Here is a 56,070-nt window from a genome sequence, read left to right as displayed (position 1 = left end):
CTCACGCGAACCTCACCGCCGCCATGATCGACAGCCGTGACTTCCTTGCCGCCAAGGCCCGGTCCGAGAACGAGGCGCATTGCCCTTCGGGCACCAAAATCGCCTTCGCCGGCGGCGCCGATTACAATAACCACGATCTGATCTGGAAGACGCTCGACGCGGCACACAACAAGTACCCCGACATGGTGCTTCTCCACGGCGGCAGCCCGACAGGCGCCGAACTGATTGCCGCCAAATGGGCCGCCAACTGCAAAGTCCCGGCCGTCGCCTTCAAGCCCGACTGGAGCGTCGGCCGAGCCGCACCCTTCAAACGCAACGACAAGATGCTCGAGCAGATGCCCCAGGGTGTCATCGTCACCCCCGGCACTGGCATCACCGAGAACCTCGCCGACAAGGCAAAAAAACTCGGCATCAAGGTGATGCGAGTGGGGGGCTGACGCCCCCCGCAACCTCCTTCGCTAACTGCCGCCCTCGGGCGGCTTTCTCTTTTCGGGCCCTTAGGACCGCTCCATTTGAAAACATTGGATGTCACATCATGTCCGTCAGAACGCCGAGAGGTTCTGATCAGGGACCTCATAGGCGTAGAGCGTTCCGAGAGCATCCGCATGCTTTAGCTTCGTGACGTCGAGCCGATCGATGACTCACCTTGAACCACGCATGGACATTATAACCCCATGCTTGACCTGCCCGTCGCGACCGATATGGCTACCGCAAGGATCGAAGTGAAACGTTGGGGAACATCTCTTATGCAATTGGAGCGGGTCGCGCTTGAATTGGTCGCGACCTGTATCGTCAACCTATCGCGTCGAAGACCCGAAGGCTGGACGGAACGGGATCTTCTCACGGAAACGACGCTCTCGTATTATCGCTTTGATCAAGACCTTTTGCGTGATGGCGTTCTTATGGAAAGTTTCTTCGAGGCCCCCAAAACCGACATGATGAACGTCCTGGCCGCCGCCCAGTACACGATCATCTACCGAGACGAGATCGAACCTGATAACTTTGCGAACGAGGGCTGACATGCGCTTCACCGCAGATGACGCATTCGACGTTCGGGGCACCGATGACGCCATCATTCTCGGCCCGGTTGCAGCAACAGCCATTCTAGCCCAGCACGACGCCACACTCGTTGACTTCTACGAGTTCACGGGCGCGGACATCGACGCCATCGATGCCGGCGACCTCCTAGCTTTCCTTGGCTACTGAAGGCCCCGACTATATGGCAATCTACCACATTCGCTTAGGCCGGGTGATAGCGCGAGGCCAGAGGGCTGACGCACTCCTATCGCTTTCATACTCAGTCGAGGCATTCACCGTCGATGTCGCAGAGGTGCAATTGAACCCATTGCCGGACACCCATGGCAAAGACATGCTCGCGGCAATCGCGCAGGCCGAGCAAGCTGTCTCCCTTGGCATTCGAGACTTCAGCCGGGACCGCATGGTCTACGTGTCCGCCACCATCGGGGTCGCGGATCAGATCGCTCTTATCGACAATCTAATCCGGCTCCATGGAGATCCAGCCGACGTAGAAGGGCCCCTTCTGCAACTGAAGAACCGCCTCGAGGAGCTGGAGGACTTGATCTTCAACCCTCAGGATAAGCCCGAACTCCTGCAAGCCATCAGAGAGCGCCCTAACGTGCTCACCCAGGACATGATGGCGACCTATAGAGAGAGCGTAGCGGCACTCGCCGAGGCAAAGGCTCAGCTCAATAAGTTCGAGGCGTTTGCGCGGTCTACGCGATGGCGCGTGCGCATCCTGACCATCGTCCTCATCGCTGCGATGGCCGCCCTAGCCGCCATGGTCATTGGCCTTTGGATGATGCGGGCGTCCCTGCCTCTCGTGTGATCGGCGTATAGACGGCGATCTCCATTCAAGCCGAGGTCTAACGACCTTGGCGCTACCAGGGCGAAAACGTCAGCTCGCCAAAATGGCGGTGATCGAGACCGACCATGAAAACCATCTCGATCAACCCAAGGACTTCGCCCATCGCCACTTGCCTTTTAAAGGACCCGCCCTGCTCGAGTTGCGGGAAGTCCATCAGGACAATCCGAAGATGACGGGCATCCTCGATATCGTCCTGAATGTTTGCCTCGATATAGAATTGGATCGTTCTGTCCTCCTCGTCGATCAGGCCGAAGAAGTTGCCTTCCACAGCGCGGATCTTATCGGACCAGATCGAGCCAGCCTCTCGCAGATCAACCTCGCGAGCCTGTTCAGGGACAACGCCGACGCCGCAATCGTTCCAGAACGCTCTCATCCGCTGTCCGTCGATCAGAAGGTTCTTGGGAACACCCAGCGCATCGGAAATCCTCGCTAGCTCGTTAGCGCTAGTCCGTCAGCCAGCACAGATCGATTTGATCCAGGCCCCTGAAGTAGCCCGGATCAGATCCAGCCTCGGCAATCAACAGGGTCTTACCCTGAGAAGTCGAGCTTTAAGCACTCATACGTTCGAATTCGTCGTTCATATCGATATCAAAACCGCTATTGGCCTTCTTTTGGTTTTCGCGCGACATCGTTGCACCGTGCTGCGCACCGAATGCCTGCACTCTTTGTCTTAGCGCCTGAACGCTTTCCTGCCGAAGCGACGGAGCTAACCCAGCCCCTGCGTGTTGCTCATTGACCCGAAAGTACCCTGCCCGTTCGCTCAATCGCCCGGCTTCCGCCGAAAGTTGCGAAGCCGTCGCGGACATTTCATTGGCTGCGCCAGCGTTGGCCTGTGTCACTTGATCCAGTTGAAGGATCGCTTGATTGATTTGCTCAGTCCCGATCGATTGCTCCCGGCAAGCCGCCGAAATCTCGGATACCAACTCTGCCGTACGCTGAATATCGGGTACGAGCTGGTTCAGTAACGTACCCGCCTCCTCAGCTACGATCAGCGTATCGGTCGACAAGTTGTTGATCTCTGTAGCGGCGACTTGGCTGCGCTCGGCGAGTTTGCGGACCTCGCTTGCCACGACGGCAAATCCCTTGCCATGCTGACCTGCACGTGCGGCCTCGATGGCAGCGTTCAACGCCAACAAATCGGTCTGACGGGCAATCTCCTGTACAACGGCAATCTTGTCGGCAATGGTACGCATTGCGTCCACAGATTTTGCAACCGCTTTGCCAGATCGAGTGGCATTTTCCGCTGCTGAGGTCGCAATCTTCTCCGTCTGTGTCGCATTCTCCGAGTTTTGCCGAACGTTTGCGGTCATTTCTTCGATGGCTGCAGACGCTTGCTCACTCGCGGCAGCTTGCTCGGTCGAACCCGATGAAAGTTGCATCGCGGATGAGGCAGATTGAGTAGAGCCTGATGCGACTTGTTCCGCAGACGCCCGCACGTCCGTCACGATCCCACGTAATGTTGAAGACATCGCGGCCATGGCACGCTCCAACTCCGCGATCTCGTCGGACCCCTTGGCATTTACGTCTTGGGTCAAATCACCCTTCCCGATTGCTGAGGCAAGGTTCACCGACCGACGCAAGCGACGCGCCGTCGACACCGACAACCATGCTGCAATGCCGCCCCCAGCCAGCACCGCAGCAATCACGAGGCCGATCGCGAGGTTGCGGGTTTCGACGTAGCTCGCTTCCGATTCTGCTTTGAAGGCCTCGGCCCGTTCGTTTGCTCGGACCGTCAGCTGTCCGACAATCTTGGCAACCGCGTCGCTTGCTGGACGTTGCTTCTCAACGATAAATTGGCTGAGGGCGGCCGCGCGCTTAAGAAGCCCTTTGTCGCCGCTTGTCCGAAGATCGGCAAACAGGTTTCCCGCTTTGACGTTCAGTTGCTCGACGTCGGAACGCAAGTCTGTCGGAAGCACGCCACGAAGGGTTTCGAGATTTGCGCGAACAGAAACTGCAAGCTCGTTCAATTCCGTGCTGCTCGCTTGAACTCTCGCATGATCGGTATCGACGATGATGCTCAACGTAGCGATGAGCGATGTCAGGACGCTTGCCTCGGTTTCTGCCAGGAGACGCAGTGGCTCTGCGCCGAGGTTCGCTGCGATGACCTTCTCCGTCATTCCGTCGATCGCGGAGCGGACCGTGGCGAGAGCAGATGCCGAATGGGTCAGCAAATCTTGTGCTTCATTCGGATTCACCAGCATTGCATCCGCCATGATCTGATCGGCCACCGGGCGCAGGGCATCAATCGAGGGACGAAGTTCGGCCATGGCGAGCTTACCTTCCGATGTCTGGACACCGGTTTCATATCGGTCGAGGGACGCCATCAGCTTCGTCCAGGCGTCCTCATAGGACTTCATCTGAGCTGCCCGAACGTCCGGTGAGGCTTCCGCAGCGATGTTTCGAGCAAATCGGCGCGTCGCTTCAAGGCTTGCAGAGATTTGGCCTAGTCCCTGCACCTGTTGGAAAGGACGTTCTGTGAACCGCACCAGGGTTTGGTTGCTCTGACCTAACGCTTGAACACCGAAGTATCCTACAGCTGTCGTCATAAGGAGAACAGTGGCAAACCCCGCGCCAAGTTTCATGCCGATCGGAAATTTCATTAGACAACCTTATCGTAATAGTTATAATTTATGTAGCTTTCAATTGGTTTTGTAACTTTTTCGTTGACACGACATGGTTTCGTCGCAAAAATTTTATATCCAAAGAATCGCATTTGTTTCTAGTTGTTTTCAATATATATCACGTGCGGTGCTTTGGTATCCGCAGGATATAATCATTGCAGTGATAGGCTGCAAATATGGCTTAAGTGACGTGAATAAATTTTAACGGCCATGCCGGTGCAGTTTTCACTTCATTGCAGACTCAACGGCAGGAATCGATTGCTTATGCTGATTGCGGCCTCGACGGATTGCGCATCGAACGCTCGAGCGTTGTTGGCTTAGTTGGGTCATAAACGGGCTGGGAGCTTCCGTCATACGACCCTCGTCAGCTCCTCAAATGCATAATGTTCATCTTGAGCGCCGGCTAAGGTAGCCATCTTCGTCTTGTTTGAGATGCGCATGTCCAGACCCAAGAACCCTTTATCTCATTGTTTAATCCAAAAGTTTACATAAGTTGGAGATAATATACTATCGGCAGTTGTACTGCTTGTCGGCCGAGAAGTCTGCAGAATTGCCTAAATCATTGAGAATACTTGCGAACTTGTCAGGTGGAGCCGTTTCCCTTGCTTGAGCTCCGCAAGCCGCTCCTCGGTGATGCCAATTTCCACGGCCACGTCGTGTTGCGATCGTCCCGTCGACTGGCGGAACGCCCTCATCACTGGCGTCCCATCCCCGACCGAATCCACCGCGGTATCAGATTTTCGCATTCGGTCTCGCTCATCGCTGAAGACCTCGAGTGGCGTCGCATCTGTGCTCCTTGAAGAGCGGCGACATTGGCCTTGCGTTCCAACACCGTGTCTAGGAGTGTTTGCCAGGACCTTGCTGCCGTCAGCTGACGCTCCCTGACCTGCAGCAGGTTTATCGCCTCCGCCGCTGCGAGACACTCCACCAACTAGCCCGGTAATGCGACCATCCTCGCGAAGCGCTCCACGTCATCACCGCTGAACCCTTCCAGCGAGCGTCGCAGCGCCCCCACCCCCTTCATGCTGCCGGCATCTGACCCCGAGCCCGACGAAGTCAACATCCGGAACCGCTGCGCGCCGCGCTGAGGCAACCCCTCTCCCACCAATGCCGGCAGTCCAAGCCGTGATGCAGCCCGACCACGATGCGATCCGACATCATTCCGAAAGGAGGCCAACATGACACCGACCAAGGGCCTTCCCGATGCCCGTTTCCGAAAATGCCCGGTCTTGCCCGCTTGGGCCGCTATGCGGTCAACCAGAATGACGGTTTCCACCCCCGCGGGGCGGACCCTCCGCAATTCAGGATGACCGCGCGACCCTGCGCGTGCTGGCGAGGGCATCGAAACGCGCACCACAGGAGAACCCCATGCGCTCGGTCAACCGCCTCACCCTTCTCGGCAACGTCGGCTCCATCAAGGTCTTTAACGGCTGTATCAAGGTCTCCGTCGCAACCAACCGCTCTTGGACCGGAGAGGACGGCCAGCGCAAAGAGCGCACCGACTGGATTCCGGTCACGATCTTCGACCAAGCCCAGCGCGAGTGGATCCCGGAGAACGTCGAGAAAGGCGACTCGGTCTACATCGAGGCCCGCGTCGCTCAATCCTCCTACGGCGAGGGCGATGACCGCCAATTTGACGTGGATGTGATCGCTACGCTCTTCAACAAGCTCTGAGAACCAGAAATAGCGAGCCTTCGGGCTCGCTATCCGATTTCGGGATGGACGCCGCCTTTTGTAGCTGGCGCTGATCGCTGGCTCTTGCTTTGCGTAAGTTTCGTTCAACCCTTGTGATGAACATAGGCCCTTGAAATTTCAGCTGTTCAAGGCGTTCTGACAGATTTGTGCCGCTTTCTCGGACAAATGGCTTTCGACAGTTCGGACCAACTCGGCGTTTCCCATGTCGTCCGCCATGGCAGATGATCCTTTCTGGTTTTGCCGGTTCCTTTCACGATTGGATCGTGAAAGTGGGCTCGTACCTCTTTCCTCAAGATCGGATTACGTGTCTATAAGTGAAACCCACAGCAAAGAATCGGCTGTTTAGGATCTAAAGATGGAGTTTGGGCTTATGCCCCAGCGTAGGTCGAGCGCACAGGCTGTCTTCGAGCACCATGAACGCCGCCTCGCCGCAGGTGAGACGAGCCGCAGATTTTACGTGCGTGAGGAGCATCTTCAGATCCTCCGCCGCTTCATGATTGCGAACGGATTGCCCAACCAGCACAGCGCCATGCAGGCGCTGCTGGAGCAGTTCCGGCGCGAACACAACATCGGGGATACGGCCAGGCCGCGCCCCCGTAATGGCAACCTTAACACGAGAGAAAGCACATAAGGGAAAGCCCCACCGCGAGATCATCGCGATAGGGCTTGAGGAGGCGCATAGGACCTAGCGGCTTGCCGGCGGCTGGGACCAAAACGAGAGACAATTCCTAACTCTCTCATACCTCCTCTTGCCTGCCATCGTCAACTTAAATGCGATGAATTCGCCACGGGAAAGCTTTGCCTTCTGCGCAGAGAGAGGATCCTTGGCAGCGCAATTTCGCACGCCTGTAGGTGTGCGCTCGATGAGCTATGTCTGGTCATCCAGCACGGTATCAACGCCCGACCTGTTTGCGTCCGACGCTGAGCAGAACGACGAACCACATCCCAACTCTCTCATTCGTGCAGCGATCTGGTGGGACTGCTCGTCAAGCCTGATTATCCGACTTTTGTTAATCGACAGGATCAGGGGAGATGTCGTCAGAAACCTTTCATCAGGGTCTCTGTGCGTGGCCGAACGATTCAGACTCGTATTTGCAGTTGGGATGCTCCAGCGTTCTACTAGTTGGCTGGAGCGAGTCGGAATCATGGGACTAAAGAGTTCGGCCGCTTCGGTCGCTGCCAGTCGAGCACGTCGACGTGAAAGCGGTATGCGCGCGATGGAAGCAGTTCTTCATGAGAAAGAACTGGCTGCGCTCGACAGGCTAAAATGCCGGCTCAATCTCGCATCGAGGTCGGAAGCGCTGCGCCTTCTGATGGCGAAGACCGATCTCGACAATTTTACACCGGAGGACGCGGCTCGTCTGAGATCGGACGTCGCGTGATCCTCATCCCTGCAACTTTTGTGGAGACGCCATAGGCAAAGAAAAAGGCCCCGAAGCGGGAGCCGCCGGAGCCTCATTCTGAGATCGTGTGAGAACGCCAGAATAAGTCCCCTGACTCTCTTCGTCAAGTAAAATCGCGGCTTCCCGCCACGGCCTCGCTTTGCCCTATCGCAAGGAGAGACTATGTCGGCGGAACGAGAGTGCATGCCTTCCAGCATGCGATCGATGGCTCGTACCTGGGATGCAGGCACGAGTACAACGACTGACCTGTTTGCGTCGCTAGCGCAGCAGAACGACGTCCCACATCCCGACTTTCTCGCTCGTGCAGCGATCTGGCGGGACCACGCTGCGGGCTTGATCTCGCGTGCGGAAGCGACGCGCCGATCCGCTGCGATCGGCGCCCCACCGACATCGCCGCCACGGCTTGTCGGCGTGCAAACGCGCGACCGCGGCACTCCGCGAAAGCCGAAGGAATGTCGTCCCCGCTCGACGCGCCCGACGCCCAACGAGAGTCGCCAGTATACGCCCGCCATGGCGACCACCGCTGCACGCGATGATCGCTTGACGCCGAACGCCAAGGCGTTTCTGCAGGTGCTGCGCGCACGCTGCGGCAAAAGCCGCGAGACCATCATCACCAAAGGCACGGCCGCCAACATCATGGCGCGCTCCACGCGCACCATTCGCCGGTATCTCGATGACCTGATCAGGTACGGTTACATCCAGTCTGAAATCCGCACGAACCGAAACGGCATGCACATCGGTCTTGTGATCACCGTGACCGAGCTCGCCGCGCCTTTCTTCGAAAGCGCCAAGGGGCTCGCACGCTGGCTCGCGGAAACGCCTTCCGCAGTCTTTCGTCCCTTCGAAGGCGTGGTGGCTGGATTTCAGGGTAGGACACTAATGTCACCCAAAAACCAAACACCAATATCTTCTCTTAACGAGAGGAAGGACACGAGCCGCTTCGCGCCTCGTGAGAAGCTCAGGAATGAAGAAAGGGGCAAATTCCGTCCCTTCTCGACCTGAGCCCAGCCCTCCATCGACCCATAATCGGCCTTACATGTTCGCTGAATAGCGAACTGCGGCTTCCGCTCGAAATCACGCACGCACCAATCGCAGATGCGCTCCATAGGCGTGCTGGTGGCGAAAAAAAACGGCCGCCCAAGGCGACCGTTTTCGCTGTCCGATCAAATGGCGGATGCTACTCCGCCGCGATCGGCGGAGGTGTCTTCTTTTCAGCACCGTCGACCCAGGTCGACGCCTCGTAGGCTTTTCGGTGTGGATCGAGATCCACAAACGGTACCAGAACTCGATATAGGTCGCGGCCATATCCCGCGACGATGACCCAGGTTCCTTTGCCCTTCACAACGCCGAGTTCGGAGCTCATCTCAGCTTCGCGCAGTGCGCTGTCTTCGTACTCATGCCATTCGCGAACAGTTCCGCCGTTCGGTCCTGGCTTGGTTCGAAGCTCGCGAATGCGCGTTTTCCCAAGGATGCGCATCAGCCACGATGCAGTCTCGCCGGGCTCGGTTCGACAGATGATTTTCGTTTGGATCGACGACATCCACGTCTTGAACGCATGGTCCCCATACGTTGCCTCGATCGCATGGAAATCCTGCAATCCAAGAACCGCAGAGACTCCTCGCTCGCGACCTGCTGTTACCAGTTGGTCGATTCCGTCGATGCGCGCAAGGCGTGAAAACTCATCGAGAACGAACCACGTCCGACGACCTTTCACACGCCGGTATTTTTCGTGGAAGACGGACTTCGTCGCGATCGTCATGAAGAGAGCGATCCATAGTTTCGACAGTTCATCGAAACGTCCGCTATGCCCAAGGACAAGCGTCTGTGGCCCACGTTCCCCCTGCATGAATTCGCGGATCGAAATCGCCTTTCGACCACTGTAGTCGCCCCAAGCTCGCCCGAGCAGTTGCAGTTTGTTGAAGGCGATCTGGAGCGTGCTCCGCACGCTGTCCCATTGGCGCTCTTCTGCCGTAACGAGTTTCAACGCCGGTGGATGATACGTCATCGCGGCCTGCTCGAACTCTTCGTCCGACATAAGGACGCCATCGAAGAGCTCCTGCCAAGTCCACGCCCCCGGCTTCTCCGTATGCAGCTTGATGACGATTACCGCGGCAACGGTTTGAGCGGCTTCGCGAAAGAACTCGATGTCGTTCCCCTGCACCAGATAGCGGGCAAGTTCGATACACTCTTCGACGCTTGTGACTTCCTTCGCGATGTCCCAAACCCATGACCGGCGATCCGCAGGACTAATGAGCAGCGGGTAGCCCGTCTCGTTTTCATCGGTGATAGGGATCGGAGGCAGGAGCCCGTACACTTCCGGCTTGAAGGCATAGACGATCTGACGATCCCCGACATTTGTCGCGGACTGCATGAGATGGCGAATGAAGTTCGACTTGCCGCTACCAGGGGCGCCAAACACGACCATGCCGTTCAGGCTTCGAAGATCCGAGAGACCCCATTCTCCGTACAACGGAAGCGCCCCGACCTTCTGCTCCTTGCGCGCAACTGCCACCAGTTCGGGATAATCCGCGACGGTCCCGCCGGCGAGAATGATCCGTTCCTTTTGGCGCAGCCAACGCTGCCAAACGCCAAACCCAAAGATACCCGAACCAGCGAGCAATGGCGCGAACACCATGAACTGGAACGTCGTGATTTTCCTCATGTTCGCGTAGCCGCTCATGGTGAAAATCTGGCGGCAATCGAGAATGTCCCAAGGCAAAAGACAAAACCTGGCATTCGCCCATGTGAGGTAAACGATCCCCCCATTGGAGACCTGCCAGTACGTACTGCCGAAACGCCAGGCCCACATGCCGATCGTTCCGAGGACACCGATGCCAAGTGCGGCGAACGCCCACCAGACCGTTGGCGTTTTCTGTTTTCGTATCACTCCGCAAATCCTTTGCGTCCCAGATCGATCATTCTCGCCTTGAACTCACCATCGGATTGCCTTGACGCCGCTTCCATGAGGATGCCGAGTAGGAAGCTCTTGTCAGCGTCCCGCAGACCCGCTTTCACAATCAGACCGCCTAGTGCAATCTTCTGGTGAGTGTCCTGGCGTCTCGCCGATGCAGACGGTCGATCATCGACGCGGCGAAGCTCTTCTCTCAGCGCCATCAGCCGCTCCTTGAGCGATCGCCTATGGTGCTTCAGGCGTTTCCGCGGCTTTCGCTCCACCTGAGCGAAAGCGCTCGACGATTCCGTTGAGTGCCTCCCGCAAATCAGCCTCGGACATATCGAGATCGAAGATCCCGACTCTGCGGGCCAGCTTGCCAAAGGCCGTTTCCTCTTCGACTTCTGCCTGCTTCAGTTCGTTCTGAAGCAGCTCCATCTGTGCTCGAATTTGTGCCGCCTTCGAATTGGTCGAAGGTGCCTTTGCTCGCGGCTTTCTCATCGTGATTGTGTTCCTGTGACGTTGCATGGCGGACTTAACGGTCGCACTCAATACACAGCCCGAAGTGGCTCTCAAGCCATTGTCTAGACCTTGGTTGACGGCAATTGGCCGTCGGTTCGGTCTAAACACCCTCAGTCCTGTGTCCCGTCTGCTCCTTTGTTGGCCCCCGGAGCGAAGCGACCCGCTCGAGAAAGTGGGCGCTTTGCGCCCGCTCGAGCTTCAGGGTGAATTTTAGACTGCGCAATTAACTGTTGCGTTTGGCAACAGCGGATCATACGAACTCTGAAGGGTCTTGTTGCCGACTAGAAGGGTCAGGGGCGTTGGCGATCTTCCACTTTCGCCAAACAGTCGTCTCAGCGGGCAATGGTCGCTCAGCCGTTGCAGCAGCAGCCTATCGGCATGCCGCAGTCATGGAACGTGACGCCACCGGCAAGTTGATCGACTTTTCAGCTAAAGATGGCGGCGTTCATTCTGAGATCGCGATCCCCAACGATGCGCCCGAATGGGTTCGTCAGGATCTTGGATTCAGTCGCGAGGGTGTCGTTCGCCTTGATGGGGCGGCAGCTATTGAGGCGTCGCAAACCCTTTGGAACCGGGTCGAGGCTGGGGAAAAGCGGGTTGATGCCACCTATGCCATCGATCTCATTGTCGCTCTTCCCCGCGAACTGTCCGAGGCTGAGAACATCGAGCTGGTTCGCGCTTTCGTCGAAGAGAACTACACGGCGAAGGGCCGCATCGCCGATTGGGCCTACCATCGTCCGGAGGACAAGCAGCACAATCCTCACGTCCACATCATGACCACCCTGCGCCCTCTTACCGACACCGGTTTTGGGCCGAAGACGCTCCTATTGAAGGACGAACAGAACGAGCCGGTCCGATCAAAGCGCGGAGACCTCATCTACGATAAATGGGCCGGATCGAAGTCGGAGCTTCTAGAAAACCGCGAAGCATGGGCGAACCATGTGAATATGGCTCTTGCACGGGCCGGTCATGAGATCGCTGTCGATCATCGATCGTTCAAGGATCGGGGTATCACCGAGATCGAGCCGACGACGCATCGTGGTCTTGTCCATCATCTTGGCGGCGCGCGCGCACACGACGAGCATGTCCGCGCCGATTTGGAAGCTCGCTCGCGCAACTTCGCTGCTTTCGAGGCAAACCCGTCGCTCGTTCTCGAACACATCACACGCCAGCAATCGACCTTCGATCTGCGCGATGTCGCGCGTATGATCCACCGCTATGCCGGTGAGGGCGACGACTTCCAATCGCTCCTTCATCGTGTCGGAACACTCCCTGAACTCGTCACCATCCAAGCACAGATCCACGATCCTGAAAGTAATCGTATCGTTCAACGCGAACGCTTCACGACTGTTGGCATCTTGGAGCGTGAAGCCTCCATGCTGGATGCAGTGGAGCGGCGCGCAGCCGATCATTCTTTCGCCGTCGATGCGGCTCGCAAGGAAGAAGCCGTCGCTCGCGCTCAAGTGCTGCAAGGGTTTGACTACACTCCTGAACAACGCGCAGCCGTGGACCGCCTGACGCGTGACGATGGCGTTTCAGCCATGGTCGGCATCGCCGGAGCAGGTAAATCCACGGTCCTACGTGCCGTCAACGAGGTGTACCGGGCAGAGTCGGTCGGGGTGTATGGCGCAGCTTTGGCTGGCAAGGCGGCGGATAATCTCGAAGCGTCCTCCGGTATCGTCAGCCGGACCCTGGCTTCATGGGAATTCGCTTGGGACATAGGACGCGACCAGCTCCAAAAAGGTGACGTGTTCGTCATCGACGAAGCTGGCATGGTGGCCTCCGCGCAGATGGCGCGCGTCGTGGATCAACTCGACAGGTTCGGAGCCAAGGTCGTTCTCGTAGGCGACTCTCGCCAGCTTCAACCGATCGAAGCGGGTGCTGCCTTCCGCTCCATCGCGAACGAGGTCGGCTATGTCGAGTTGACCGAAGTGCGCCGCCAAGAGCGGTCGGACCACGCTCATGCAAGCGTCCTGTTTGGTGCCGGCCAAGCCCGCTCGGCTCTCGACATCTATGAGGGCAATGACACCTTCCGCGTCCACGACGCACGCGACGATGCGCTCCAAGCCGCCATCAAAGGATGGCACCATGACTGGCGTGCCAACGTAGACGTCTTGATGCTCGCGCATACCAATCGTGACGTCACCGACCTCAACGCTATGGCGCGTTCCGTCATACAAGCCGAGAGTGGTCTACAAGACGGCAGGCAGATCCTGACGTCGCGAGGGATGCGTGAGTTTGCGATTGGCGATCGCGTTCTCTTCTTCGACAACGACCGTGAGCTCGGCGTTCGAAATGGCACCGTCGGCTTTGTCGAACGCTTTGACAGCGGCACAATGTACATCGCTCTGCCGGAGCGTGCCGAGCCGATCGCGATCTCGCCCGGCGGGTACAATGAGATCGACCATGGCTACGCCACGACCATCCATAAATCCCAAGGTTCGACCGTGGATCGCGTCCACATCGTCGCCAGCGGAATGATGGATGCGCAGCTTACCTATGTTGCCCTGTCGCGTCATCGCGAGGAGGTGACGATGCACGTTCCGCTCGATGCGTTCACCCACTCCAATGCGGAGAAGCTGGCGACGAAAGAGTACGCAATGGACCGCCTCGCAACCGATAAGCTGAAGGATACCTCTCTCGATTTCCGCACAACACAGGACTACCGGGAAGCACGAGCGGCGATGCTGGCGGAGCTCGCTGTCGCAGCTCCTCTGACGCTCAATGAGCGCTTTGAGGTGTTTCTCCAAGCGCGTGGGCTCCCTCACCCTGGCGACGTCCTGCAAGGCATTCGAGACTACGCCAACGAGTTCCTTAACCGCGCACGGGATCCCTCCGCTAGTGAACGCATCTCGGTTGACAGCCGCATCAACACCGTCATCGCAGAACGTCATAAGCAGGTTCGCGGTCTCGAACCGGACGAGCAATTGCGTCAGCCGCTGGCACGTCTCGATCACGTCCAGCAGCATTCGGCTGCGATGAACCATGAGGGCTTGGCACGTCGCTCTGCCTTCCATACCGCCGAGAACGAAATGACGCATATGCGCACCGCCGAGGCGCTGCGCACCTACGCCGAGCGGGTCGCCGACGTTGTCAGCCCTACCGTCGTCGTCTCCATCGGACGAACGCTCCATGATGTCCATGATGAGCCGCGTTTAGTCCATCTTGCCGAACCCGTTCGCGATGCATTGCAAGCGAATTGGACGAGTGTTCACGCCGTCTCCCGCGCAGCATGGGAGCTAGGACTTCTGGAGACTGTGCGCGCCTTCGAAACAGGTTACAGCCAGGAACGCGACGAGCGCACCACGCTTGCCGACTACGAAAGTGCCGTCGCTTCCGCCATCGCTGTTCCTGAACTCGATAGGTCCTCTTCGCCGCTGGTCGTGGATCCCCCGATCCCCGGTAATCCCGTTCATGGGCGCGCATCCGATGCGTTGATCGTCGTTGAGCCCGAACCGGCAAAGCCCTTCCTTCATGCAGTCGAGCGTTGGTCACAAACTGTCGAAGACGCTGCCGCTCATGCCGTCCACTCGCATTTCGATTTTGCCTCGGTCATGCAGAATGTCGAGCGTTACGCAGCTATCGTTTGGCGAGATCCTCAAGCCGCACTGGCGAAGCTCAATGACGTTTTTGCCAGGCAGCCTTTGGACACGGCGGCCTTCGTTGCAGAGCTGCAGAAGTCTCCGCAAACCTATGGCGATCTGCAAGGGGCTCGTACCCTCATGCTGAAACCCGATGCCAATCGACAGGCAGCGCTCAGCCATGTCCGTGTGTTCGGCAACACATATGTCGAAGCTCATATCACCCGCGCTCGGATCGAGCCGGTGCTTCGACAGGAAGAGGCTCGTTGGCGCCAGGAAATGTCGACTTCGATGCCGGCACTCTCAAAGGAGGCGACCGCTGTCGTCAACGAATTGGTGCGCGCTAGCGAGATGAAGCGACCCGATCGGGAACCTGCCCAACAGATCGCCATGCGTGCGCTGTCTCAACACGATGCGTTGAACGAGGTTCGGACATGGCGGCAGAGCTTGAATGCGCGACTGAAGGTGCCAAACGCTGTCGAGCGGATCCCTGGCCTTTCAAAAGCTCAAAAAGTCGAGGTTCAGGCGACCATTGCACGCGTCGACACGGCGCTTCGAGAAGTGGAGATGACGCGGGCCATCGAGCATTCGCGTCAGCGCAGTCTGGAGCGCAGCATGAATCGCGAGCGCGATCGTGGAGGGTACGAGCGGTGAGCCCTTTTGTCCAAGATGGAGCGCGAGCGAGAGGCAGGAATGGGTTTCGAGCTCTCGTCGAACAAGAGAGAGGGTGAAGCTCGATAAGCGACTTCGGTCGGCACCCACCGATAGAATGCAATTTAAGGACCACCGCAATGAGTCTGAACGATAAGACAACTGAGGTTTCCGAGGCCGAGCGCGCCGAGCGAGCCAGGCGTCAGAAAGCGTCCGACCTGGCCCGTGCCGCCAATGTCCGTCAGGGCTACGTCCACGATCCCAAACAAGAAGAAGGTATGGCGCGGTGGGCCGCCGGTGAGATCACTATGGAGGAACTGCGTCAGGAGACGATCGCTCGCTACAAGCGGATCTAACATGGCCAGGTCCTACACCTATCCCAATCAGAGCGATGATCCCGACGCACTGAACGTCCTGCGCAATACGTTCGGCATCCGTTCAGCCTCGGCCCTGCATGAGGTCGAATACACGTTGACGCGGCAGCGTCAGGCGGAACTGTTCCTCGGCCTCGGTCCCTCCGGATCATTTGACGCCAACCACCTGAAGGCGATCCACCACCACATTTTTCAGGATGTCTACGAGTGGGCAGGCCATACCCGCAACGAACGACCGTTCGTCGATGGTGAGCGGGTCGAGCCGATCGGCGTCTTCGGAAAGGAAAGCAGCGCCTTCCTCCACGGTTCACGGATTGAGATGGGCCTATCGGCTGCGCTCGGTCCCTTAAGCGATCTGAGCGACCTTCGAGGTTCGACGGTCGAGACCTTCTCCGCGAGGGCGGGCGAGGTTTTGGGCGAACTCAACTACGTCCACCCTTTCCGGGAAGGAAACGGGCGGACCCAAGAAGCTTTTATCCACCAGCTCGGTGCTCATGTCGGCCACGAGGTCGACTTCACCGTTATCACCAGAGCGCGAATGATCGAGGCGTCGATCCAAGTCCATCACAATCCAAACTCATATGCCATGCGCCATCTTGTCGAAGATGCGGTCGATCCCGGTCGCCGCGAAACGCTTCGATCGATGTTGCAAAGCCTCCAGCGAGCGGGTGTAGACTCCCAAGAATACAGCATTCGGACCGCTCGCCTCGGCGAAGAGATCACAGGGCACCTTATGGGAGCGGAAAGCCGAATTCCGGCGCTAGTCACGGGCGTCGACATCGTAGCCGTTCGGCCCCAGGACCTTCCCACCGTTATCTCTGCCCAGGATCGCGTTGTCACGATATCAGTGAGGACACCGTTCGAGATCGAACCACCCAGCCGCATGACCGCATTGGACACGGGAATGCCGTTCATCCCGGCCGTGACCCAATGGACCTATAGCGTCGAGCATACCGTCGCTCGCACTGTTGAGGCGCATCCGACCGTTCGAGCCTTCCTGCAGGACGCTGAACTCCATGCCGGCCACGTCTGGAAGCACCCCGAAGCCGCGATTCAAAAGATTCGCGAGGAAATTGCTCGCGATCCTGACCGGACTTTCCCCATCATCCGTGCTGCCGGCACTGATCCTCAAGCCTATGGCGAACTCCTTGGTGGTCGCACCATGCTCCTCCAGCCAGACGCCGAACGGCAAACGGCTATCGAACAGGCTCCTCACTTCGGCAGCTCACTGATTCAGGTCTACGAGACGGGGAAGATCCTCGAGCCGACCCTTCGCCAAGCCGAAGTCGCATGGCGAAAGGAAATGGCGACCCCTTTGCCAGCCCTGTCGACCGAAGCCTCCAATGTCGTTCGGGAGCTTGTGCGCGCGCATGAGATGACTGGCAAGGATCGCGAGCCGGCTCACCAAACAGCTCTCCAGGCCGTTGGCCGCACGCAGGCATGGAGCGAAGTGCAGACTTGGCGTCAGTCCGTCGAAAAACGTCTGGCAGTGCCCGATGCGATCGAGCGCATCCCCGGTCTTTCGGAGGACCGGCGTCACGACATCAAGACCACAGTCTCTGTCGTGGACAGCGCCGTCCGTGAAGGCGCAAGGGCTGTGTCTCGTGAAAGCAGTAGGGAACGGAGCCAGGACATCAGCCAGAACCGAAGCCGGGATACAGGCTACGGCTACTAAGTGGTTATCGAGCCACTATCGTTACGGTCGTGGCGACAATGGATAGTGCCGTCCGCGAGGCCTCGTTGACCTCTCATCGTTCAGCCGTTCGCAAGGCGACCACCTAAACCAGCACATCCAAATCGATCGATATCGGCCCCAGCGTGTAGCCGGACCGAGAAACCCGACCCGCCGGTCCGAAAGCTGGTAGGATCGTTAAACGAGTTCATGGCCTGGCCTTCTCTGATCTTTTGCAAAGCAGGCCTTCAGGTGCGCAGCACTCCTAAAGTCCTATTTTACGAGCTTTTTTCGTGTGCCCTGAGAGCAACAGCCACAGGCGATGTTCCAAAGCTAATTGAGGTTCAAACTCGGTATAGTAGTAAGAATCAACGTGGTTAATTCAGGGGGAGCCCGATCGTGCGGGAGATCGCCATCATCGTTGCCCTCTTTCTCCCGTTCGCGGGATGTGCCAAGGCCCCCCCACCCGATCTAACGGGCATTTCGGGCTATATCGCCCACCAGACTGCCTTCACCGAGGACCAGAAGGCGTATGCCGCCCGCCGCGGCGCCCTCGCCGGCTACAACGCCGAAGCCGTCCAACTCGTCCCGAACTACCCCAGCGACGAACTCTTTCGCCTCGTCGATAGCCGCTGGAACGGGACCGTCGAGGACCTCACCCAACGCATCGCCAAGCTGACCGGCTATCGCGTTGCAGCCTCCGGCGAGAAGCCGGGCGCTCCGATCGCCGTCGCGGTCAATCAGGCGGACCTCACCGCCATCGGCTTGCTGCGCGAGGGCTTTGCCCAGGCGCGCACCCGCGCCACGCTGACGATCGACCAGAACACCCGGGTTATGACCATCCGTTACAAACGGCCCGAGGCGAGCCCTGTCCCGCATCAGGATGACACGACTCTATGAGATCGCCCATCCTCCACGCGGTCCTCGCCGCCTCCACTATGCTCGCCGGCTGCCAGACCACCAAGGTCGGCGGAAGCCAGAAGACGTCGGCCGACGACATCGAGATCCATGTGCCGGCGCACACCGGCGCCCCGCCGATCGTCGGCAACAACGATCTCCTGGCCAAGGGGCCTGCCCCTCTCGACTTCGCCTCCTTCTCCAAGCGCGCCCGCTCCGGCAAATACGCCACGACCGAGGTCGAGAAGATCCGCCACGAGGTTCTGCGCGACGCCGCGACCGCCTACGCTTCGCAGGCGGGCTACTATCGCCGCGCCTACGACATCATGCGCCAGCTCGAGGTGGAGAGCGGCCGCCTCTCGGAAGCCTTCAACTTTAACCACGTGGTTTACGTCACGCCGAAAGAGGCCGGATTTGTCGTCCCCCCGATCGTGACGCGCGGCACGGCCGCGCTGCAGATCAACGACACCGGCACCAAGAGCGTCGCGGCCGACGAGTATTACCGGATCGAGCAGCCCGGGCGCCTGGTCGGCGTCGTGCCCACCTGGCGCGACTATCTCGTCCTGGCGCTGGAGCAGCCCAATGAGCCCGACATCGAGTTCCTGCCCCAGGACAACGACGAGCGCAAAATCTTCGACGCGTATCTCGCGGAAGGGTGGAAGGTCGGCGAGGGCATGGCCGACGACGCCTTAAAGGCCGCCATGAACGACCTGCGCCGCGACTATCTCGGCATGGTTGAGTACCGCCGCCTGGTCGACGCCGGGCTTATCAAGGAGCTGGCCGTGCGCTGGGACGAGCGCCGCGCCTCCACGGCGCCGAACGAGCTGTTCATCGGCGAGCGCACGGTTCGCATCGTGGACGCCGCGACCTTCGTGCGCGATCCCAAGCAGTGGAAGCCCGTCACGCGGAAGTTCGACGGGAAATGATCGACACGCGGCTATTCGATACCTCCCCGTTCGATCCAGGCGCCACCTATGTTCCGGTCCTCAAGCTGGAGCCAGGACGCTACGACGCCGGCGGTGAAGCCGTGTTCGACACCTTCGCGGTTGGCGCCGTCATGCGCGGCGCGTCCGACATCACCCTGCAGAGCGATGCCATACCCCGCATCCAGATCAATGGCGGCTGGTACTGCGGAACGAAGAAGCACGTTTCGTCGGCCGAGATCGTGGCCATCCTCTCGCGGCTCTGGAAAGGAACGGACGCGGCTTCCATCCTGCGACAGGGCCGAGCGCTGGATTTCCGCTTCGAGGTCCGTGTGGACCGCCGCACGCGGCAGGGATACCGGGTCAACGCCACGCCCATCATGCGTGACGGCACGAACGCGATCGAGATCACGCTTCGCGGCCTTCCCAACAAGACCCCGACGCTCGACACCGTTCGCCTCGAGCCGGAGCTTCGCGATCACCTCGACCATCGATCGGGCATCGTCGTCATCGCCGGCGCCACCGGCCAGGGCAAGTCCACGACCATGGCCGCGATCACCCGGATGCACCTGGAGAACAAGCGCGGGATCAAGATCGCCGACTTCCAGGCCCCGATCGAGTTCACCTATGCCGATCTCCTCGATGAGAACGACGAGATGGCCTCAATGATCGGTCAGAGCGAGATCGGCGAGGGCCGCAACCTGCCGACCTTTGCCGATGGCATCCGCTCGGCCATGCGCCGCGCGCCGCAGATCATCAACGTCGGCGAGGCCCGCGACCGCGAAACCATGGCGGCCGCGATCGAGGCGTGCCTGACCGGCCACCTCGTCAACACCACGACCCATGCCGGCAGCGTGGCCGAAGCGCTTCGACGCATGGCCTCCGTGTTCCCGCCCGAGGAGCGGGAGGGCCGCGCCTTCGACCTCATCACATCGCTCCAGCTCGTCGTCGTGCAGCACCTTGTGCGCACAGGCAATAACAAGGACCGCGTGGCCGTGCGCGAATACCTTCGCTTCGATGACGACGTGCGCGACCGCTTCACCTCGTCTCCGGTCACGGCCTGGACCGGGATCGTCTCGGACCTGATGGAGCGAACGCCCGATGGCGTCCTCGCCAAACCGCTTTGGCGATCGGCGCAGGATCTCGTCAGAGAGGGACGGATTACCGATCGCGAAGCTCGCCGCTTCGCGCCGCGCAACCGGCGTGAGACCGCGCTTGAGGGGGTAACGAAGGCATGAGGAAGAGCCGGGAGAGCGCGTCCGATCTGCTCGGGAAGGCAAGGATGCTCGGCAGCGCGGAGCTGGCGGACGTCTGCCTCGGCATGGTCATCCGCCGTCGGCGCTTGGCAGCGGGTATCAGCATGGAAGCCCTCGGCGAAACGATGGGCGTCTCCTATCAGCAGGTGCAGAAATACGAGACCGGGACGAACCGGGTCGCATTCTCGCGGCTTCTGCCGCTCGCGGCCGCGCTGAACTGCTCGGCCTCCGAGCTCGTTACGGACGTCGAAAACGAGCTGCACGTCTACGACCAGCGCAAGAATGGCCTCTCCGATCCTTCCAGGGAGGCAGGCCGATGAACTCGTCGCGCGTCCGTCGTCACAACGCTTGAGAGGACCGAACATGCACCGTCTCCGTCGCCTGACCCTTTGCGGCTTCTCCCTCCTTGCAATGGTCGCTACGGCCTCGGCAGATCCGATCGTGCCGGTCAACGACGATCCGCCCATGGCGGGCTTCCCTGAGGGGGCTGTGTTGGACGTCCTTGGTATCAAGCTCGGCATGACGCCGGACGAGGTGCGTACAGCCTACGGTAAACCAATGGAGGAGCGAAAGCGGCGTATTCGCGAGGTGAACCCTGATACCGGCGCCAGCTTCGACGTCGAGTACCTTTACATGCTTCATACACCGCGCGGGAATGAGCGAGCCGTCGAAGAAGAGTACGTACCGAACCGGGTCGAGGTGACGTTTGGTTCCCCCTTTGTCGGTAATCGTGTCGTGCGGATAAGGAACAGGTATCAACCGCCATACGATACCCCAATGTCTACTAAAGCGTTCACGCAGTCGGTAGCGAAGAAGTATGGCCCGTCCTCGGCTGTCGTTTACGGGACTGACGAACTCATATGGGTTTATGGCCCAAATGGTCAGGTTAAGATCGATCGCGTTCCGGAAGATTATCACCTCGACACCAACCTAGCAGGGTATAAGATCCCTGGGTCATCGACCTACGTTGATGGTCCAATGCCAATGTGTTGGCAATCGTCAGACTTCGGCACATTTGGGAAGCGTGCTATACCTTACAAGTTCGTTTCTAACCGTTATATCCCCCAAGACGGCTGTATAGGCGGTCTTTTGTTAAATCAGCCTGAAAGCGACCGATACTATGGGGAAGATATCGTTGCATTCGATCAGCGCCGCATTGATCTCGACACCAGAGCCTTGGATGATGCTATCAAGAATGCACTTTTAAGACCTCCATCAAACCTCATCGAGCCCAAGCTTTGAATTGGTGCTGATTGACAGACGCAATCTCTAGTGCGATTGATGACTTATTATTGACGGTTCTGGTTTTCGTCACATCCCCCAAATGGAGGGTCAAACATGGCGTATGATCTGATCCGTTGGGCTCTCCCCCATAAAGGAAGGCCCAAACATCTCCCTTCATTGGAATACTATCTTCGCTGGTTGGTCTTCCTCCCTCTTTGGTTGATCACATTCGCCCCAATGGCGATCGCGATCTTGTGTGTCGCTTTCATCGGGCCTTTGGGCTTTGCCGCATTCATCGGATTGACTGGCATGGGAACAAGCGCATTCATCGGTTTTACCAATGATGACAAAGCTGCATTGATTCTTATCGGCGTTGTACTGGCGACCTCCTTCGCACTCAATCGCATTATTCAAATTCGATTTCTAACACGACGCTAACTGTATAAATACCTAGAAGAAAGGGGGCTTTCAGTCCCCTTTCTTTTTACTTATTTTCATCCTTATTCTCATCGTTCTCTTCCGGCGGCTTCAATAATTCGCGCCGACGTTCAATGCGTCCCTGAGCTTGTCCGCCTAGCGACTTCAGGGTCCCCCCAGCAGCACCGGCGCCTGCCCCTGCACCGATACGCGCCCGGGCCGCACTGTTGTCGTCAAGATCCACCGCGACGTTATCGAACCATCGCAGGACGCGTCCCGGCAGCTCCGCACCAAGGCTGAAAGATCGCTCGATGATGATGATGTAGAGAAACACCATCATAACCAGCGCCGCGAGAATTCCGAACACCGACATGATCCTGAAACTGCTATCGGCTGAGAGCGTCGCGGCCGCAGTCATGGCGTAATAGAAGCCACCGTTGATGAGCGTTCCAAGAACGTGGAAGATTGCCATCCCGGCGAGAAAGCCAAACAGCATCAAGACTGGGGTGAGGAACAACGCCAGCAACATGACGTAGCCGCGCCTTCCGTTTGGCCCTGCCAGACCACCTTGGCGATCCATTGAGAGATGCGCGATAGCCCACAGTGGGCCCGCAAAGATTGCTTCCACGACGAGAAGCAGAAATGCGCCGATTGAGATGACCCATATTAGCGTTGGCATCAGAGGCAGGACGAACGATATGAACATGCCGATGAAGGCAGTCCCGCTAAGGACCCAACCCAACGTCGTTCCAACGAACACGGCCGCGTTGCCGACGAACGGCCCCATAGCCAGTGCCGCAAGCGCGATAATCGTGACGCCCGCTGCGACCGATAGAGCTTGGCCTACGGTCATCAAAGCGATGAGTGGATCCTGATTATAACCTCTTGCCGGGTCGAGATACTTGAATGCGTCCATCATCCCCCCCGGCGACGGAATCCAAGCAGCAAGCTCACCAGCCGTATCAGCAAACTCCTGGCGCTCGTTCGTGAAGGCGCGGATGTTAGAGCGCGAAACGGATTCGTTCCACCAGTTGACCGAGACGTTGTATGTGTTCAGCACCTCGCCAAGGAACTGTTTGGCATCTCCATCCTGATCTCCAAAAGGCCACCATGAAGCCATTTGCGAGCGAACCGCTGTGAAGGTGTCGCCATTCGGATTGCTCGTTGCGCCGATCGCGTCTCCAGGTGAAGCGATCGGCATCATCTGCTGGACGGCCGAGGCGTCCGCTGAGAAGCGAGACACGATCTGGTAGTAGAAGCCAGCTTGGGTCCAACCGCCGGCCTTCATATTGGCAGCTAGCCTGGTATCCGAGACTTGTGTCCCCGTTTGTACCAACTCTTTGTCGGCAGCAGCCCTCGCCTGTTCATCCAAGGTTTGAACGAGCTTGTCCGTTTCGGCTTTATGCTTGGCTCGCCAAGCCAGTAGATCCGGTCCAAGTGCTCGAGGCGCTGGCAGCGGGTTTCTCTCTGAGGCAGCTTGCGCAACAAGCGCTGCAGTTTCTCGGAAACCTTTCACCGTATCCTCAACGGCCTTTTTCATCCCCGAATGCCACGACTCGTAGGTCACCCCCGAAGCCGTTGCGACACGCTTAAAGCCCGCAGGTTCTTCCGGAAGTGAAATCTTTCCGCAGGCGCCGATCCGGTCGGGAATGGAGTAGTGATAGGTGTCGGGCGTCGTTCCGGACCATTGCGGCTTCATTTCCGCGAGGTCGCCACCTTTGGCGACCTCGATGTTGTAGGCCGCCATGCAGAGTTCCATGCGCCATGCGGCTTGCAGAAACTGCACATCCAGGGATGCGTAATCTGGGGCAGCAACGGGCAGCTTGTCCTGAACGATGGCGTCGACCGTCTGGTCCCAAAAGAACGATCCCGTCGCCGTTCCAGCGTTCACGACATAGGCGATGGCGTGCTGCGCAGCGTTGTAGCCGGTCGGAAGAGTGATAAGACTGGCAGCTGCGACGATCATGCGGATCGGAGACCACAGCGAGGAATGCCGCTGGCCGAGCACCGAACCATCATGAGCGGTTTCGGTAATCCCGACGATGATGTTGTAGACCAGGAGGAGGAGACCGATCGCGAAGAAAATGACGTTGAAGTTCGCGATCAGCCGGGAGACGAGCGTTTCGGTTTGGGCTCCTGTCCCCCCGACCACGGGAAACAGCGACCCGAACACCATGTTGAGGTATTCATTGGTTTGGGGATCGCCCTCTCCCTTGAAGATGTCGACGAGGCTGATCTCTGCACCGGACTGCGCTGCCGCAGCGCTGACCGACACAAGAAACAAGCCAAGAGCTATCGAAAGCCGCTTCATGGATGGTCCTTCTCCATGATCTGCATATTCCGAGGGAGACGGTGGTTCAGATATTCGACGGGCGCCCCAAAGCGACCCTGTTGGATCTGCCAGGCACGAAAGTCTGCGACGGCCGCTTTCACTGCCATGAACAGCGCTCCGGTTATAAGCCCGAGGGCAAAGGGGATTGTTAGAACGCCGTAGAGCGCGCTCAATGGCACGCCGGAGAGCAATCCGACGCAAACGACAAGGAAGACCCCGCGATCGCGCTCCCAGGCGTAGAGAGCCGCCAAAATCTGATCCGAACTCAGATAGTCCGAATAATCGCGGTAACGCTCGATTCCGCCATCGGCATCACGACCAAAGAAGCCTTGCCGATCGAAACGCTTTGGACGGAGCGAAGCGACCCCAACTGCCGCCCCCTCGAACCCCTCTCGCGCTACCTGCGAGGCCATGTCCACACCAGGCGCCCTGAAGAGACGCCATCGAGGCATTCGACGAGGCTGGGTCATGCTACTGTGCCGCCGCCGTCTGAAAGCGGGTCGTGATGGCGGTGCCGGTCGTGTCGCGGTTGTCGAGCTCGGTGGCGAGCTGTGTCGCGCTGACGGCCGCCTCGCGTTTCATGAGCTGGAACATCATCCAGTTCACATGAAGGTTGAGGGCATTGGTAAGGGCGATCTCGCGGTTCACCGCTTCCGGCGCCATCTTCGCCAGTTCCTGATGCCAGTCTGGGTTCGAGAACCGCGATTGGACGAAGATATCGATGACCTGCTGCGTCGACACCTTATCGCCGATCGTGTTCGAATAGGACGCCGGGGCCGCCTTCTTGGCCCAATCAACGAGACCACTGCCGCCCGTTGGAGCGGCGAGATCGCCAAGGTAGGCAAAGATCGAATGAGCGGCCGAACGCCGGGCTTCATCGATCTGACGCGCGGCGAGCTGCGCCTTGCCTTGTGGCGTCTTTTTCTCGCCGTCGGTCAACGGCCGTGCCGGAGTCGGATCAACGATGTTGTTCACGAGACGAGCCGCCGCTTTCGCAACCTCCCCTTCGCTCGTGTCGAGCGTTTGAGGCTCGAGCATGAGCCGCAGATCCGTCGTGGGATCGAGATAACCGCCGAGCCCTTTTAGCTCTTCTCGATCGTTGACGATGCCTTGAGCGATCGCAAGACCGCCTCTGTTGACCTCATCACCTTCCTTCTCGTTGCCCCGCCCTCGATTGCGGGCGGCGTTGACGAGATCGTTTCCGCCAACGCCTTGAGAGGACGTTCCACCGCCGAACTGGAGGACCCCCGACAGGTCCCGACAGGCCGACGGAGCCGGATCGTATCGACCGCCTTCGGCTTTGGCGCGCGCAAGGTCGCGCTGGCGCATCGTCTCGATCTGTTGCGCGGCGTCTTCGACGCGCTGCTGTGATCGAGCCGTGCGCGTCTCATAACCGGAGAGCTGTGCCGTGCTTTGTCCTAGCGCTGTGATGATCGCGGCCGTCGAGGTCTGGATTTGGGCAGTGACGTTGGCGTTCATGTTGTTCACCGCGCCGACCACGCAGCCGTCACAAACCGCGTAGGCCGACTGGACTGAAGCGAACAAACCCGACGACGATGCGGCCAAAGCCGCAAGAATGACGAGACGCTTCATTGCCCATTTCCTCCGTAGATCCGCTCATAGTTCTCCCGAAGGGTGGTCCCCGCGCCGAGATCCTCTCGTTCGTAGAAGCTCGGGCTTCCGCCCTGTGACCCGAAGCCGATCGTCGGTGTCGTGAACTGGATCTGCGTGGACGAGCCGTTGAAACCCGGGATGCCCAGCTTGTCGAAACTCGGGATCTGCAACGCAGCCGTCAGCGGCTCCGTGACCTTCGCCCACTGCTCCTGCGCCATCGAGCAAATCTGGCTCTCGGCGTTGGAGATCGCGTTCTTCAAGAGGCCCTGAAGGTTCGGAAGCGAGATCATGGTGTCGAGGTTGATCGAGAAGAGGTCGTCGAGGCAGCCAAGACCCGAGATGCCTGCGGGCATCTTGAGCACGGCTTCAGCACGCTTCACCTCGGAGTCGATGGCCCCGCGGATCGCTTCCGTCAGCTTGGAGGCGACGCCGCTGTCGCAGCCGCCCTGCCCGCTTTGGAAGAGCTGAGAAACGAAGTCGGCCGAATGCGCCGGCGCCATGGGCATGGCGACGATCGCGGCAACGGTCAGTGTCCGAAGGAGCATCATGCGCCGCCTCCCAGCGATTTGCGGTCGCCCTGAAAAGGCAAGGTTTCTTGGATCACGACCTGGCGCTTGGACCCGAAGCCCGGAAACCCTTCCGTCTCGTCGTACATGCCGTCTTGCGCGTAGTTCGTCGTTCTGCCGGAATCCCCTTCTCCCCCGGCCCAATCGACTTCCTCACCCCCTACCCAGGTTTCGCCTGCATGATTGCCCATGCGGTTCAGCAGGTACTGATTGAGTTTGGCCGCGCTGCCGCCGTTGGCAGCAACGACTCCTGGCGGAAGGCCGGCAGCGGTGAAGCCGGATGCGGCCCACCTGTTCAAACCGCCAGATCCCAGAAAGTGGGCAGTCGAGAGAAGCCCGTCCGTCGTGACCGGTCGCCCGACAACGGTAGAACCGATCGCGTTGCGCGTCGTGGCGCTGAAGCTGTTCAGGTTCCGGTTGGTGAAGCGAACGAAGCCTGCATCCTGTAGGCGGTGGCCCGCCTCGCTGTAGCGAAGGTCATTAAGGCTGTTTACGCCAGCAGCGCGAGCTTCATCCGTGAAGGTGTAGCTGGACCACTCCCGCACCTTTCCGCCCGTGTACTTCATGTAGCCCAAGCCGGCGAACGTGCTGGGAAGGAACTGATAGCGCCCCATCGCTCGCGTCGTGCCGGAGGTGTTAAAAATGGCGTAGTTGCCGCCCGACTCCGCGCCGGTGATGTGGTTGGTAAGGATTTCGTTACCGGCCAAGCCGGCGACGGTCGTGGCGAGTAGCGTGGCGACGATCAGCGCCGTGTGAAGGATCCTCATCACGGCAGCTCCGGTAGCTTTGTCGACGGCGGCTCTTTCGCGATCACGCGCTTCGATCCTGCCGGGATGACGTCCTGCGCCAGGATGTGCTCGACCACCTCGCCGGTGGACGGGCTCACCACAGAGACGTCCTGAGCCGTCTGAATTTCGATGAGCCGGTAGCCGTTCTGGTCGGTGCGACCGTCTGCGACGCCGGCATCAGGTCCGATCGACCAAAGTTGCCGCAGCACCGTGCCGTTATCGACCACGAGGATCGGGCAGACATCGTTGCCGCAGATGTAGAGATCGTTGATGTAAACGAACTTCTCGTCGCCGTTCATCAGGTTCACATCGAGCGCTGTAATGTCCGGGGCGTCGATGTTGTGCAGGTCGTCGGGATAGGTTTCCTTGATCCAGTCGGTTGCCAATCGCATTTCGGCCTCGTTGGCGGGGCGCCGATCCGGACGGTTCACACCATAAATGTTGGGCTCGTATTTGGCGCCGCCCCAGGTCCATTCGCGGTTGTCGGAGAAGATCGACTTCAGGCCGGTGATCTCGTGAACCTGGCCGAGTTCGATCGTCTTACCGGCTCCGCGCCATACCTCGGCCCATTCGCCGTTCGTGTGGTAGAGGACCGCAACGTGGCAGTCGTCCTTGCACGAGACGCCCTGCCCGATCTTCACGGCGATCTGGTCGATCGCGTTCGGGGCCGGATCGCGCAACCAGATGCGCTGCGCCGAGACGTAACCGAACTCCGGCTGGTACATCTTGCGCGCAATGTTGCTGGCCTCCTGGTTCTCCTTGTCGAACGTCACCTTCTCCAAAGGCACGCCCGCCTGCGCCCAAGCCGCCGACGACAACGCCAGCGACGCCACGATCGCCCCAGCGATCTCCCAAACCTTCATCGCGACACCTCACGCACCAAATCATCTGCAAGCTGCTGGACGACGTTCTGGCGCGCGCGATCGTCGATCGCGGTGCCCTTGTCTTCCAAATCGGATAGGCGACGCTCCAGCGTCCCGCGCGCGGACCCGCTCGGGAACCGCTTGGCGAGGATCGCGCGCGCCGGCTTTGAGCCGAGGCGCTCGTAGAGCATCCGGCGGAGCGCCGCGTCCTCGGCCGTGGTGGACAGCGCCCAAAGCTCGTTCGGCCCGGGCTGGTTCACCAGCTCCTGAACGTAGGTGCCGCTGCGCAGCTTCATCATCGCCAGAACCGGGGCGCCGTCGCCCTTGGGTCCGGTCAGGCAGCGCATGACCTCCTTGATCGAGGGGCCGAGATTGTAGTCGCGGCAGATCCGGTCGCGGCTCTTCTCGGTCGGGACGTTGCAGAACCAGAAGGTCGAGGCCAGTTCCTGAATGGCCTGGTCGAAGTCCTCGAGGAGCTGCGAGGCGAGGATGATCTGGACGCCGGCTTTGCGGCCGACGCGCACGTCCTGAACGAGCTGGTCGCGAATGCCGAGCCCGCCGGTCAGGTGGTACTCGTCCATGCTGAAGAGCTTGGCCATCTGGCGATTGTTGTCGACCCGGCGCAGATGCAGCGCGCGGGCGCCTTCGGCGAACGAGCCCACCAGCTTCTTGCCGCGGATCTCGTCGGCATCGAGCCAGAAGTCGGCGGTCGTGGCCTGGCGCGCGACCATGTACATGATGGCGGACTGGCGCTTGGCCTGCGGACCCGAAGTCGTCACGACGTCGGCCAGATCCAGCGAGATGATGCGTGCGTTCGACAGATCGAAGCGCGTCGGCTGTGCCAGGATCGGGTAATCGCGAGCGGCCGACGTCACCATACGCTGGAAGGTGCGCATCACTGTCTCGCCGGTCGGGGTCCGCATGTCGCGGAACTGCTCGGTGACGGTCTCCTCGTTGGCCATGAGAACGAGATCGGAAAGCGTCGGCACCGCAAGGCGCTGCGCCAGCGCGGCCTCGTGCAGCTTTCCCTTCTCGGCCAGGAAGTCGCAGACTTCCCACCATGTCGTCTGCTTGTCGTCCTCGAAGCCGAGCGCCTTCAGCGTGGCGTCGACCTCGTGGCTCTCCGTCCAGCCGAACTTCTTGGCGCCCTCGTCGCAGAAGTGGAGATAGGCCGCGTCGATCGTAGCGGCCGCGACCTGCGCAATGCCATCATAGGCCTTCTCCTCGCCGTCGGGCGTGCAGATCAGGGTGATGAGGTTGACGAGGAAGGCCCGCTCGTGGGCGAGCGGGAAGCGCAGGCAGAGCTGCGTGTCGAACGGGTTCATCGCGTTCGACCCGTCCATCTTCAGGCGATGGTACACCGCCTCGTGGCGCCGCTCCACCGGCAGGGCATCGCGGATCATCAGGATCAGGCCCGAGCTCGACGGGCCGATGTCGATGATCGAGATGCGTGGGAGAAGGCCGTTGTTCTCTTCGGTTCGCCCGGACTGGCGGCTCAGCGCCACGGCGAGATTGATCGTGTTCAGGAGAACCGACTTGCCCGATCCCGGGGTGCCGACGATGACGTCGACCCAGGAGAGCTGTTGCGCCGAGCCCGGCTGGTAGGGCCAGAGCTTGCCGTCCTTGGTTCGCAGCAGCACCGCTCCGCGCGACCAGGGGCTCGCGGGCCGCGCGATCGGCGCCATGGCGAGCGCTTCGGCGAACGAGGCCGAGGCTGCCGGCGCGGTGGATGCGGCCGAGATGCCCACGGCCGAGGACATGACGCATTCCATAGGGTCGCCGGTCAGCGCGTCGGTCTGGCAGTTGCCCCAGCGCTCCACCGTGCGCCGGAGCTGCGCCACATGGCGGCGAAGCTTCACCTCGTCGCTCTTGTCGCACCAGACCGCGAAGGAAACGCGCCAGCGCACCACCGTATCGCCGGCACCATCGACCTTGCGCAGCCGCTCGAAGGCGTTCTTGATCCGCATGTTCGAGATCGGCGCGGTCCAGGCGAAGAGCCCGACATACTGCTGCTTGAACACCTGGCCCTGGAAGCCGCCGGAATCGACCATGATCGAGCAGCGCCACGACATGCGCTCCTCGCCTTCCAGCACGGAGCGAATGAGCTGGTTGAACTCGACCACGACCTCAGGGCCAACCACGATGTCGAAGCCTGAGAACACGTAGTCACCAAGGCGCACCGTGGATTGGTCGAGCACCTCGCCATGCTCGGTCATCACCTGCCGGGCGATGATCGGCCAGACGATGTTGGAGATGTCGCCTTTGGTCAGCTCGCGCTCGTCGGAGGGAAGGCGCGCCCGAACATAGTCACCGGGCAGCGTTCCCTTCCACGTCTTGCCGTTCGGCAGGAAGGCGGGGTTCTGGACCCCGCGCATGACCGACAGGGCCTCGTGCGTCGTCATCGGCGCCAGCACGATGCCCTGGGTCGAGAACTCCCGCACCAGTGCGTCGCTGACGCTCATGTGGCGGGTCAGAAGGCTGCCGAGTGCGAGGCTCGGGAACTGCCCTTCGCGCATCGAGGGCGAGCCCTGGAGGCGTTTGGAGACGGCAGCGCCGGCCTCCTTGCCTTCGGTTCGCGTCATCAGGGAAGGACGCGACCAGAGGGTGAGATAGCAGCGCTCGCCGGAGAGCCGCAGCGGAAGCAGCGCCAGGCGCTCCTCCAGAATGTCCTCGAGATCGAGGCCGGTATCCTGCGCGTTCCGCCGGGTCTGGCGGATCGCCCGGGCGATCTCTTCACGCCCGAGATCGGGCGATTGGGCGAAGAAGAACTCGATCGAATGACCGGGCCGCGCGAGATAGGCACTCAGCGCGACCCGGAGCCGTTCGACGGATTCCGTAATCTCCAGCGGCCCAGGCAAAGACCTGAACCCGTCGAGCTCGAAGAGGCTCGCAAGGCTTCCATCGTCGGAAACGAAGGTCGTATCGTTCTCGGTCGACACCAGGCGGCAATAGCCGTCCAGCGACTTGCGGAAGACCGAACGGCTCAGGAAGCCTGCGAACCCATTGAGCAGCGACACGAAGACTACTCGACTGCGCGGAGCTGACCGGCGATGGACGAGCGCGTGCCGCCGTCACCGAAGAACGTGTCGACCGACAGGCCCATGAAGACCGGCAGGGCGAGAAGGGCCGCGGCCGCCGCGCCCCATTTGAACGCCGCCACCGGCGAGGCGTTGGGATCGTGGTTGTTGCGGCTGTTCTTCCACAGGACGGTGATGCAGACGATCGCGCTGACGACGCCGCAGATGAAGGCGACGGCCAGGAGGAAGTCGCCCATCGGACCGAGGAAGCCCGTGCGAACGGTCTCCATGGTCTGGCCGAAACCGGCGGTCTGAGCGTTGGCGGCGCCAACCGAGCCAGCGAACGCCGTCATGGCGACGCTGGAGGCGAGAACGTGAAGCTTCTTCATGAGACCCTTACCCTACGACCAGGCTTTCGATCATTCCGACGAACACCACGATGTTGATGGCGAGCGTGCCGCCGATGACATGCGTGATGCCCTTACCAACGAGACCGGAGCCTGGGTGAACCGGTGCTGCGTTAAGAAGAAAAAGGCCTCGGATCAGTCCGATGAGGCCGATGATTTGAACGATGCGCAGAAGCGCGATGACGATGGTCCGAGCGTTCTGGTCGGTTATCGTCTTCATGGCTTCGGGCGCGTAGGCGAAGATCTCCGTCGGCTGCGCGGCCGTGGAGGTCATGAACAGTGTCTCCAGCGAAGCGCTCACCACCGACGGAAGCGCCAGCAGGAAGGCGCCGATCACGAGATGCGCGATCACGGCGTTCTTGGAGTGAGCGCCGGAGGTGTAGCGGCTTGGCGTGTCGCCGTGCTGCGCGGCGACGAGGATGCCGCGGATGAGGAAGACCGTGCCGGCAATGAAACAGAACGCCACCGCCAACGCCTGGAAAGGTGGGACGAGATCGCTGACTCGCTGAATGAAAGCGGCGAACCCCTGCATTAGTTGGTGTTGCCTTCGTCAGGCTCGGCGGGAGCCGGCTTGGCCTTGTGCTTCTCTGCCGTCGCAACGTGGGCCGGGGCCGAAACCGCAACCGGCGTGACGATCGTGTGCCGTGCCTTGCTCAGAACGGGAGTTTCAGCGGTCTCAAGCGGACTGTCCGGCTCACCAGCCCCCATGTCGAAGGTTGGGTTGCTTTCCGGCACTGTTCCCGTCATCGCGTCAACTACGTCACGACGAGTGGCCTCGCTTTGGGCGTGCAGGGCACGGATATGTGTGACCAACTTGGCAATCACGCCATCTTGATCCAAAAGCTGCGTCAATTCGGCACTGAGGCGCTTGTTGTCAGCCTCCAAGGCGTTAACGCGCATGGTTAAACCTGCCACGATTTCGCCGAATTTGGCATCGGATGACGATCCCACGTCCGAGGCCGCTGCACGAAGTTCGTCAGCATGCTTCTCAGAAATTTTGACAGTTTCGCTCGTATGATGGCTGTTCGTCTGGAACGTCAGATACGAAACCCCAACCAGCAAGCAAGCGCCAGCGCTTATTAAAATAAAATGATTCCGTTTAAGCTTTCGATTTGCCTTGATAGGTGTCGCATCCCAGCGTGATACGCTTATTTTATCCACCAAGGTCCCCGATTGCATTGCGTCAATCTTGTGTTAGATATGCTGCTGCTCTGTTATGCACGTGCCCTGCCAGGCCCCGTATAGGTTGTTAACATACTCCCTCGTGCATTGGGGCATTATCGCAATGGTAAGGTTACTCCTGACGCTCGCTTGTAGCGTCGCCGCTACACCCTTCGCGATGGCGCAAGACAGCCAGGGGTTGGCATTGGCGGTTCCGAACAATTTGAAGCGTTTTCAGAATGTTCGTCCGGCTATGCCGTTAGGCTCGATGCAATCGTGGGTCGTTTCAGACGGTCGCCAAGAACGGGTTGCTGTGACCACGCCAGACGGGTTCACGATCGTTGGGGATCTGATCGGCCCTGGCGGACAAGACATTTCGAGCGCGCTTCTTGCAATTTCCGGACTATCGACGCCAATCCCACCGACGGCTCCGCCGTTGGCCAGCAATCTGTCGCCTTCCTCAATCCCGCAGCCGTCCGATTTCGTGCCGCCGCCGGCCACCGTCCCATCTGCGTCAGCCCTTTTGCAGGCCTCGCCTGCTGCATCCCCGACCGTCTCGCCAGCCTCGGCTACCGTCGGCGCGACACCACCGCCGTTGACAATGGCCAAGGCGCAGACTGCGAGCGCGATGTTCCAGCAGGCCACGGACTTCAGCGTCTGGTTCAGCGCTGGCACCCCGAAGCCCGGCGCCCCCGCGATCTATTTCATCGCCGATCCGACCTGCCCCTATTGTGCCAAGGCCGTCGACATCCTGGCGCAGAAGGTCAAAGCTGGCGACATCGACCTGCGCGTGATCCTCGCCCCGATCCGCAGCCAGCAAGCGGTCTATGAGGCGGCTTCCGTCCTTCAAAGCCAGAACCCCGGCGCTGACTTCCTTAGCCACGAGCTTTCCAAAACCACATCGAACCCCAGCACCCTGAAGGTGTTGGCGCCGGCTGAGATCAATCCCGATATCGTTCGCGGCTTGCAGCGCAACGTCGAATGGATCCGGGCCAACGGCGTCCAGGGCGTGCCCTTCTGGATCTACACCACCGCCGAGGGCGGCAAGGTCGAGTTCGGTGAGGTCAAGGACGACATGCTGACCAGCGCCCTTCCCGCGCGCGGGTCCGGTCAGGTCGCACAAGGGTCACAGCCATGAGTTCCACCGGCTTCGGCAACGCCGAGAGCGTCCTGATGCGGGCCAGCACTTATAAGGCGGCCTACAAGATCATGGCGATCTACGCGGCCGTCGCGACCGCGGTCGCGTGCGTCGGTGTCGGCTCGGCCGTCTACCTCGCGCTGACCCGGCCCGAGCCGCGCTACTTCGCGACCACGACCAACGGCCAGATCCAGCCGCTGACGCCGCTGGATCGCCCGCATATGTCGTCCGCCGACGTTCTGAACTTCGCAGCCCGCGCCGTGACGAACTCGCTGACCTATTCGTTCGACAACTACCGCGCTCAGTTTCAGGAGGCGCAGCAGTATTTCAGCCAGCCCGTCGGCTGGAACTCATTCGTCGAGGCCGTCCAGAAGTCCAAGGCGCTCGACCTCGTTCGCAACGGTCGTTTCAACTCCAGCGCCATCGTACAGACGCCCGTCATCGTCAGGCAGGGTCCGAATGCCAGCGGTTCGTATGAGTGGATCGTCCAGATGCCGATCCGCATCACGTACCAATCCGCCTCCGAAGTCACGGGCCAGTCCAACATGGTCACGGTTCGGCTGACCCGCCTCCCAACCTACGAGACGCCCTATGGCATCGCCATTTCGCAGTTCAATGCAGCAGCAGGCGGGTAAAATGGCACGATCCGTCTCCGCCGCTGCGATCGTCGTCCTTCTTTCCGGCTTTGTTGCGATGGCGCAGCAGGGATCGCCGGTCATGATGGAGCCGGTCGTATCCACATCGCCTTCTGACGGCGCGACACCAGAAACCGCCGAGAATGCCGCCGTGGAGCAGACTGCGCCCAGCGGCTCTCCATCTGCCTCGCAGCGCGGCCAGGTTCCCGCGCCTCAATCACGTCGCCTCCTGAACAGCCTCAACGACCTCGATCGGCCCTTGTCGCCTGAGGAGATCACGGCTTACGGGCAGTCGCTTCGCGAGCAGTTCCCGCTCAACCCCGACATGATCCGCGACTATCGCCGCCGGCTCAACGAGAGCCAGCTCGCCGCCGCTCTTCCCCCTTCCGGTATCCGCCCGCAGGCCATCACGCAGTCGCTCCGTGTCTCGCTCGACACCCGTGGACCGACACCGCAGCTCGACACTTCTCCCGGCACGGTCTCCATCATCTCGTTCTTCGACCAGACCGGCGCCCCATGGCCGATCGCCAGTTTCGTGGTCGGGCGCGAGGACGCGTTTCAGGTCTATGCAATGCAGGAAGGCTCCAACCAGCTCGCCGTTTCGCCCCTGGTCGCCCATGGCTATTCCAACCTCGCCGTCTCGCTCGTCAAAGAGGACCAGCCTCTCGTGATCGACCTCGAGACCAACGAGGCTCGTTCGCACTATCGCCTGGATCTCTCCGTCAACGGCCGCGGCCCGAACGCCATCATCCCGGCCGTCCAGACCCGCGAGCCCAAGCAGACCGCCTCCGATGAACTCATGATGGCGTTCGTCCAGGGCTCCGACATTCCCAAGACCGCCCGCAAGCTCTCCACCGACGACAGCGACGTCGCGGCCTGGCACTTCAACGGCAACCTCTACATCCGCACCAACCAGACCCTCATGGCTCCGTCCTGGTCCGCGACCCTCGCAGGGCCGGGCGGCATCAAAGCCTATCGTCTGCGTCCCGCCCCGGTCGCGTTGATCTCGCGCAACGGCCAAGTCACCAAGGTCAGGATCACCCAATGAGCGACGAGAACGCCCCGATCGACGGACACGATGCCGGCGAGGACGTCAAGGTGGTGAACCCCGATCCCGATACGAGCCTGACCAGCTCCAGCACGATCAACCGCGCCAAGCCGCGCCGCAGCAAGGCGCCGGTGATCCTCGGCGTCGGCATGGCCGCCCTCCTCGCGGGCGCCGTCTACACGGTCTTCGCCCGTGGCAGCGATGGATCGGCTTCGCGAATGGTCAATGTTCTTAGGAACATCGACACGACGCCCGCAGGCCAGCAGCTTGCTGCTTCCGAAAACTACCGCCAGTCGCTCGCCAATTCGAACCAGCAGGGCTCGCAGCAGGCAGCCATGACGCCGGGACAAAGCTTCCTCGCGACGCCTGACGAGCCGACCCGGCCCGTCGAACCGCCCAAGGAGCCGATCCCGGTCGTAGAGCCGAAGCTGCCTCCCGCTAACCAGCGTCTTGTCGAGGTGAAGGAGAAGATCGTCTACCGTGATCGCCTCATCTCCAATGTCGCCAACCAAATGCCGCCTCAGCCCGAGACCGATTGGGCCAGCATCGACGCCATGGCCAAGCGCATGGCCTCACAGAGCAACGGCTTGTCCGGGTCCTGGCAGGTAGGCAAATCCAAGAACACGATCGTCATCGAGCAGGAACTCTATGTCGATCCCAAGGGACGCCCGACAGGCGTTCAGGTCCGCGCGCCGGGATCGCCTCAGACCGTTCTCGATAGCAGCGGGGATCCTCGCCGCGAGACGCGCTCGCAGCGAGAACGTCAGGCCACACGCAATCCGAATGCCTCTCCTGTCGAGGCCATCCCGCAGGACACCAGCTACCAGGCCGATCTCGACACGTCTCTTCCCTACCTTTCGGTGGCTCCGACCGAGAGCGAGCCGCGCCTTCAGGTCGATAGCGGACGGCATTACGGTACAGGCGCGCCCGTGTTCACCGGCGACTATTATGCAGCCGCCGGCTCCATCGCCTACGCCGTGATCGTCAACGGCTCCGACACCGACACACCAGGGCCGGTCGTCGCTAAGGTCATGCGCGGTCCCCTCAAGGGCGCGCGTCTCCTTGGCTCGTTCAAGGAGAACCGCGAGACCACGGCCATGGTCGTCCAGTTCGATCGGGTCGTCCTTCAGGACGGTACGAACCTCGATGCCAAAGCCTATGCGATCGACGCCGCCAAAGGCACGCTCGCGGTGAAGTCCGAATACGATGCCCGCCTTCTCCAGCGATACGCTCCAAAGCTCGCTGGCGCCTTTCTCAGCGGGATCGGCCGAGCCCTCTCGCAAACCGAGCAGACGATCGTGCCCCTTGGTCTCACAGGGGCCGGGATCGCCCGGCCTAAGGCGAATATCGAGGAAGGCCTCTACGCCGGCGCTGGCGAAGTCGGCGATCAGCTCGCCAACGAGATCGAGGACATGGGACCGCGCGGCTCTATCGTGCGCCTCAACGCCGGCAAGCTGATCGGCGTCCTCTTCACCGAAAACGTCCAGCGGTTCTGACCATGGAAGGCAACGACGGCCTGTTCGGCAAGCCGATCGAGTGGCGCTACACGATGAAGAACCCACGCCTCGCGATCTTCGACGCGAGGCTCATCTTCTTCGTGGCGCTCTTGTTCCTGCATCTCCGGGTCTGGACCGCGCTGCTCCTCGTGATCGGCATCCTCCTGTTTTGGGGGATGGAGCGCTACGGCTACCGCTTCTCGTCTTCGATCCGTGGCGTCCGGGCGCGTTTGGCCGGACCCGTCCGTCCCGCGCGCCCCATGTCACGCTACCGTCACGCTGTCGACTTCGGCTTTGAGGGACATCCGACGCTTGGGGCTCGTGGCATTCGGCAGATGCCGGTGCCGGCGCCGGAAAAGGCTGGGAGGGGCGCGTCGGCTCCCCTCCCCTCTCCTTCACCGGCCGAGTAGCGACGAGCGGATCCGCTCCTCGCGGTCGAACGCTATCTGCGCCTCGTCGTGCATTCGCTCCACGTCGGCGACCATAGCCACAGCTTCCCGGCCGAGCGCCGGGCAGCTTTCCATGACGCCGATCGCCTCCAGCTCCCGTTCCATGGTCCGTCGGAAGTCGGCCGCGATAGCTTCGTGCCGGGCCTCGTGGGCCTTCACATATCGCTCGAACCGTCGCCAGGCTCCGACCGTGGCTTCATCGGCTCCGCGAGAGGAAACCCATTCGGGCAGCGTTATCGCCGCTTCCAGGCGCACCCGAACATCACTCAGGACACAACCGTTTTCGGACTCGAGGTAGTCGAGCTGCGGCACGAATTTGAACGTCGCGGACGCCGCCCCATGCGCTCCGTTTCCCAGCGCGCCTGAGGCCTGGGTGATCGCGTCACGCAACTCCTGGCGGGTCTGGCCATGTATCGGATAGGTCTCGACCCGACCGTCGACAAAATCTTCGGCCAAGGCTACAGTCCCTGAATGCAGTAAACCAAGGACTGCTGGCAAGAATGGTTGAAGTCGCATGTTCAACCCTTGGGTTTGTAGATCCCGAGGTCCTGCATCATCTTCGTTATTGCCTGCGGATACGAGAGATTGTTCTCTTGGCAGTACGTCACGAAGGCGTTTGAAACCGAAAGCTTAACTCGCATGTTGAGGCTTACGCTCGCTTCGGTATCCCTTTCGCGCCGAAATACACGCTCTTCTGGCTCGCGCGACTTGAATCCCAGCCGTTCCGCTGCCGCGTCATTCCGTGAACCACCGTCCTCGATAGGCCTAGCTGGGGGAACCCTTGCGACTAGATCCTTTAGCCCGGTCATGCTGCCACCTGCACTTCCTCGGTTAGAACCGTCACCACTTCCTTAGTGAATAGCTCAGCGTTCTCTATCGCTTTCGGGACGCCGGCGACATTGGCGTTGCCCATTTCACTCAGAGCCTTCTTGAGGGTGAACATGGCCTTGTAAGCCATCCGTTCGCAAAGCTTGACGTTCAAGCAAGGCACATTTGCGTCGCGCAGGTCTTGCGCGATCTCGCGTTCGATTCGCGACTCAATCAACGCTGCCGTGCGAGTGAAAACCGCTCGATAAGGAATGGTCCGGCCTGTCTCGTCTTCCTCTTCCCTTACAAGCTGAATGGCTCGCGCTGCCTGATTGGCATCAACCGTACTCGGTTGGATCGGGATCAGAACGAGGTGCGCTCGCTGGAATGCCCGAGACGTCATCCGGCTTGCCGTGCCTTCGAGATCAATAATAAGAAACTGGGTGGTGTCCCGCACCTCCTGAATTTTTTTATGTAAGGTGCTTTCAGTTACATCCCCGTAGACCACCACAGGATTCCTTGATTCTCCCGTCCTCCACTCCGCAATCGGATGGTTTGGATCGCAGTCGAGGATCACCACAGCAGCGCCAGCTTCTGCGAGCGTTGTCGCCAGAAGAAGGGCCGTGGTCGACTTGCCGGCTCCGCCCTTTGGATTTGCTACTGCGATCACCTGCACTTTTGCCCCCTTCTGTCCAATGCTTTGCCGCTATTTCGCTCGGCGAACTCTGAATACGCCCTGATGCGTCGGCTGCCTCGTTAAAGCCATTAGATGCCTTCTGATACATCATATGGCAATCAAAAGCTGTAGGATGCCTTAAAACGCGGGCACTTTCACGCGAGAGCTCGCGATTGCGTTTGCGTGATATGCATTGCCTTTGCAAGCACGCATTTGCAAGGCACGGCATCATGTTACGTGTTAATGCGTTTGAGTGAATGCAAAGGCTGGCAAGTGCGTTTAGTTGATATTAGTTGCCTTTGCAAGCACGCAATAGCCAGCATTGGCGTTATGTTGCGTTTGAATGCGTTCAGGTGAACGTGCGTCAAATCGCATGCGTTTAGGAACGTTTGGTAGAACGGGAATGCAATCTGAGGCGTCGGCGAGCGTTTTTTAAGCCTCTATCAGGGGTCCTGACTGTTACGAAAATCTGCCAGCGAGCGCCAAAACCGACCTTATCCTGTGTCCCGAAACAGCTACGGTCTGGCCGGGTCGGTGCAACCGCAATACATTTGCTGTGCGAAAGGACGTCGCTCGCAGTGGTGGTTCTCTTTCACGGACGAATGGATGGATGCCTTGCGTTGTCATTGGTAAGGCAGGGGAGGGGGGATATGCGATATCGCGATCGCGCAAGGATGATAGGGTTTGCGCTATTGGCGGTCGCTTGCCTTGCCGGCTGTAACGCCGAGGATAAGAACAGCGCGACGCTAGGGATTGCGGCGCAAGGCTCGTCGGCCGACCAGACGGAGATCGCCAAGTCGAACGCCTATATCACGGCTGCCAATGAGAGTTCCGGCACGTTTGCAAAGGCCTTTCAGACCTACCAAGACACTGTCGCCCCCAAGCTCGCCGGTGATCGTCCATTGGAGGATTACGCCGTGGTTCCGGTCCAGGACGTCACCAAGATCCGTGCCCGGCTGGAGAGCGCGGGCGCACTGGCCGGCTCGATCCCGGAGCTCGACCCGGCGGCTCGCGACTATGCTAGTGCCATCGCTACCTTCGAGCCGATCAACAACGAGCTGGCCAACTACGCCCAATCCAAGGGCTTCCTAACGGACAAGGGCGCGAAGGCGCGAGCGGAGGATGCGGCCTTTGTTGCATCGCTCCGCAAGGTTGTTGACGCGGAGACGGTCTTCTTCGACAGGATCGAAGCGCGGGACGCGCGTCTGACGCAGGAAGCCTACGACCGGGCGCCAAAGGGCAGCGTGGAACGCTACCGTGCTGGTATCGTTCTGCGCGGCAAGGCGGCGATGAAGGAGGTTCTGACCGTCTTCACCGAACCGGACGACGTCGCCACGCGGCAGGCGTTTGCCAAGAACCTCGACGAGATGGCGGAAATGGTCGAGAACTGGGACCGTGCCGTCCGGACCAAGAAGCCGGAAGGGTGCCCGGCCCTTCAGAGCAGCGCCAACTTGGTGATCGCAAACGGGCGCAAGGCGGTCCAGAGCGCCGAGGAAGGCCGGTTTGACCGGGATGCCGGCACGCCGTCCTTCGTACTGCAGCAGGAGTTCAACGGTCTTCAGCAGAACTTCTCGATGATGATCTTCGAGCTCAATCAGCCCTTCTCCTGCTAAGGGAGGGGTCGGCGACAATGGTCCTGAGGGGCCAGGCGGAGGATCGCGGCCATCAAGGAATTGGGGACGCCATGACCTTTCGTCTTTCTCTCCTCGGCTTCGGCGCGCTGCTCCTCGCGTCCGTCCCGTCGAGTGCCTCGCCGATGCTGTCGGGAAGCTACGGCCCGCTGGCGCTGATCGTAGGCGAAGACGGAGCGGTGAACGGCGTCTTCGCCGAGCGTCGAGTCGGCAACGGCACGCCGGAAGCGCCGCAGTTCGGCTGCTTGTTCCTGCTAGAAGGCCGCCTCGAGGGTGGAGAGGCCGATGTTGTCACATGGTTTCCCGGTGAGGCCGAGCGAATACGCGGCGAGCTTCGACTTGGCGCAGAGCCAAACCTCCAACTCGAGAAGAACCATGGGGGCTGCCTGATGGCGAGCGGCGACATGAGGGACGCACCGTACGACCTTCTCCTAGACGAGCGGCGGGACGACTGGATCGGAGCGGGACTCGTCACTGCCGGGCGGGCAATCCTCCACCCTTCCCCTCCGGCTGCGCCGGGACGCAGGCGCCCCTATCTCGTCCGGTTCGACCCCGTCGCGGTGCTGGCTCGGCGTCCCGGCTGGATCCATGTCGAGTATCTCGAAGCCGCCGATGGGCGGGTGACCGGATGGCTTCGGGAGGCCGATGTCACATTGAGTGCATCGTCGGGTCCGTAATGCGTCGCGCCAAGTGGTTCCGCCGGCTGGGTTTGACCGTGGCCGTCGGCGTACCCCTCGCCGTGGTTCTGGCGCCACAGGGAAGACTGGCCTGCAGTGAGCCCTATCTCACGGAAGCGCAGCCCGGCGGTGCATGGAGCGTGACGATCTGCGGCCGTCCGCGCCTCTTCGCCATGCCGGGCGGAGGATCGGACGGGCCCGGATGGATCGTCCTGCGTGACGATCATGGCGCCATTCGCGGTGTGTCCTCCCTGGTCATGCTGCAACTTTATGGGACAATTGGCGGGGCGACCGGATGGACAACGCACAGGGTCTCGCGCTCCATGGTGTTCGACCTGCCGCTCAACCCGGCGCGTGGGGACGTCGACCGGTGGTGGGACGAGCGCATCTGGCGGCTTCGGGCACTGACGGGCCTGACGCCAACCGACGAGGACTTGCAATGAAGCTTGCCTTCCCACTTCCGTCGATCACGACGCTTCTGGCTTTCGCGCTTCTGACGTCGGCAAGCGCGCAAGGCTTGGAGCCCGTCGAGGTCGGGGGCGAGGCGGAACTCGACGCCTGTGCAAGCCTCGGGCAGATCGTTCGGCTCGATCCGAAGGGCGACAACTTTCTTTCCGTTCGCAATGGGCCGGGTTCGCAGCGCCTTGAACTCGATCGCCTCGGTGCCGGCGCACTCGTCACGATCTGCGACGAACGCGGTCCGTGGCTCGGGATCGTCTACCCTGCACCCGGAACGCAGACCGATTGCGGCCTGTCCTCGCCGAGGCAGACGCGTTCGCCCTACGACGGTCCCTGCCGCTCGGGTTGGGTGCATGGCCGCTTCGTCGACGTCGTCGCGGGATGAGACGGTCGGGCGCACCTGTACGGATCGCTCGGACGATCCTCGTCCTTTTCCTTCTGTTCGTTGTCGTTTGCCTGAACGCCGTGACCCTGATCGGCGCCTATGGTTCGGGGGCGCCCTATTACGGCCGCACGACCAACATGGACAAGTGGACCGATCCCCTACCGTGGCTGCTGCCGCTTGATCTCGTCATGATCGCCGCGGTGCTCGCCTTGATCTATCGGAACCGTCGAAGGCACGGCTGACGAATCGAGCAGAAGGCATCTCCTCTCCGCGTCGGCTTCCGACGTTCCTGCATGCGAACCCGAAACCGACGATGATGCGCAGGCTGCTCCACTCGATCCTGATCGGCTCCACCGTCGTGGGGATCCCGTTGACCATCGCCACGGTCGTGCTGGCCGGCTTTCTCGCGGTCGATACCGTGAACGGCCACGGCAACCCCTGGACGCCGCTGATGGTCGCATCAGGACCGATCCTCGTCATCGTCCCGATCGTCGCCTGCATTTCGCTGGTGATCGGCCTTCCGTTTCACTTCGTCATCCGGCGAACACGCTATGCAGGCGACCTGTCCTACAGTCTCGCAGGCGGCATCGTTGGGCTTGCGGTTTGTGTGCTGCCATTCCTGCTCGACGGCAATTACGAGGGGGTGTGGATGGCTCCGCTCGGTCTCGTCGGCGGAGTGGCGACCGGACATTCATGGTGGCGGTCCGGGGCGTCGTGAAGCCGCCGAGGTTCGTCGCGACGACTTGGGACCGTAGCCGGGGGTGCTGCGAAGACGCGTTTCGGGCTACGGTCGACACCCAGGATTCCGCTACAGGTCCGCCCCATGCGCTTTTCTCTCCGCCTCGCCGCTCTCACCATCAGCCTCTTCCTGCTGGGACCGGCATCAGCTGCCGAGGATCGTCTTGGGGTGCCGTGCGCGATCGAGTTCGCTGACACGTCCTACATTCTTGCATCAGCCGACGAGCCGCAGCCGGGCTACGTGAAGCAGGAGTACCTGCCGAAGGGCGTGACGTTCGATCGTTACGAAACGATGATGCTCGTCGAGTTCATGGAAGGCGAATTGAAGCCAGCAGACGTCGTTCGCGCCCAAACTCAGATGCTCGACGAACGTCGCGCAATGGATCCCTTCGTGAACTATGAGATCCTGCTGACGAACGAGGGAGACGGGATCATCCTCGACTTCCTCATGTCGGGAGAGACGGAGGAAGGAACGCGGATCGCGGAGTGGAATGCCTACCGCTACGTCTCTGGCAAGAACCCGCAGGGAAAACTCGGCGGATGGCTCATCGGCGTTAGCCGCAGGGCCTATGGTGACGAGATCGCACCGTTCCTCGAGCGCCTTCGCACTGAACGCGGTGCCAACGTCGCGACGCTCGGCGCGATAAGCGTGCCGCCGATGTCGGCAGACTGACGCCGAACCATGCCCTGCCGATCCTTACAGTCGGGACGCCCATGGAGTGAGAAGCCGACCATGTGCCTCGACCTCGATCGAGAACGTGAGCTTCAGTCAGATCGTGGGAATGATTTTTCATAGGGCAGGGTGCTGCCGCGCTCGCGGTGGACCGAGATCGCCTTTTCGGCATGATGCGCCGCTCCGGCCTGGCCGCCTCGCGCATCACCGCTTAAAGCTCCAACGGACCAACATGACGACCGGTAACAACGCTTTATCCACCGGCCGCGGCTTTCAGTCTGGCGGCCCGCCTGGTTGGACGCTCGCCGACTTTCTCAGCACCTATCGGTACTGGGCGCTTTTCCTGTCATCCATGCTCGTGGCGCTTGGCGGGCAGGGGGGCGGCACCGTTCTCCCATTGATGTTGATGGACGCTGCGAGCACCTATCAGACCATCGGCATGTTTCACCTTGGTATCAGCATGGGCTGGATCGTCGGTGCCTTTCTCGCCTTCGTGGTAGCCCCTCGGAATGGCCGGGCCGCTTTGATCTGGCCGTGTCTCGCCTGCGCCGTGATCACGACTGCTTTCCTGTTCCTGCCGGGGTTCTGGTCGTTTCCAGCCTTCCTGATCGTGTTCGGGCTCGCCTGCGGCGCCGCCCAGGGCGTCTTTTCCCTCGCACTAGCAGTCTTCCTGACGGGAGGGCGCCCCGGCCGCACCGATTTCGCCGGCGCACTCCTCCTTCTCTCGCCCACGGTTCTGATAGCGATGTTGGCGCCGATGGGGGCGTCCATGCTCTACGAGCAGGTCGGCGGATGGGGCGTGGTGAGCGGAATGGTCGCCTGTCTGCTTCTGGCGATCGCCGTGCTCGTGCCGGCGCGCGGCTTGGGCTTCAAGGATGCTCCGTCTCCCCGCCATCGACCGAGTCGGCCGCGCCGGCGCTCGCCCTTGGCGGTCGCAGCGGTCCTGCTCGCGCCGTTTGCTGCCTCGGCTGCGGCTGGCCTCGTCATGCTTCCGGCGACCTTGGCGGGCTCGGGAGCGGACGAGATCCCATCTCTGAAGGTCGCGCTGGCGTTCACGATCGGTTGCATCACGCTCGGCGCTCTCGTCTACCTCGCGGTCTGGCTCTACCGCATTCACGGCGAACTGGCGGGCGCGGCTCCCTCGCAGCGCCTGCTCACGCCGTTCGCCGCCGTTCCCGTCGCCCTTCTCGTGCCGTTCGGCATGCCGGTGCTCTTGATAACGCTCGCCGATCTTCTCAACGACCGCGCCCGGGGGAGCGGGAAAGGCCAGGCGATCTCGATCGCCTGGCTCGTCGGCTGGACCGTTTTCTTGCCGCCGGTCGCCATCTCGATGGTTCAGAGCGCGGCGAACAGGAGCTACGATGCGCCCGGGGAGCCAACCTGATCGGACTGTCTCGCCGATGGCGAAACATTCAAAGCTTGCGCTACATCCGCGAACCGGCCGCCTCCATGTTGCGCTGGTCAAACGTCGGACGGCGCGACCGCGACGAAGGCAACCGTTCCATGGCTGGGGCCCCAAGCGACGACAGCTGGCTTCATCGAGGCCAGCAATCGGACCGGGCTGCGATCCTCGCCGCGCTGGCGATGCTTCTCGGCACGATCAGTCTCGCCTTCACGCTGGCGGACGCGTGGCCACGCGAAGCCAACCGCACCGCTCTTGCCCTTTGGTTCCTGGTCCTGCCGGTGGCTCTATGGATCGGCGGCTGGATGGGCTTCATCGCGCGTGATGCGCGGTTTCGCGCCGTGTTCCTGTTTCTCGCCTGCGCGGCCGCCGGGGCCGGTCTCTTCCTGAGGCCGACCGCGCTGTTCCTTCCGTCGCTCGGTGAGTTCGGGGCGACCGTTCTCGTCGCGGCAGTCAGTCTTGTTCTCCGCCGGAAAGGTCTCGGCGAAGGGGAGGAGCTGGGCGGCGAGGACGGGCTCGGCCAGAGCCTTGCGGAGGAATGGCGATGGTGGCGGCGTTTTCGCCGCGCGCGACGCTCGCCGCTGCGCTGGCGTGCGCCGAGCGTCGAAGAGAACCGCAAGATCCTGATGCATCCGACGATGAAGCGGTTCGCCGACACCGCCGTGGCCCTCGCCGAAGGGAACGGCCGCCAGTGGATCGTCCTCGAACGCGACTGGCACGGTTGGCCCGACCCCGAGCGCTACGTCCTCTTCGTGTTGGAGAACGAGGAGGTCTGGCTGGCCAGGACTTTCGCCCGCTGGCCTGGCGCTTGGGGTGAGCATCCAGCCTAAGAAGGCGCTTTTGCCGCGTTCACCGATCGGCAGCGGCTGCGCAGCTTGTCGGCGCTTTCGCCCAGAGGGTCCAAGTGATGCGCGTGCCCGAGCGCGTATCGCAAAGCTCGTAGCCGGAGCGCATCATCAAGAGTGAGTTCAGCATGCCGCCTGTCAGTCCCAACAGGGGGACGAGAACGATCGTGCCGAGCAGCACCGCCATCACGGCCGTGCCCATACGCTCGGCCCACCGCCTCGACAACAACTCGATGCCGAACAGTCCCCCTATCGCCAGGACGGCAAATGCCAGCACCGGCAAGGCATATAGGACGTTGATGGTCTCCACGACCGCCGCGCCCGCGCGAAGGGACGTGACGAGCGATCGTATCTCCGCAAGGCTCCAGGAGCCCAGGCTGAAACCCATGACGGCGATGCCGACCGACATCACAAGCAGAAGCGGTTTGTTCCTGATCGGCTCGAGCTGATGGTCCGCGCCGGAGGCCTTCCGGGATCGTTTGCGGGACGTCGGCATCGCGACCTCGTCTTGTTCGGAGAACCACGGGCGGCCTCGACCCTCGTCGTTTGCGAGGTCTGCCGCAACACCTATGATGCGAGGGAGAGCCCGGCACCGGATCGGCGGCATCCGGGCTGGCGCCAAGATGGGGGCAAACAGATGCAGGAGCCGATCGATGGTCCAGGCGCGGACCGGGACGCGTCCGTTCTTTGGGCCATGCTGCCGTCCTTCGCTTCCATGCGTCAGCTGGAAAAGCTCGAGCGAAGCCGGCCACCGCGTTTCGCCCTTCCCAACCTCGCCTCCGTCACGAGCCATGCTCCCGACATCGGATGCGACGACACGCACTGGTTCGCCACCATGGAGACGCCGCGCCTTTTGATCCGCCAGGAAGGATTTGCGCCGGATTTCATCTGGTTCGGACTCTATTTCGCCTCGTCGCGGTTTCGCGAGGCCCTCGCTCTCGGATCGAATGCCATCGAATATCGCGCTGTGGATATGAAAGCGGGGAGCGCCGAGACGGCCGTCGAGGCGGACTATCGCGCGTTTCGAGCGGTGCAACGCGCGGACCCGGTCGATATGGCCGCCATGTACGGACAGGAGCCTGACCGCGGTGCCGATGGTGAACCGACATTGGAATGGGAAATGTCTGTCGAAGGGCCCCATGCGCCGCCGCGTCGTACCGTCTGGAAACGTGGCTTCAAAGCTCCGGAACCCCTGTTCGCCGATGCGAAAGGTCGGTTGTTGGCAACGGAGGATCTCGCTGCGCGGGTGATGGCGGCGGGCCTGCGGGACATCGCCTTTCAAAACCTGACTAGCGGAAAGTCTGTGGAACGACTGGCTTTCAGGAAGGGCTTGGCGGCGGTTGGTCGGGGACAGGCGGACGATTGAAGCGGCTTAGCTCGCCAACCCGTGACGAAAGCCTCAGACAGCCTCTTATTGCGCGGCATCGTTTCGATCACGGCATTCGCGGTTCTGCCACCACAGCCAGACAGCGCGAAAGGCGAAGGCGCTCGGCACGATCACGGTGGCGAACAAACTTCCGAACGCCGCAGCCTAGACCCAGCGATAGCGTAGCTCGACGAATTCCGCCCATCCATTATCGTCGTAGTAGGGATCCTCATTGATCGCGGCGAAGCCAAGAGCGTAGCTCGCACGGAGTACAAGCAGGAACAAAAGGGGGCACCGCGCAGAGCGGTCCATCGTCCCGACCGCCGTCGCAACCTAATCAGCACAAGAAAGCCCGCAACGAAGACGACTGGAAGCACCAGGACGATGAGCATGGATCGTATGTCGCCTCGCTACGACGCCAGAAGGCGGAAGAACGTCACGGACGCGGCACGTGCGCCTCTGGTATAGGGCCGTGCGGGCTCGGGTTCAGGGCCTGTCCAAGCCCGGCTGTCGAAACCACCGGAATTCACGAGGCGGCGGCTCCGATCGTCCTCACCTGCATCCTCGAACGAGATGGATGAAGGCCCGCCATGCCGTTAGGCCGTAAGCCCGAGATCCGTTCTTTGGTCTTGGGAGAGCCGCAGAAACCGGCAAGCCAACTGAGAGGAGAGCTGGAAACGCTGAACCCACGTACGTCATTTCGCGACGATACGTTGTCGGCGCAGCATCGCGCAACGACCGATCGTGCGCGGAAGTTGATCCCTCGATCACGAGCAGTCACCTTGCCGGTCCCTCCCGCTCGACGAGGCTCCCACGGCGCAGCACGAGGCTCGCGACCGCGGCGGGACCGGCGAGACCCAGATTGGCGAGGGGAACGGGGAGGGCGTCGCCCCGCATGAGGGCTAAAGCCAAGCCGAAGCCCGCCCCGCCGACGCTCAGCAGCATCGCTGAGGTCCAGAGCCGCACGGCGCGTGCCGTGAAGCGCGTGAGATCGCCGACCCACCATGCCATGGGCAGCATCAGCAGCCAGGATAGGAGGCCGGCGCGCGGGGCGTGATGGGGTGCATCGACGAGGGCGGTGATCACGCCGAGCGTGCCGAAGAGCGCCGCCACCGCCGCAAGGATCGCCGCCGCGTTCGACCGGCGGTCGCGGCGCAGGCGGCCCCAATATTCGGCGTCGCTTCGCCGGGTGGCATTCCGCTTCATCTTGTCTAGGTTCCGCATTCCACCGCGCCGAGGAGCGTCCAAGCCAGCGTCCAGTCCGGCTCGGTGCCGGCATCTGCCTGACCGTGCCATTCGAACGCAAGCATGCCCCCTTTCGACGCCCGTTCGGCTCGCATCGTGACGGCGTCGCCCCCCGACCCGCCGCCCTCGCGGGAGACGGCGTAGCGCACGAGGTCGGCCCCGACCCGAACCTGCCGGTCGAGCCCGGGCGAGGCCTCGCCTCCGGGGCGAAGCGAGACCGTCATCTCGAAGGGCCTTCGCAGATCATGCCAGCCCTCCGGTCGCACGAGAAGGCCGTCCGCGGTCTGCCGGACGTCGAACCCGGCGATGTCGGCGACGAGCCGGCACGGGGCGGTCGGCGCCATGGTCAGCCTCAGGGTCGTGTCCGGAAACACGAAGTCGACGAAGGTGCCGTCCTCGCCCCACCGGATCACGCGGTGCGAGGAGCGCGAGCCGAACGAGGGACCGTCGATCGGGTTGCCGCTGAGCGCGTGATGGACGCCCGGCCCCTCGACCCGGTACTCGAACCAGCGATGCGGCGCATCGGTGAGGAAACCGCGCTCCGACCAGTCCATCACCGACGCGGTGAAGCGCCCGTCCGGCGAGGCTCGGGTTTCACCGGTCCCGACCGGCATCACATAGAGGGCGCGAACGATCGCGGCGACCGCTAGAAGCGCCGCGAGACCGGCAAGGCCGAGGGTTCGTCGCCAGGGCGTCACGAGGAGAATGTCCCGTGCGCCGATCTGCCGCCGCTAGCGGTCATTTCGCTGGCCAGTCGAGGGGCGGAGTGATCGCCGGGCTCTCGATCCATGTCTTCGGGAAGGGGCGCAAGGGAACCTCGCCGCCCCGTGGGATCGCACCGAGATGGCGGTGGACCCGGCCGTAGTCGGGGTCTTCCGGGGCATAGCGCAACTCACCCTCGCCGAGCGCCGAACCATCCTCGGCTTCGGCGCGAAGCCGCAGAACCAAAGTGCCGTCCGCCTCCTCGTGCGCCGACCCGATCGAGCCGTCATCCGCTCGAACCAGTGCGGACGAGATCAACAGGCCGGCGAGCATGAGGCCTGCGGTGGCAGACCCGACGCGGTTCATCAGGCCTCCTTCACTAAAGGCCGCGCACACCGGGCACGGGACGGCCGAACGTAACGCATCGCAGTCGCCGTCATTGCGGAATCTCCGCCAAGGCCGTGACCGTCTCCACGAACGACGTGCGTGGGCAGGTCGCGCCAAACTCGTGCAGCACGTCGTACCCATCGAAGAGAGCCACGCTGCAAAGTGCATCCGTCGGCCCGGGCGCGTCGATCGACGCGGGATCCCTCGTCGCCCAGACGGCGTTCGCGGCCCGGACGACCGCATCCGTCTCGCTCGCCGTCAGGTCTCGGCTCACGTCGCGTTCGATGACGGTCGTCGGCTTGCCACCATGCGTCGCATCGGAAAGGCGCGTGGTCGCACGGCGGGTGGTGCGAGTGTCCAGATCTACGATAATCCAGCTTGCGTTTGGCAACAGGGCGTTGCCCGCGACGACGAGCACGCCTCGTTCGGGAAGGTCGCCCGGAAAGGCGAGGTGCACGCCGACGCGATCCGTCCGGAAGGGAGAGGCGAGCTTCACGGGCGCGTAGGCGAGGCGCGGCTCATCGGCGGCGGCAGCGCCCGTCCCGATCGACGAGGCCGGCCACCCGAGGGCGAGCGCCAGCGCGAGCGGACGGATTCGCCCCCCGCGTCTCACGACGGCGGGTCTGAGCGCCGCGCCTCGAAAGGGCAAAGCAGCCCGTCCGAGCGTGGGCGCGGGCGGGGCGCGCTCGCTGATGCTCATTCCTTCGGCGTCACCAGTTCTCGGCGCGCATAGGCCGCGTGAAGGTATCGCCCGATCAGCTCCGAGAAGGCGTCGACCTTCATGCCCTTCACGCCGAAGGCATCGATCGTTACCGTCCGTCGCCGGCGGTTGACCTTGCTGTAGAACCAGAAGCCGCGCCGCGCGGGAAGCGGAGCGTCCTCGTGCAACACCAGCTGCAGGGCGAAGCGCTGGTTGGCATAGACCTGATACTGCTCGACGTCCGTCCAGGGAATGGCATTGAGGAACCGCGACGTCTCCAGATGCTCGGGCGTCAGCACGAGCAGGGGCGCGCGGCTTCGGCGATGGGAGACGATGGCGATCGCCGCGAAGACCAGGAAGCCCGTGGCGCCGACGGCGGCGAGGATGGCCTGCGCCCACTCGTCATGACCGAAGCCGATCTGCGCCGCGGCCAGGACGGCCCCGATCCCGATGATGGCGAAGAAGCCGCTGGCGATGCCCATGACCCAGATCATCGGCTTGGCGTTGTCGTAGAGAACGAGCGCCTCGGCACCGACCGCCGCGGCCGCCGTCTCAAGGCTCTCGCGATACTCGGCATGCGCGCCGCGCGCCCGTGTCAGGAAGTCGAGACTGAGCGCGCGGCAGGTCGCGTCCCAGTTGGCGAAGGCCTTGCGACCGAAGGAGGGCACGCCGGGCTCCGGGCGCCGGGTGGCGTGCGCCAGCACGGTCTCGTCGATGGCGACGCCGAGCGCGTCGATCCGCTGGCTGGTGGGCGGATGGCTGTCGGTCGGGTGCGGCTGCCGGTCCTCCAGATGAGCCGCGGGATCGGGGAAGCCTTCCTCCGCCGTCAGCCGGGCCGTGGCGGCGACGAGGTCGTCTTCGGCGGCCTCCGGAGCCTGGAAGGCACGTTCCAGAACGAAGGAAACCGCCGGCTCGATAATGGAACTACGGATCAGTGCGGACGCCGCTCCCGCTGGCCTGCTGATGAGACTGCCGTTTCGATCGGCCTCGAACTCTCGTAGCCGACTCCAATGCGCCACGGCGACGTCGAACTGGCCGATCGCATGAAAGCCGAGGCGTGTGGCGGGTTGCACCACGATCGCGCCTCGGTTCGCTTGGTGAAGCGCCTCGAGCGAGCGCCAGAGCGTGGCGTAGATCGGCGTGAACTTACGGCTGTAGCGCGTGTCGTCGCCGGTGAAATGCGCCAGTTCGTGGCCGATGATGGCCGATACTTCGGCGGTGTCCAGGAGTTCGAGGGCGGGCGCGGGCAGATACAGCGTCCGTCCTTCGAGGAGGCGACCCTCCGGCTCGACGCGAACGGCCCCTTCGGTGACGTAGAACCCTTCCGTCAGACCGACGACGATCGTGTCGGGGATCGGAGCACCCTGGCGTGCGGCGAGTTCGCGTGTGAAGCGCCACAGGCCGGGCGCCTCGTCCTCGCCGACGACTCGGGCCAGCACCTCGATCGGCTGCGGCGTGAAGAGATCGAAGACCCGGCGCAGGCTGACCACGGCCATCACCGCGCCATAGGCCGCGAGGGCCGCCAGCACGATGCCGGCCCCTGCGAGCTTGAGCCCGTTGCCGGAAACCTGCTCCCAGAACCACAGGCTCATCGCCTCGAACGACGTCGCGCAGAAGAGCGCGACCCCGAAGCCGAGGACCACCGCGGCCATGAGGACGGGCAGCACCACTCGCAGACGTCCGAAGCTCTCGATCAGCTGATCGCGCGAACGCCGGGCCCGCCACCCCGCGATACGGGCCGCCAGGAGGCCCAGCCCGGCCCCGGCGACGACGAGGAGGCTGCCGCCGATCGTGGCCCAAGCCAGCGGAACGCGCGTTCGCGCGACGACAAGATCGGTCTCTTGGCTCGCCAGCGCCGTTTCGATCCGGGTGGTCGCCTCGGACGCCGTAAGGACGAGAACGTCGCGGCCGTCCCCCTGAAAGCGAAGGGATGCTTCTGGATCCTCGGCGGCGATCTGGCGGACCTCACGAAGCGTCTCCTGCAGACCGTCGCGGGACGCCTCCTGCACCTCGATCATCGCGGTCGCCCGTTGCATCTGCCATGCCCCAAGGCTTCCGAGCGCAAGCGGCAGCACGAAAAGCCAGACCACGAGACCGAACACGGGGGAGCGACGCCAGAAGGGCGAAGGAGGGGATTGCGTCGATGTCATGAATCACTCCCATCATTCGATCGAACATCGATCAGAGTGTCAAAGCAGACGGAGACAGCTTTGGCGATTGCCGATTGAGATGGCGAAAACCGGCTATCTCGACTTTAGCGACGCCGCAGATTCGTAATCTGTGGCCTTCTGAAAGCCCTTGGCTCAGGCTCGGAATAGGTGAGACAATAAGTCTACAAGTTCACTGCCGATACCGCCTGACGATCCGGCGGGTGCGCGACGCGGCGAAGGGTTCAGGAGACAGAGAACTCAAGCGCTACCCGCCAATTTAACTTCCTCCAGCACCGCGTCCTCCTCAGCTTCCAGATCACCGACCTTGGAGGGTTGGAGACCAAAGCGGGCTGCGACGTCCGGAGCATAGCGCAGCAGGTCTGGGCGTAGTCTGAGAAGGGCGATGTCCTTGGCCTTGGCCTCCAGCATGACGTCGAAGTCGAGACCCTCTGCGATCCGCATGAAGGTCGCGAACTCGAACGGGTTGCAGAAGTCAGCGTGACCCGTAAACACGGGCGCGACGTAGTGCGTGGTCTTCTTTTTCGTCGTCTTGTCGACCCGGATCTGTTCGCGAAGCTCGGTCCGCGGCGACGAGAAGTGCACCTTCGGCTGCTGCTCAGCGGGCCATGTCGCGAGGATCGCGGCCAGCGTCTCGCGCATGTCCGCCCGTTCCGGGTTGAGACACCAGAAATGCTGGTGGTCGAAGATGCACCGCACGCCCGTATGCCCGTTGATCCACAGGACGTCGGCGGTTGAGAACCGAAGGTCGTCGTGCTCGAGCACAAGGCGGCGCCGCACGGGCTCCGGGAGGGTATGCCACGTTTCCACCCAACGCTGACGGGCGGACGGAACGTCGCCGTAGGTGCCACCGACATGGACGACCAGCACGGCTTCGGGCGGCTGATCCATCAGGTCGAGCATCTCGGCCTGGCTGACGAGGTCCGCAATGCTCTTTTCGACGAGTTTCGGGTCGGGGCTGTTGAGGACGATGAACTGCGAGGGGTGGAACGAGAGCCTGATGCCGAGCCGCTTTGCCTTCGCTCCGAACGCGGCGAGCTCGGCTGAGCTTTCCCGCACCATCCCGTGGAACTGCGGCATGTCGGGGTGGGTGGCATACGGCGCGATGTCGGACGACATGCGGTACATCCTGACGTCGATCCGGTCGAGATGGTCGAGGATCGCGTCGAGATAGCCAAGCGACACTTTTAGGTGAGGGTTGCTGACGAAACGCCGGGCGTCGTTGCTCTTGAGATCGTCGCGACCCATGACCTTCACGGGAAAGCCAAGTCTGGAAACGCGGGTGGATGTCGTCGTGGCTGTCATGCGGTTTCCAATTCCGGGCCGAACCCAAGGGTGCGAACGAAGATGTTCCAATCGGCAACCCGCAACGCGCCGCCGGACGCGAGCCGATGGCCCTTGCCGTATTGCTCGTTGGCTCCGGGCGGTCGCACCCCGGCGAGGAACGCGGGGATGTCCGCGTCCTGCCCGGTGCGGGCGGCAAAATGCACCCAGCCCGGTCGGTAGCCGAAGTTGGCCGCCATCACGATCGGAGCCTTGAGGCGACCGCTCCATGTCTGCGCGATCAAAGGATGGATCTGGCAGGCGGAGTCGATGGGGACGATGGCGACGGGACCGACGATCTTCGGTGCTGCCTTGCGGGCCTTCTCGACCTCGGCGCGGACCTCGTCGCGTGCCGCCAGCAGGACCGCCGTCTCCTCGAACTCGCCGGACAGGACCTGCTTCGGGCCCGTCGCCCGCTCCAGAAGCGCAAAGGCCGGCGAAGCGTCACCGCTCGAGGAGCGTCTCGGCGCGTTGACAAGCGAGGCTGCCTTCCGGAGCGCGGTGATGCCATAAGCCCTGGCTTCCTCCATCTCCGGGAAACCGTCCTTCTCGGCCATGTCGCCGATGATGCCGAGGGCGGCCAGCCAAAGAAGCGCCTCGGCATCGAAAACCGTCAGGGCGCAACGATAGGCCAGCAAGCTCGAGGTCGGGATCGGATTGTCGTCGATACCGCTGATCACCGTCGCATGCTCGGGGATCCCGGTCGGCACGTGATGGTCGACGATGATCGTCGGCATGATCTCGGTCACGGGACCCGTCGACGTGCCGACATCCGTCAGGATCAAGCCGGTGACCCCCTGACGGGACTGATACGCCTCGACTTCGCTGCGAAAGGCATCGGAATAGGCGTTATCGCCTTTCCCGATAATGCGGATCACAGGCGACAGTTTCGCTTGGCGAAGTGTCTTCGCCAGAACGACTCCGGCCGAAAGCCCGTCCGCGTCGTTATGACAAACCAGAAGCGGTCGGTCTCCCTGCTGGTGTATGGCTTGTAAGAAGGATGAGGGGTTCTGTCGTCCGAGCAACGCGTCGATCCTGTTGATGCCGATGAAAACGGTTCCACGGGTAAGACGATCCCGACATCCTGTCGCATGCCGTCGTGCTGCAGCGCCAGCACTCGGCAGACAGCCGCAGTCCGTAACTCTCGGCGATACACATTTCGGCGCAACAGCGGCTTAGAGCAGGTCCCACTTCCAGCGGTCCTGAAGGGGGAGCGCCTTGCGCAACGCGCGCCGACGTTCCTGCAAGGTCCGGACCGAATGGGTCGTTGGCGCTTCAATGGTGGACGTGACCGGCGCGGGCTGAGACGCCACCGGCCTTTCCTGCTGATCGCGAAACGTGACCGTTGTAGCACCTGAGACAACAGGAGATCCAAGTGCGTATGCATCAGACGCGGTGTCGATCTGCTGCTGTCCCGACACGACGGACTGGAGGACCGGATCGTTAGGTTCGACGTCCGGACAGGTTGCAATCGGCTCTACCCGCGCCTCGAGGATTCGCCGCGGTGCGCCATTCTCCGGTGGCGCAGTTGCTACACGGATGCGCGCCGCTTCGCGCGCGTCAGAGTGCGCCGACGCGTCCGCCCGATCACTGGCTAAGGCGAGCTCGCGCATCTGTCGACCTACGGCTCCCGTCCAGATCGACGGCTGGGTTGGGCTGGAGCGCCGCGAGCGTCGCTTGTGCTCGACGACGAAGGCTTTCGGTGAGCGCTTCATGAGTGTCCGAGAGAAGGGGAGGGCATCGCAGACTGCGGGCCGTGAGGTGGCCTGCAGCCGACGCTGCTTTACTGTGCCATCCCGCCGTCACCCTCGCAACTACAGCGGCGATGGCGGACACGATAACCGGTTGGCTTCCCCGTCTAGCTGTGCGAACCCCGGGTCCGGATCGGAATAATCAGGCTGAAATGGAGAGCCCACTTATGACATCGCAGTCGGCCGAGGCAGCCAAGATCCTGGAGCAGACGGCGGAGATCGCTGCCGCTTACGTCAGCAACAATCACCTGCCACGCGAGGAGATCGCCGGTTTCATCGTCAGCATCTATGCCACGCTGGGTACGCTCGGCAAGCAACCCGAGCCGGCGCCAACGTCCGACGAGCCGCTCGTCCCGGCCGTACCGATCCGAAAGTCGGTGAACCCCGACTACCTGATCTGCTTGGAGGATGGAAAGCGGTTCAAGTCGCTGAAGCGACATCTCTTGACGTATTATGGCCTGACTCCGGACGCCTACCGCCGGAAGTGGGGTCTTCCGGCCGACTATCCGATGGTGGCGGCAAGTTACGCGGCCAAACGTTCGGAACTCGCGCGATCATTTGGCCTCGGTCGCAAGGCCAAGCCGCTCGAGGACGGTTTCTAAACAGAAGC

58 protein-coding genes (1 of these 58 only partly in view) are annotated in these 56,070 nt (G+C 61.7%); 33 read left to right on the top strand and 25 right to left on the bottom strand.

Annotation, left to right across the window (positions count from 1 at the left end):
- The 5 genes from AUL33_RS21145 to AUL33_RS22435 form a co-directional block, all read left to right on the top strand.
- Positions 1 to 437, top strand: the 3' end of a protein-coding gene (locus AUL33_RS21145; RefSeq protein ID WP_062213243.1) for a DUF2493 domain-containing protein. 466 nt of this gene lie to the left of the window's left edge; only the last 437 of its 903 coding nucleotides appear in the window; its start codon lies beyond the left edge, outside the window; it ends in the stop codon at positions 435 to 437.
- A 237-nt stretch (positions 438 to 674) separates the two neighbouring features.
- On the top strand, positions 675 to 1,019 hold the full coding sequence (locus AUL33_RS21140; protein WP_156419557.1) for a hypothetical protein: 345 nt from the start codon (positions 675 to 677) through the stop codon (positions 1,017 to 1,019).
- A 1-nt stretch (position 1,020) separates the two neighbouring features.
- Positions 1,021 to 1,206 carry a hypothetical protein gene (locus AUL33_RS21135; protein ID WP_062213240.1) on the top strand — a complete coding sequence of 62 codons (186 nt, stop codon included), beginning with the start codon at positions 1,021 to 1,023 and terminating at the stop codon, positions 1,204 to 1,206.
- A gap of 13 nt (positions 1,207 to 1,219) precedes the next feature.
- Entirely contained in the window at positions 1,220 to 1,846 is a 627-nt protein-coding gene (locus tag AUL33_RS21130) for a hypothetical protein (RefSeq protein WP_062213237.1), read from the top strand.
- Between the two features lie 82 nt (positions 1,847 to 1,928).
- The gene (locus tag AUL33_RS22435) at positions 1,929 to 2,318 is read left to right on the top strand and encodes a hypothetical protein (protein WP_156419556.1); all 390 of its coding nucleotides are present in this window, start codon (positions 1,929 to 1,931) and stop codon (positions 2,316 to 2,318) included.
- A gap of 115 nt (positions 2,319 to 2,433) precedes the next feature.
- Here AUL33_RS22435 and AUL33_RS21120 read toward each other — a convergent pair whose 3' ends face one another.
- On the bottom strand, positions 2,434 to 4,485 hold the full coding sequence (locus tag AUL33_RS21120) for a methyl-accepting chemotaxis protein (protein WP_082652812.1): 2,052 nt from the start codon (positions 4,483 to 4,485) through the stop codon (positions 2,434 to 2,436).
- 1,389 nt (positions 4,486 to 5,874) lie between these two features.
- Between AUL33_RS21120 and ssb the strand changes: the two genes are divergently transcribed.
- From ssb to AUL33_RS22885, 3 genes are all read left to right on the top strand, one after another.
- Positions 5,875 to 6,180: a single-stranded DNA-binding protein gene (ssb, locus tag AUL33_RS21115; RefSeq protein ID WP_062213229.1), complete on the top strand. Its 306-nt coding sequence runs from the start codon at positions 5,875 to 5,877 to the stop codon at positions 6,178 to 6,180.
- An 884-nt stretch (positions 6,181 to 7,064) separates the two neighbouring features.
- A complete protein-coding gene (locus AUL33_RS22890) occupies positions 7,065 to 7,583 on the top strand; it encodes a hypothetical protein (RefSeq protein WP_244492384.1) in 519 nt (172 codons plus the stop codon).
- 531 nt (positions 7,584 to 8,114) lie between these two features.
- Complete coding sequence (locus tag AUL33_RS22885; RefSeq protein WP_062213222.1) at positions 8,115 to 8,606, top strand: helix-turn-helix domain-containing protein; 492 nt, start codon at positions 8,115 to 8,117, stop codon at positions 8,604 to 8,606.
- Positions 8,607 to 8,781: 175 nt separating this feature from the next.
- On the opposite strand, the gene AUL33_RS21100 is transcribed toward AUL33_RS22885, so the two are convergent.
- The 3 genes from AUL33_RS21100 to AUL33_RS21090 are packed head-to-tail and all read right to left on the bottom strand — an operon-like array spanning position 8,782 to position 10,995.
- A complete protein-coding gene (locus AUL33_RS21100) occupies positions 8,782 to 10,491 on the bottom strand; it encodes a type IV secretion system DNA-binding domain-containing protein (protein ID WP_156419555.1) in 1,710 nt (569 codons plus the stop codon).
- Entirely contained in the window at positions 10,488 to 10,718 is a 231-nt protein-coding gene (locus tag AUL33_RS21095) for a conjugal transfer protein TraD (protein WP_062213215.1), read from the bottom strand. Before AUL33_RS21095 ends, AUL33_RS21100 begins: the two co-directional genes overlap by 4 nt.
- A gap of 22 nt (positions 10,719 to 10,740) precedes the next feature.
- A complete protein-coding gene (locus AUL33_RS21090) occupies positions 10,741 to 10,995 on the bottom strand; it encodes a TraC family protein (protein ID WP_192843252.1) in 255 nt (84 codons plus the stop codon).
- 320 nt (positions 10,996 to 11,315) lie between these two features.
- Here AUL33_RS21090 and traA point away from each other — a divergent pair, with 320 nt between their 5' ends.
- From traA to AUL33_RS22420, 9 genes are all read left to right on the top strand, one after another.
- The gene (traA, locus tag AUL33_RS21075; RefSeq protein WP_192843251.1) at positions 11,316 to 15,251 is read left to right on the top strand and encodes a Ti-type conjugative transfer relaxase TraA; all 3,936 of its coding nucleotides are present in this window, start codon (positions 11,316 to 11,318) and stop codon (positions 15,249 to 15,251) included.
- 137 nt (positions 15,252 to 15,388) lie between these two features.
- The gene (locus AUL33_RS21070; protein WP_062213200.1) at positions 15,389 to 15,604 is read left to right on the top strand and encodes an antitoxin VbhA family protein; all 216 of its coding nucleotides are present in this window, start codon (positions 15,389 to 15,391) and stop codon (positions 15,602 to 15,604) included.
- Between the two features lies 1 nt (position 15,605).
- A complete protein-coding gene (locus tag AUL33_RS21895) occupies positions 15,606 to 17,297 on the top strand; it encodes a Fic family protein (RefSeq protein ID WP_082652809.1) in 1,692 nt (563 codons plus the stop codon).
- Positions 17,298 to 17,693: 396 nt separating this feature from the next.
- The gene (locus AUL33_RS21060; RefSeq protein ID WP_062213197.1) at positions 17,694 to 18,194 is read left to right on the top strand and encodes a DotD/TraH family lipoprotein; all 501 of its coding nucleotides are present in this window, start codon (positions 17,694 to 17,696) and stop codon (positions 18,192 to 18,194) included.
- Positions 18,191 to 19,117: a type IV secretory system conjugative DNA transfer family protein gene (locus AUL33_RS21055; protein WP_062213194.1), complete on the top strand. Its 927-nt coding sequence runs from the start codon at positions 18,191 to 18,193 to the stop codon at positions 19,115 to 19,117. Before AUL33_RS21060 ends, AUL33_RS21055 begins: the two co-directional genes overlap by 4 nt.
- On the top strand, positions 19,114 to 20,352 hold the full coding sequence (locus tag AUL33_RS21050) for a type IV pilus twitching motility protein PilT (protein WP_062213190.1): 1,239 nt from the start codon (positions 19,114 to 19,116) through the stop codon (positions 20,350 to 20,352). The genes AUL33_RS21055 and AUL33_RS21050 overlap by 4 nt, the downstream gene beginning before the upstream one ends.
- Before the next feature lie 44 nt (positions 20,353 to 20,396).
- Entirely contained in the window at positions 20,397 to 20,690 is a 294-nt protein-coding gene (locus AUL33_RS21045) for a helix-turn-helix domain-containing protein (protein ID WP_062213186.1), read from the top strand.
- A gap of 43 nt (positions 20,691 to 20,733) precedes the next feature.
- Positions 20,734 to 21,612: a hypothetical protein gene (locus AUL33_RS22425; RefSeq protein ID WP_156419553.1), complete on the top strand. Its 879-nt coding sequence runs from the start codon at positions 20,734 to 20,736 to the stop codon at positions 21,610 to 21,612.
- A gap of 96 nt (positions 21,613 to 21,708) precedes the next feature.
- On the top strand, positions 21,709 to 22,032 hold the full coding sequence (locus AUL33_RS22420; protein ID WP_156419552.1) for a hypothetical protein: 324 nt from the start codon (positions 21,709 to 21,711) through the stop codon (positions 22,030 to 22,032).
- A 46-nt stretch (positions 22,033 to 22,078) separates the two neighbouring features.
- On the opposite strand, the gene AUL33_RS21040 is transcribed toward AUL33_RS22420, so the two are convergent.
- The 10 genes from AUL33_RS21040 to AUL33_RS22415 are packed head-to-tail and all read right to left on the bottom strand — an operon-like array spanning position 22,079 to position 32,777.
- Complete coding sequence (locus AUL33_RS21040; RefSeq protein WP_062213183.1) at positions 22,079 to 24,322, bottom strand: DotA/TraY family protein; 2,244 nt, start codon at positions 24,320 to 24,322, stop codon at positions 22,079 to 22,081.
- Positions 24,319 to 24,756 (bottom strand): hypothetical protein, encoded by a 438-nt coding sequence (locus tag AUL33_RS21035; RefSeq protein WP_062213180.1) that lies wholly within the window; start codon positions 24,754 to 24,756, stop codon positions 24,319 to 24,321. Before AUL33_RS21035 ends, AUL33_RS21040 begins: the two co-directional genes overlap by 4 nt.
- Before the next feature lie 58 nt (positions 24,757 to 24,814).
- On the bottom strand, positions 24,815 to 25,936 hold the full coding sequence (locus AUL33_RS21030) for a hypothetical protein (protein ID WP_062213177.1): 1,122 nt from the start codon (positions 25,934 to 25,936) through the stop codon (positions 24,815 to 24,817).
- Positions 25,933 to 26,505, bottom strand: coding sequence for a hypothetical protein (locus AUL33_RS21025; protein ID WP_062213174.1), 573 nt, complete (start codon positions 26,503 to 26,505; stop codon positions 25,933 to 25,935). The genes AUL33_RS21030 and AUL33_RS21025 overlap by 4 nt, the downstream gene beginning before the upstream one ends.
- Complete coding sequence (locus AUL33_RS21020) at positions 26,502 to 27,290, bottom strand: hypothetical protein (RefSeq protein ID WP_062213171.1); 789 nt, start codon at positions 27,288 to 27,290, stop codon at positions 26,502 to 26,504. Before AUL33_RS21020 ends, AUL33_RS21025 begins: the two co-directional genes overlap by 4 nt.
- On the bottom strand, positions 27,290 to 28,174 hold the full coding sequence (locus AUL33_RS21015) for a hypothetical protein (protein ID WP_062213168.1): 885 nt from the start codon (positions 28,172 to 28,174) through the stop codon (positions 27,290 to 27,292). Before AUL33_RS21015 ends, AUL33_RS21020 begins: the two co-directional genes overlap by 1 nt.
- Positions 28,171 to 31,191: a hypothetical protein gene (locus tag AUL33_RS21010; protein WP_062213165.1), complete on the bottom strand. Its 3,021-nt coding sequence runs from the start codon at positions 31,189 to 31,191 to the stop codon at positions 28,171 to 28,173. Before AUL33_RS21010 ends, AUL33_RS21015 begins: the two co-directional genes overlap by 4 nt.
- Positions 31,192 to 31,196: 5 nt before the next feature.
- The gene (locus AUL33_RS21005; protein WP_062213162.1) at positions 31,197 to 31,580 is read right to left on the bottom strand and encodes a hypothetical protein; all 384 of its coding nucleotides are present in this window, start codon (positions 31,578 to 31,580) and stop codon (positions 31,197 to 31,199) included.
- 7 nt (positions 31,581 to 31,587) lie between these two features.
- A complete protein-coding gene (locus AUL33_RS21000) occupies positions 31,588 to 32,130 on the bottom strand; it encodes a hypothetical protein (protein ID WP_062213159.1) in 543 nt (180 codons plus the stop codon).
- On the bottom strand, positions 32,130 to 32,777 hold the full coding sequence (locus tag AUL33_RS22415; RefSeq protein ID WP_156419551.1) for a hypothetical protein: 648 nt from the start codon (positions 32,775 to 32,777) through the stop codon (positions 32,130 to 32,132). Before AUL33_RS22415 ends, AUL33_RS21000 begins: the two co-directional genes overlap by 1 nt.
- Before the next feature lie 418 nt (positions 32,778 to 33,195).
- Here AUL33_RS22415 and AUL33_RS22600 point away from each other — a divergent pair, with 418 nt between their 5' ends.
- Genes AUL33_RS22600 through icmT form a run of 5 tightly spaced genes read left to right on the top strand, consistent with a single transcriptional unit; the run spans position 33,196 to position 37,486 of the window.
- Positions 33,196 to 33,897 (top strand): thioredoxin fold domain-containing protein, encoded by a 702-nt coding sequence (locus tag AUL33_RS22600; RefSeq protein ID WP_192843250.1) that lies wholly within the window; start codon positions 33,196 to 33,198, stop codon positions 33,895 to 33,897.
- The gene (locus AUL33_RS20985; RefSeq protein WP_062213151.1) at positions 33,894 to 34,532 is read left to right on the top strand and encodes a type IVB secretion system apparatus protein IcmL/DotI; all 639 of its coding nucleotides are present in this window, start codon (positions 33,894 to 33,896) and stop codon (positions 34,530 to 34,532) included. The genes AUL33_RS22600 and AUL33_RS20985 overlap by 4 nt, the downstream gene beginning before the upstream one ends.
- Before the next feature lies 1 nt (position 34,533).
- Positions 34,534 to 35,580 carry a DotH/IcmK family type IV secretion protein gene (locus AUL33_RS20980; RefSeq protein ID WP_202815325.1) on the top strand — a complete coding sequence of 349 codons (1,047 nt, stop codon included), beginning with the start codon at positions 34,534 to 34,536 and terminating at the stop codon, positions 35,578 to 35,580.
- A complete protein-coding gene (locus AUL33_RS20975; RefSeq protein WP_062213148.1) occupies positions 35,577 to 37,076 on the top strand; it encodes a DotG/IcmE/VirB10 family protein in 1,500 nt (499 codons plus the stop codon). Before AUL33_RS20980 ends, AUL33_RS20975 begins: the two co-directional genes overlap by 4 nt.
- A gap of 2 nt (positions 37,077 to 37,078) precedes the next feature.
- The gene (gene icmT, locus AUL33_RS20970) at positions 37,079 to 37,486 is read left to right on the top strand and encodes an IcmT/TraK family protein (RefSeq protein WP_019998612.1); all 408 of its coding nucleotides are present in this window, start codon (positions 37,079 to 37,081) and stop codon (positions 37,484 to 37,486) included.
- Here icmT and AUL33_RS20965 read toward each other — a convergent pair.
- Together AUL33_RS20965 and AUL33_RS20960 are read right to left on the bottom strand one after the other, a co-directional pair.
- A complete protein-coding gene (locus AUL33_RS20965) occupies positions 37,472 to 37,981 on the bottom strand; it encodes a DUF922 domain-containing protein (protein WP_062213145.1) in 510 nt (169 codons plus the stop codon). The genes icmT and AUL33_RS20965 overlap by 15 nt on opposite strands.
- Positions 37,982 to 38,330: 349 nt before the next feature.
- On the bottom strand, positions 38,331 to 39,008 hold the full coding sequence (locus AUL33_RS20960; RefSeq protein ID WP_062213142.1) for an AAA family ATPase: 678 nt from the start codon (positions 39,006 to 39,008) through the stop codon (positions 38,331 to 38,333).
- A gap of 650 nt (positions 39,009 to 39,658) precedes the next feature.
- On the opposite strand from AUL33_RS20960, the gene AUL33_RS20955 reads away from it, so the two are divergent.
- The 9 genes from AUL33_RS20955 (at position 39,659) to AUL33_RS22875 (ending at position 45,803) form a co-directional block, all read left to right on the top strand.
- Entirely contained in the window at positions 39,659 to 40,621 is a 963-nt protein-coding gene (locus tag AUL33_RS20955; RefSeq protein WP_192843249.1) for a DUF3829 domain-containing protein, read from the top strand.
- 71 nt (positions 40,622 to 40,692) lie between these two features.
- Complete coding sequence (locus AUL33_RS22880) at positions 40,693 to 41,316, top strand: hypothetical protein (RefSeq protein ID WP_156419549.1); 624 nt, start codon at positions 40,693 to 40,695, stop codon at positions 41,314 to 41,316.
- Positions 41,316 to 41,759, top strand: a complete 444-nt coding sequence (locus tag AUL33_RS20945; RefSeq protein WP_062213134.1) for a hypothetical protein — start codon at positions 41,316 to 41,318, stop codon at positions 41,757 to 41,759. Before AUL33_RS22880 ends, AUL33_RS20945 begins: the two co-directional genes overlap by 1 nt.
- Positions 41,756 to 42,160, top strand: coding sequence for a hypothetical protein (locus AUL33_RS20940; RefSeq protein ID WP_062213131.1), 405 nt, complete (start codon positions 41,756 to 41,758; stop codon positions 42,158 to 42,160). Before AUL33_RS20945 ends, AUL33_RS20940 begins: the two co-directional genes overlap by 4 nt.
- 80 nt (positions 42,161 to 42,240) lie before the next feature.
- Positions 42,241 to 42,402, top strand: coding sequence for a hypothetical protein (locus AUL33_RS20935; RefSeq protein WP_202815324.1), 162 nt, complete (start codon positions 42,241 to 42,243; stop codon positions 42,400 to 42,402).
- Between the two features lie 71 nt (positions 42,403 to 42,473).
- Complete coding sequence (locus tag AUL33_RS20930; protein WP_062213125.1) at positions 42,474 to 42,878, top strand: hypothetical protein; 405 nt, start codon at positions 42,474 to 42,476, stop codon at positions 42,876 to 42,878.
- A gap of 105 nt (positions 42,879 to 42,983) precedes the next feature.
- Positions 42,984 to 43,571 (top strand): hypothetical protein, encoded by a 588-nt coding sequence (locus AUL33_RS20925; protein WP_062213122.1) that lies wholly within the window; start codon positions 42,984 to 42,986, stop codon positions 43,569 to 43,571.
- Between the two features lie 232 nt (positions 43,572 to 43,803).
- On the top strand, positions 43,804 to 44,955 hold the full coding sequence (locus AUL33_RS20920; RefSeq protein ID WP_062213120.1) for a hypothetical protein: 1,152 nt from the start codon (positions 43,804 to 43,806) through the stop codon (positions 44,953 to 44,955).
- A gap of 35 nt (positions 44,956 to 44,990) precedes the next feature.
- Positions 44,991 to 45,803, top strand: a complete 813-nt coding sequence (locus tag AUL33_RS22875) for a hypothetical protein (RefSeq protein WP_062213117.1) — start codon at positions 44,991 to 44,993, stop codon at positions 45,801 to 45,803.
- 19 nt (positions 45,804 to 45,822) lie between these two features.
- On the opposite strand, the gene AUL33_RS20910 is transcribed toward AUL33_RS22875, so the two are convergent.
- A complete protein-coding gene (locus tag AUL33_RS20910) occupies positions 45,823 to 46,314 on the bottom strand; it encodes a hypothetical protein (RefSeq protein WP_062213114.1) in 492 nt (163 codons plus the stop codon).
- Between the two features lie 141 nt (positions 46,315 to 46,455).
- Here AUL33_RS20910 and AUL33_RS20905 point away from each other — a divergent pair, with 141 nt between their 5' ends.
- Positions 46,456 to 47,184, top strand: coding sequence for a hypothetical protein (locus AUL33_RS20905; RefSeq protein WP_062213111.1), 729 nt, complete (start codon positions 46,456 to 46,458; stop codon positions 47,182 to 47,184).
- 777 nt (positions 47,185 to 47,961) lie between these two features.
- Here the strand turns inward: AUL33_RS20905 and AUL33_RS20900 are convergent.
- The 8 genes from AUL33_RS20900 to AUL33_RS22410 form a co-directional block, all read right to left on the bottom strand.
- Complete coding sequence (locus AUL33_RS20900) at positions 47,962 to 48,390, bottom strand: hypothetical protein (protein WP_062213108.1); 429 nt, start codon at positions 48,388 to 48,390, stop codon at positions 47,962 to 47,964.
- A 5-nt stretch (positions 48,391 to 48,395) separates the two neighbouring features.
- Entirely contained in the window at positions 48,396 to 49,127 is a 732-nt protein-coding gene (locus tag AUL33_RS20895; protein ID WP_062213105.1) for a Tsi3 family protein, read from the bottom strand.
- A 40-nt stretch (positions 49,128 to 49,167) separates the two neighbouring features.
- Positions 49,168 to 49,497 carry a hypothetical protein gene (locus AUL33_RS20890; RefSeq protein ID WP_062213102.1) on the bottom strand — a complete coding sequence of 110 codons (330 nt, stop codon included), beginning with the start codon at positions 49,495 to 49,497 and terminating at the stop codon, positions 49,168 to 49,170.
- A gap of 70 nt (positions 49,498 to 49,567) precedes the next feature.
- Complete coding sequence (locus tag AUL33_RS20885) at positions 49,568 to 50,218, bottom strand: hypothetical protein (protein WP_062213099.1); 651 nt, start codon at positions 50,216 to 50,218, stop codon at positions 49,568 to 49,570.
- Entirely contained in the window at positions 50,215 to 52,368 is a 2,154-nt protein-coding gene (locus tag AUL33_RS20880) for a M48 family metallopeptidase (RefSeq protein WP_244492383.1), read from the bottom strand. The genes AUL33_RS20885 and AUL33_RS20880 overlap by 4 nt, the downstream gene beginning before the upstream one ends.
- A gap of 258 nt (positions 52,369 to 52,626) precedes the next feature.
- Positions 52,627 to 53,691 (bottom strand): UV DNA damage repair endonuclease UvsE, encoded by a 1,065-nt coding sequence (uvsE, locus tag AUL33_RS20875; protein ID WP_062213096.1) that lies wholly within the window; start codon positions 53,689 to 53,691, stop codon positions 52,627 to 52,629.
- A complete protein-coding gene (locus AUL33_RS20870) occupies positions 53,688 to 54,734 on the bottom strand; it encodes a phosphoesterase (protein WP_244492382.1) in 1,047 nt (348 codons plus the stop codon). The genes uvsE and AUL33_RS20870 overlap by 4 nt, the downstream gene beginning before the upstream one ends.
- Before the next feature lie 150 nt (positions 54,735 to 54,884).
- Positions 54,885 to 55,322, bottom strand: coding sequence for a hypothetical protein (locus tag AUL33_RS22410; RefSeq protein WP_156419548.1), 438 nt, complete (start codon positions 55,320 to 55,322; stop codon positions 54,885 to 54,887).
- 305 nt (positions 55,323 to 55,627) lie between these two features.
- Between AUL33_RS22410 and AUL33_RS20865 the strand changes: the two genes are divergently transcribed.
- Entirely contained in the window at positions 55,628 to 56,062 is a 435-nt protein-coding gene (locus tag AUL33_RS20865) for a MucR family transcriptional regulator (RefSeq protein ID WP_062213090.1), read from the top strand.
- Positions 56,063 to 56,070 lie beyond the last annotated feature (8 nt).

Source organism: Aureimonas sp. AU12, from assembly GCF_001463705.1.
Classification (GTDB): Bacteria; Pseudomonadota; Alphaproteobacteria; order Rhizobiales; family Rhizobiaceae; genus Aureimonas.
The sequence above is the reverse complement of the archived record's forward strand: the minus strand, read 5'-3'. Positions and strand labels throughout refer to the sequence as shown.

What these genes read in the sequence shown, in the direction of transcription:
- AUL33_RS20940 (WP_062213131.1), top strand. Translation starts at nt 41,756, where the DNA reads ATGAAGCTTGCCTTCCCACTTCCGTCGATCACGACGCTTCTGGCTTTC.
- icmT (WP_019998612.1), top strand. Translation starts at nt 37,079, where the DNA reads ATGGAAGGCAACGACGGCCTGTTCGGCAAGCCGATCGAGTGGCGCTAC.
- AUL33_RS22420 (WP_156419552.1), top strand. Translation starts at nt 21,709, where the DNA reads ATGGCGTATGATCTGATCCGTTGGGCTCTCCCCCATAAAGGAAGGCCC.
- AUL33_RS21090 (WP_192843252.1), bottom strand. Translation starts at nt 10,995, where the DNA reads ATGAGAAAGCCGCGAGCAAAGGCACCTTCGACCAATTCGAAGGCGGCA.
- AUL33_RS20985 (WP_062213151.1), top strand. Translation starts at nt 33,894, where the DNA reads ATGAGTTCCACCGGCTTCGGCAACGCCGAGAGCGTCCTGATGCGGGCC.
- AUL33_RS20975 (WP_062213148.1), top strand. Translation starts at nt 35,577, where the DNA reads ATGAGCGACGAGAACGCCCCGATCGACGGACACGATGCCGGCGAGGAC.
- AUL33_RS22435 (WP_156419556.1), top strand. Translation starts at nt 1,929, where the DNA reads ATGGCGGTGATCGAGACCGACCATGAAAACCATCTCGATCAACCCAAG.
- AUL33_RS21000 (WP_062213159.1), bottom strand. Translation starts at nt 32,130, where the DNA reads ATGCAGGGGTTCGCCGCTTTCATTCAGCGAGTCAGCGATCTCGTCCCA.
- AUL33_RS20865 (WP_062213090.1), top strand. Translation starts at nt 55,628, where the DNA reads ATGACATCGCAGTCGGCCGAGGCAGCCAAGATCCTGGAGCAGACGGCG.
- AUL33_RS22410 (WP_156419548.1), bottom strand. Translation starts at nt 55,322, where the DNA reads ATGCGCGAGCTCGCCTTAGCCAGTGATCGGGCGGACGCGTCGGCGCAC.
- AUL33_RS21070 (WP_062213200.1), top strand. Translation starts at nt 15,389, where the DNA reads ATGAGTCTGAACGATAAGACAACTGAGGTTTCCGAGGCCGAGCGCGCC.
- AUL33_RS20930 (WP_062213125.1), top strand. Translation starts at nt 42,474, where the DNA reads ATGATGCGCAGGCTGCTCCACTCGATCCTGATCGGCTCCACCGTCGTG.
- AUL33_RS20900 (WP_062213108.1), bottom strand. Translation starts at nt 48,390, where the DNA reads ATGAAGCGGAATGCCACCCGGCGAAGCGACGCCGAATATTGGGGCCGC.
- AUL33_RS21095 (WP_062213215.1), bottom strand. Translation starts at nt 10,718, where the DNA reads ATGGCGCTGAGAGAAGAGCTTCGCCGCGTCGATGATCGACCGTCTGCA.
- AUL33_RS21055 (WP_062213194.1), top strand. Translation starts at nt 18,191, where the DNA reads ATGAGATCGCCCATCCTCCACGCGGTCCTCGCCGCCTCCACTATGCTC.
- AUL33_RS20910 (WP_062213114.1), bottom strand. Translation starts at nt 46,314, where the DNA reads ATGCCGACGTCCCGCAAACGATCCCGGAAGGCCTCCGGCGCGGACCAT.
- AUL33_RS21020 (WP_062213171.1), bottom strand. Translation starts at nt 27,290, where the DNA reads ATGAGGATCCTTCACACGGCGCTGATCGTCGCCACGCTACTCGCCACG.
- AUL33_RS21015 (WP_062213168.1), bottom strand. Translation starts at nt 28,174, where the DNA reads ATGAAGGTTTGGGAGATCGCTGGGGCGATCGTGGCGTCGCTGGCGTTG.
- AUL33_RS22415 (WP_156419551.1), bottom strand. Translation starts at nt 32,777, where the DNA reads ATGCAATCGGGGACCTTGGTGGATAAAATAAGCGTATCACGCTGGGAT.
- AUL33_RS20980 (WP_202815325.1), top strand. Translation starts at nt 34,534, where the DNA reads ATGGCACGATCCGTCTCCGCCGCTGCGATCGTCGTCCTTCTTTCCGGC.
- AUL33_RS20880 (WP_244492383.1), bottom strand. Translation starts at nt 52,368, where the DNA reads ATGACATCGACGCAATCCCCTCCTTCGCCCTTCTGGCGTCGCTCCCCC.
- AUL33_RS21140 (WP_156419557.1), top strand. Translation starts at nt 675, where the DNA reads ATGCTTGACCTGCCCGTCGCGACCGATATGGCTACCGCAAGGATCGAA.
- AUL33_RS21035 (WP_062213180.1), bottom strand. Translation starts at nt 24,756, where the DNA reads ATGGCCTCGCAGGTAGCGCGAGAGGGGTTCGAGGGGGCGGCAGTTGGG.
- AUL33_RS21135 (WP_062213240.1), top strand. Translation starts at nt 1,021, where the DNA reads ATGCGCTTCACCGCAGATGACGCATTCGACGTTCGGGGCACCGATGAC.
- AUL33_RS21050 (WP_062213190.1), top strand. Translation starts at nt 19,114, where the DNA reads ATGATCGACACGCGGCTATTCGATACCTCCCCGTTCGATCCAGGCGCC.
- AUL33_RS20955 (WP_192843249.1), top strand. Translation starts at nt 39,659, where the DNA reads ATGCGATATCGCGATCGCGCAAGGATGATAGGGTTTGCGCTATTGGCG.
- AUL33_RS21130 (WP_062213237.1), top strand. Translation starts at nt 1,220, where the DNA reads ATGGCAATCTACCACATTCGCTTAGGCCGGGTGATAGCGCGAGGCCAG.
- AUL33_RS21895 (WP_082652809.1), top strand. Translation starts at nt 15,606, where the DNA reads ATGGCCAGGTCCTACACCTATCCCAATCAGAGCGATGATCCCGACGCA.
- AUL33_RS21045 (WP_062213186.1), top strand. Translation starts at nt 20,397, where the DNA reads ATGCTCGGCAGCGCGGAGCTGGCGGACGTCTGCCTCGGCATGGTCATC.
- AUL33_RS20885 (WP_062213099.1), bottom strand. Translation starts at nt 50,218, where the DNA reads ATGAGCATCAGCGAGCGCGCCCCGCCCGCGCCCACGCTCGGACGGGCT.
- AUL33_RS22880 (WP_156419549.1), top strand. Translation starts at nt 40,693, where the DNA reads ATGACCTTTCGTCTTTCTCTCCTCGGCTTCGGCGCGCTGCTCCTCGCG.
- AUL33_RS22885 (WP_062213222.1), top strand. Translation starts at nt 8,115, where the DNA reads ATGGCGACCACCGCTGCACGCGATGATCGCTTGACGCCGAACGCCAAG.
- AUL33_RS20920 (WP_062213120.1), top strand. Translation starts at nt 43,804, where the DNA reads ATGACGACCGGTAACAACGCTTTATCCACCGGCCGCGGCTTTCAGTCT.
- AUL33_RS21040 (WP_062213183.1), bottom strand. Translation starts at nt 24,322, where the DNA reads ATGAAGCGGCTTTCGATAGCTCTTGGCTTGTTTCTTGTGTCGGTCAGC.
- AUL33_RS21030 (WP_062213177.1), bottom strand. Translation starts at nt 25,936, where the DNA reads ATGAAGCGTCTCGTCATTCTTGCGGCTTTGGCCGCATCGTCGTCGGGT.
- uvsE (WP_062213096.1), bottom strand. Translation starts at nt 53,691, where the DNA reads ATGACAGCCACGACGACATCCACCCGCGTTTCCAGACTTGGCTTTCCC.
- AUL33_RS21025 (WP_062213174.1), bottom strand. Translation starts at nt 26,505, where the DNA reads ATGATGCTCCTTCGGACACTGACCGTTGCCGCGATCGTCGCCATGCCC.
- AUL33_RS21120 (WP_082652812.1), bottom strand. Translation starts at nt 4,485, where the DNA reads ATGAAATTTCCGATCGGCATGAAACTTGGCGCGGGGTTTGCCACTGTT.
- AUL33_RS22890 (WP_244492384.1), top strand. Translation starts at nt 7,065, where the DNA reads ATGAGCTATGTCTGGTCATCCAGCACGGTATCAACGCCCGACCTGTTT.
- AUL33_RS21005 (WP_062213162.1), bottom strand. Translation starts at nt 31,580, where the DNA reads ATGAAGAAGCTTCACGTTCTCGCCTCCAGCGTCGCCATGACGGCGTTC.
- AUL33_RS20890 (WP_062213102.1), bottom strand. Translation starts at nt 49,497, where the DNA reads ATGAACCGCGTCGGGTCTGCCACCGCAGGCCTCATGCTCGCCGGCCTG.
- ssb (WP_062213229.1), top strand. Translation starts at nt 5,875, where the DNA reads ATGCGCTCGGTCAACCGCCTCACCCTTCTCGGCAACGTCGGCTCCATC.
- AUL33_RS20905 (WP_062213111.1), top strand. Translation starts at nt 46,456, where the DNA reads ATGCAGGAGCCGATCGATGGTCCAGGCGCGGACCGGGACGCGTCCGTT.
- AUL33_RS22425 (WP_156419553.1), top strand. Translation starts at nt 20,734, where the DNA reads ATGCACCGTCTCCGTCGCCTGACCCTTTGCGGCTTCTCCCTCCTTGCA.
- AUL33_RS20925 (WP_062213122.1), top strand. Translation starts at nt 42,984, where the DNA reads ATGCGCTTTTCTCTCCGCCTCGCCGCTCTCACCATCAGCCTCTTCCTG.
- AUL33_RS20945 (WP_062213134.1), top strand. Translation starts at nt 41,316, where the DNA reads ATGCGTCGCGCCAAGTGGTTCCGCCGGCTGGGTTTGACCGTGGCCGTC.